Origin of the sequence: Verticiella sediminum (genome assembly GCF_007558815.1) — a bacterium.
Classification (GTDB): Bacteria; Pseudomonadota; Gammaproteobacteria; order Burkholderiales; family Burkholderiaceae_B; genus Verticiella; species Verticiella sediminum.
The window spans coordinates 56,154-113,824 of sequence record NZ_VLTJ01000022.1 but is presented as its reverse complement, the minus strand read 5'-3'; the positions used below and the strand labels follow the sequence as shown (position 1 = coordinate 113,824).

At 69.4% G+C, this 57,671-nt stretch carries 39 protein-coding genes and 1 pseudogene (2 of these 40 cut by a window edge); 19 read left to right on the top strand and 21 right to left on the bottom strand.

Going from position 1 to position 57,671, the window contains the following annotated elements:
* Together FOZ76_RS11255 and FOZ76_RS11250 are read left to right on the top strand one after the other, a co-directional pair.
* Positions 1–218: the 3' portion of a S41 family peptidase gene (locus FOZ76_RS11255; protein WP_143948352.1), read on the top strand. Its footprint begins 1,267 nt before the window's first position; the window shows 218 of its 1,485 coding nt (coding positions 1,268–1,485); its start codon lies off the left edge, out of view; it ends in the stop codon at positions 216–218.
* A gap of 11 nt (positions 219–229) precedes the next feature.
* The gene (locus FOZ76_RS11250; protein ID WP_143948351.1) at positions 230–1,000 is read left to right on the top strand and encodes a HesA/MoeB/ThiF family protein; all 771 of its coding nucleotides are present in this window, start codon (positions 230–232) and stop codon (positions 998–1,000) included.
* A 36-nt stretch (positions 1,001–1,036) separates the two neighbouring features.
* Here FOZ76_RS11250 and FOZ76_RS11245 read toward each other — a convergent pair whose 3' ends face one another.
* The 3 genes from FOZ76_RS11245 to FOZ76_RS11235 form a co-directional block, all read right to left on the bottom strand.
* Positions 1,037–2,566, bottom strand: a complete 1,530-nt coding sequence (locus FOZ76_RS11245) for an acyl-CoA-binding protein (protein WP_143948350.1) — start codon at positions 2,564–2,566, stop codon at positions 1,037–1,039.
* Between the two features lie 2 nt (positions 2,567–2,568).
* Entirely contained in the window at positions 2,569–3,861 is a 1,293-nt protein-coding gene (locus tag FOZ76_RS11240; RefSeq protein ID WP_170235396.1) for an MASE1 domain-containing protein, read from the bottom strand.
* A gap of 177 nt (positions 3,862–4,038) precedes the next feature.
* Positions 4,039–4,728, bottom strand: coding sequence for a GntR family transcriptional regulator (locus tag FOZ76_RS11235; RefSeq protein WP_143948348.1), 690 nt, complete (start codon positions 4,726–4,728; stop codon positions 4,039–4,041).
* 365 nt (positions 4,729–5,093) lie between these two features.
* Between FOZ76_RS11235 and FOZ76_RS11230 the strand changes: the two genes are divergently transcribed.
* The 6 genes from FOZ76_RS11230 (at position 5,094) to FOZ76_RS11205 (ending at position 12,512) form a co-directional block, all read left to right on the top strand.
* Positions 5,094–5,948: an enoyl-CoA hydratase/isomerase family protein gene (locus FOZ76_RS11230; protein ID WP_246129438.1), complete on the top strand. Its 855-nt coding sequence runs from the start codon at positions 5,094–5,096 to the stop codon at positions 5,946–5,948.
* Between the two features lie 55 nt (positions 5,949–6,003).
* Positions 6,004–7,053, top strand: coding sequence for an ABC transporter substrate-binding protein (locus FOZ76_RS11225; RefSeq protein ID WP_143948347.1), 1,050 nt, complete (start codon positions 6,004–6,006; stop codon positions 7,051–7,053).
* Between the two features lie 106 nt (positions 7,054–7,159).
* Positions 7,160–8,884, top strand: a complete 1,725-nt coding sequence (locus tag FOZ76_RS11220) for an ABC transporter permease (protein ID WP_143948346.1) — start codon at positions 7,160–7,162, stop codon at positions 8,882–8,884.
* Positions 8,885–9,022: 138 nt separating this feature from the next.
* On the top strand, positions 9,023–10,084 hold the full coding sequence (locus tag FOZ76_RS11215; RefSeq protein WP_143948345.1) for an ABC transporter ATP-binding protein: 1,062 nt from the start codon (positions 9,023–9,025) through the stop codon (positions 10,082–10,084).
* A 117-nt stretch (positions 10,085–10,201) separates the two neighbouring features.
* Positions 10,202–11,419: a CaiB/BaiF CoA transferase family protein gene (locus FOZ76_RS11210; RefSeq protein WP_246129437.1), complete on the top strand. Its 1,218-nt coding sequence runs from the start codon at positions 10,202–10,204 to the stop codon at positions 11,417–11,419.
* Between the two features lie 163 nt (positions 11,420–11,582).
* Entirely contained in the window at positions 11,583–12,512 is a 930-nt protein-coding gene (locus tag FOZ76_RS11205; protein ID WP_143948429.1) for a quinone oxidoreductase family protein, read from the top strand.
* A gap of 25 nt (positions 12,513–12,537) precedes the next feature.
* Here FOZ76_RS11205 and FOZ76_RS11200 read toward each other — a convergent pair whose 3' ends face one another.
* The 3 genes from FOZ76_RS11200 to FOZ76_RS11190 form a co-directional block, all read right to left on the bottom strand.
* Positions 12,538–14,046: a M81 family metallopeptidase gene (locus FOZ76_RS11200; RefSeq protein ID WP_143948344.1), complete on the bottom strand. Its 1,509-nt coding sequence runs from the start codon at positions 14,044–14,046 to the stop codon at positions 12,538–12,540.
* Positions 14,046–15,032, bottom strand: coding sequence for a Bug family tripartite tricarboxylate transporter substrate binding protein (locus FOZ76_RS11195; RefSeq protein ID WP_246129435.1), 987 nt, complete (start codon positions 15,030–15,032; stop codon positions 14,046–14,048). The genes FOZ76_RS11200 and FOZ76_RS11195 overlap by 1 nt, the downstream gene beginning before the upstream one ends.
* Positions 15,033–15,094: 62 nt before the next feature.
* The gene (locus tag FOZ76_RS11190; protein WP_143948343.1) at positions 15,095–15,913 is read right to left on the bottom strand and encodes a carbon-nitrogen hydrolase family protein; all 819 of its coding nucleotides are present in this window, start codon (positions 15,911–15,913) and stop codon (positions 15,095–15,097) included.
* 92 nt (positions 15,914–16,005) lie between these two features.
* On the opposite strand from FOZ76_RS11190, the gene FOZ76_RS11185 reads away from it, so the two are divergent.
* Together FOZ76_RS11185 and FOZ76_RS11180 are read left to right on the top strand one after the other, a co-directional pair.
* Positions 16,006–17,382 carry an aspartate aminotransferase family protein gene (locus FOZ76_RS11185; RefSeq protein WP_425473265.1) on the top strand — a complete coding sequence of 459 codons (1,377 nt, stop codon included), beginning with the start codon at positions 16,006–16,008 and terminating at the stop codon, positions 17,380–17,382.
* A 37-nt stretch (positions 17,383–17,419) separates the two neighbouring features.
* Positions 17,420–18,298, top strand: coding sequence for a MurR/RpiR family transcriptional regulator (locus FOZ76_RS11180; protein WP_143948342.1), 879 nt, complete (start codon positions 17,420–17,422; stop codon positions 18,296–18,298).
* Between the two features lie 108 nt (positions 18,299–18,406).
* On the opposite strand, the gene FOZ76_RS11175 is transcribed toward FOZ76_RS11180, so the two are convergent.
* The gene (locus FOZ76_RS11175) at positions 18,407–20,164 is read right to left on the bottom strand and encodes a glutamine--tRNA ligase/YqeY domain fusion protein (protein WP_143948341.1); all 1,758 of its coding nucleotides are present in this window, start codon (positions 20,162–20,164) and stop codon (positions 18,407–18,409) included.
* A 221-nt stretch (positions 20,165–20,385) separates the two neighbouring features.
* Between FOZ76_RS11175 and recQ the strand changes: the two are divergent.
* The 5 genes and pseudogenes from recQ to FOZ76_RS11150 all read left to right on the top strand — a co-directional run.
* Positions 20,386–22,218: pseudogene (recQ, locus tag FOZ76_RS11170) on the top strand (DNA helicase RecQ); the annotation flags it as partial.
* An 80-nt stretch (positions 22,219–22,298) separates the two neighbouring features.
* Complete coding sequence (gene rpoN, locus FOZ76_RS11165; RefSeq protein ID WP_143948339.1) at positions 22,299–23,648, top strand: RNA polymerase factor sigma-54; 1,350 nt, start codon at positions 22,299–22,301, stop codon at positions 23,646–23,648.
* 456 nt (positions 23,649–24,104) lie between these two features.
* A complete protein-coding gene (gene bioB, locus FOZ76_RS11160; RefSeq protein ID WP_143948338.1) occupies positions 24,105–25,190 on the top strand; it encodes a biotin synthase BioB in 1,086 nt (361 codons plus the stop codon).
* A complete protein-coding gene (locus FOZ76_RS11155) occupies positions 25,178–26,023 on the top strand; it encodes an EamA/RhaT family transporter (RefSeq protein ID WP_143948337.1) in 846 nt (281 codons plus the stop codon). The genes bioB and FOZ76_RS11155 overlap by 13 nt, the downstream gene beginning before the upstream one ends.
* A 213-nt stretch (positions 26,024–26,236) precedes the next feature.
* Complete coding sequence (locus FOZ76_RS11150) at positions 26,237–28,636, top strand: catalase (protein WP_143948336.1); 2,400 nt, start codon at positions 26,237–26,239, stop codon at positions 28,634–28,636.
* Between the two features lie 160 nt (positions 28,637–28,796).
* On the opposite strand, the gene fahA is transcribed toward FOZ76_RS11150, so the two are convergent.
* Both fahA and hmgA read right to left on the bottom strand, forming a co-directional pair.
* Positions 28,797–30,122 carry a fumarylacetoacetase gene (gene fahA, locus FOZ76_RS11145; protein ID WP_143948335.1) on the bottom strand — a complete coding sequence of 442 codons (1,326 nt, stop codon included), beginning with the start codon at positions 30,120–30,122 and terminating at the stop codon, positions 28,797–28,799.
* A gap of 29 nt (positions 30,123–30,151) precedes the next feature.
* Complete coding sequence (hmgA, locus tag FOZ76_RS11140; protein ID WP_143948334.1) at positions 30,152–31,450, bottom strand: homogentisate 1,2-dioxygenase; 1,299 nt, start codon at positions 31,448–31,450, stop codon at positions 30,152–30,154.
* Between the two features lie 271 nt (positions 31,451–31,721).
* Here hmgA and FOZ76_RS11135 point away from each other — a divergent pair, with 271 nt between their 5' ends.
* On the top strand, positions 31,722–32,060 hold the full coding sequence (locus FOZ76_RS11135; RefSeq protein ID WP_211366204.1) for a hypothetical protein: 339 nt from the start codon (positions 31,722–31,724) through the stop codon (positions 32,058–32,060).
* Between the two features lie 61 nt (positions 32,061–32,121).
* On the top strand, positions 32,122–33,036 hold the full coding sequence (locus FOZ76_RS11130; RefSeq protein WP_143948333.1) for a LysR substrate-binding domain-containing protein: 915 nt from the start codon (positions 32,122–32,124) through the stop codon (positions 33,034–33,036).
* Positions 33,037–33,045: 9 nt separating this feature from the next.
* Here FOZ76_RS11130 and FOZ76_RS11125 read toward each other — a convergent pair whose 3' ends face one another.
* Together FOZ76_RS11125 and FOZ76_RS11120 are read right to left on the bottom strand one after the other, a co-directional pair.
* Positions 33,046–34,242, bottom strand: coding sequence for an FAD-dependent monooxygenase (locus FOZ76_RS11125; protein ID WP_143948332.1), 1,197 nt, complete (start codon positions 34,240–34,242; stop codon positions 33,046–33,048).
* Positions 34,243–34,249: 7 nt separating this feature from the next.
* On the bottom strand, positions 34,250–35,221 hold the full coding sequence (locus FOZ76_RS11120; protein WP_143948331.1) for a Bug family tripartite tricarboxylate transporter substrate binding protein: 972 nt from the start codon (positions 35,219–35,221) through the stop codon (positions 34,250–34,252).
* Positions 35,222–35,379: 158 nt separating this feature from the next.
* Here FOZ76_RS11120 and FOZ76_RS11115 point away from each other — a divergent pair, with 158 nt between their 5' ends.
* Complete coding sequence (locus FOZ76_RS11115) at positions 35,380–36,291, top strand: LysR family transcriptional regulator (RefSeq protein ID WP_143948330.1); 912 nt, start codon at positions 35,380–35,382, stop codon at positions 36,289–36,291.
* 30 nt (positions 36,292–36,321) lie between these two features.
* Here the strand turns inward: FOZ76_RS11115 and FOZ76_RS11110 are convergent, their stop codons facing one another.
* The 7 genes from FOZ76_RS11110 to hda all read right to left on the bottom strand — a co-directional run bounded on the left by FOZ76_RS11110 (position 36,322) and on the right by hda (position 43,101).
* Positions 36,322–36,528 (bottom strand): DUF2783 domain-containing protein, encoded by a 207-nt coding sequence (locus FOZ76_RS11110; RefSeq protein ID WP_143948329.1) that lies wholly within the window; start codon positions 36,526–36,528, stop codon positions 36,322–36,324.
* Positions 36,525–38,207, bottom strand: a complete 1,683-nt coding sequence (locus FOZ76_RS11105) for an FAD-dependent oxidoreductase (protein ID WP_143948328.1) — start codon at positions 38,205–38,207, stop codon at positions 36,525–36,527. The genes FOZ76_RS11110 and FOZ76_RS11105 overlap by 4 nt, the downstream gene beginning before the upstream one ends.
* A 168-nt stretch (positions 38,208–38,375) precedes the next feature.
* Positions 38,376–39,329, bottom strand: coding sequence for an MBL fold metallo-hydrolase (locus FOZ76_RS11100; RefSeq protein WP_143948327.1), 954 nt, complete (start codon positions 39,327–39,329; stop codon positions 38,376–38,378).
* 119 nt (positions 39,330–39,448) lie between these two features.
* Positions 39,449–40,240, bottom strand: a complete 792-nt coding sequence (locus FOZ76_RS11095) for an IclR family transcriptional regulator (protein WP_143948326.1) — start codon at positions 40,238–40,240, stop codon at positions 39,449–39,451.
* Between the two features lie 60 nt (positions 40,241–40,300).
* Positions 40,301–41,647 (bottom strand): polynucleotide adenylyltransferase PcnB, encoded by a 1,347-nt coding sequence (pcnB, locus tag FOZ76_RS11090; protein WP_143948325.1) that lies wholly within the window; start codon positions 41,645–41,647, stop codon positions 40,301–40,303.
* Positions 41,648–41,660: 13 nt separating this feature from the next.
* Positions 41,661–42,383, bottom strand: a complete 723-nt coding sequence (locus FOZ76_RS11085; protein ID WP_143948324.1) for an HAD family hydrolase — start codon at positions 42,381–42,383, stop codon at positions 41,661–41,663.
* A gap of 7 nt (positions 42,384–42,390) precedes the next feature.
* Positions 42,391–43,101: a DnaA regulatory inactivator Hda gene (hda, locus tag FOZ76_RS11080; protein ID WP_246129434.1), complete on the bottom strand. Its 711-nt coding sequence runs from the start codon at positions 43,099–43,101 to the stop codon at positions 42,391–42,393.
* Positions 43,102–43,313: 212 nt separating this feature from the next.
* Between hda and purM the strand changes: the two genes are divergently transcribed.
* Positions 43,314–44,366 (top strand): phosphoribosylformylglycinamidine cyclo-ligase, encoded by a 1,053-nt coding sequence (gene purM / locus FOZ76_RS11075; protein ID WP_143948323.1) that lies wholly within the window; start codon positions 43,314–43,316, stop codon positions 44,364–44,366.
* A 276-nt stretch (positions 44,367–44,642) separates the two neighbouring features.
* Here purM and FOZ76_RS11070 read toward each other — a convergent pair whose 3' ends face one another.
* From FOZ76_RS11070 to FOZ76_RS11060, 3 genes are all read right to left on the bottom strand, one after another.
* Entirely contained in the window at positions 44,643–54,983 is a 10,341-nt protein-coding gene (locus FOZ76_RS11070; RefSeq protein ID WP_143948322.1) for an Ig-like domain-containing protein, read from the bottom strand.
* Between the two features lie 485 nt (positions 54,984–55,468).
* Positions 55,469–56,179 carry a response regulator transcription factor gene (locus tag FOZ76_RS11065; RefSeq protein ID WP_211366201.1) on the bottom strand — a complete coding sequence of 237 codons (711 nt, stop codon included), beginning with the start codon at positions 56,177–56,179 and terminating at the stop codon, positions 55,469–55,471.
* 2 nt (positions 56,180–56,181) lie between these two features.
* Positions 56,182–57,671: the 3' portion of a sensor histidine kinase gene (locus FOZ76_RS11060; protein WP_143948320.1), read on the bottom strand. 583 nt of this gene lie beyond the right edge of the window; only the last 1,490 of its 2,073 coding nucleotides appear in the window; its start codon lies off the right edge, out of view; it ends in the stop codon at positions 56,182–56,184.

Sequence of the window (57,671 nt, the reverse complement as noted above, 5' to 3'; positions counted from 1 at the left end):
CCAAGCCCGTCGAGTTCGGCAGCGCCGAGGACTACCAGCTACAGCAGGCGCTCAACCTGCTCCACGGCCGTCCGGTGCAGCAGTCCGCGGTGGCCGCGGCGGCCACGCCGAACACCGACGCGGCCCAGGGCGCGGGCGACAAGAAGCCGGGCGGCAATACGCCCGCCCCGGCGATCAAGGCGCCGCCCGAGCAGATCCAGCCCAAGCCGGCGCCGTAAGAGTCCGGGTCGTGAACGACGAGCAGTTGCTGCGCTACGCCCGGCATCTTCTGCTGGACGACATCGGCGTGGAAGGCCAGGAGCGGCTCCTGGCCTCGCATGCGCTGATCGTGGGGGCCGGCGGCCTGGGTTCGCCGGCTGCCCTCTACCTGGCGGCGGCCGGCGTCGGGCGCATCACTCTGGCCGACGACGACACGGTCGATCTCACCAATCTGCAGCGCCAGATCGCGCACACCACCGAGCGCGTGGGCGAGGCCAAGGTGGCGTCTGCCGCCGCCAGCATGCGCGCGCTCAACCCCGACGTGGCGATTGCGACGCTGGCGCAGCGCCTGGAGGCCGCGAGCCTGGACGCCGCGGTGGCCGCGGCCGACGTCGTTCTGGATTGCACCGACAACTTCGCCACCCGCGTGGCGATCAATCGCGCCTGTGTCGCCCACCGCAAGCCGCTGGTGTCGGGCGCCGCCATCCGTTTCGAGGGGCAGGTGAGCGTGTACGACCCGCGTGACGCGGCTTCGCCCTGCTACGCCTGCCTGTTTCCGGAAACCGGCGAGGATGTGCAGGAGGTGAGCTGTGCGCTGATGGGGGTGTTCTCGCCGCTGGTCGGCATCGTCGGCAGCATGCAGGCGGCGGAGGCGCTGAAGGTGCTCGCGCGCGCCGGTACGCCGCTGGTCGGACGCCTGCTGCGCATCGACGCGCTGCACATGGATTGGCGCAGCGTTCGGGTCAGACGCGACCCGCTCTGCGCGGTCTGCGGCGAAGGCCGGCGTCCTCGTACGGGCTGAGCCTGCCCGGGCGGCAGCCGCCCGCTGCGCCGCGTTTCAGCCGCGCAGCGCATCGACCAGGCTGACGTATTGCCGCTGGGCCGTCTCGCGCTCGGTACCGGCAAGCGCGGCCCAGGCATCGTACTTGGCGCGCCCCACGAAGTCGGTCATGCCCGGCCGCGCGCCGCCCGCGTCGCCCTCGCTGCCCTGTTTGTACAAGCCATAGAGCTGAAGCAGAACCTGGTTCGACGGGCGCTGGCCGAGCTGCTTGACGTCCTGCGATGCCTGTTCGAAGGCCTGTTGCAGCTCGGCGCCGGCCAGGGCCCGGGCGCGTGCGTTGATGGCGGGGCTGTCTTGCATGCTGGCTCCTGATGGGGATGGCGCGTGCCAGAGCGCGTTTTCGACGCCAGGGTCGGCAGGCGTGTAGAGCACCGTCGCGATGCGCCGGTTGCGCAGCCCCAGGCGCTGCACGCCCTGGCTGCTGCGTCGCGCGCCCTCCTTGCCGACGGTGTAGGCGATGTCGACTTCCACGGTGTGCGCTTCGAGGTCGAAACGCGGCTCGCCGAAGCCTGCGACGGCGAAAGTGCCGCCCGAATGCGACATCAGCCGCGAGAAGAGGTCGATCAACTGGCTGCGCTCGGTGTAGACGCCGGCCACCGGATTGTCGCCTTGCTGCTCCCAACTGACGTCGGACGCAAACAGCGGAAACAGCGCCTCGTACTGCTGCTCTCGCATCGCCTGGGCATAGGTGGCGAAGAGCTCGCGCTGTTCGGCTTCGCTCATGGGCGTGACCGGCTCCGCACTGGCCGGGCGCCGCGTGGTGGCCGGATCGATGCCGAAGAAGCTCAGCACATTGGCGGCCACCTGCTCGCGATCGTTGTCCACGCAGATCATGTGGTAGCTGTTCTCGAGCACCGTCATGCGGGCGTCGGGCAGCGCGCGGTGCAGGAAGTCGGCCGAGCGCAGGCTGGTGAGCTCGTCCTCGCGGGCATGCACCACCAGGGTCGGGCAGCCGATCTGCTTCGCACCGCTCATCACCCAGTTGCGCAGGCGATCGACCTCGCGCACGCAGGCGAGCGGCACCCAGCGGTAGTGGAAGGCTTCGCCGCGCTCGAACTTGGCCTTCACGATGGCGCGCACGAGTTCGTTCTTGATGCCGTAGGGGTCTTCTTCCTCCACCTTCATGCGCGCCGGCACGCCGGGCACGTAGTAGAGCAGGTGACGCAGGGGCGCATACCAGGGCGTGCTCCAGCCGTCGATATAGATCGGCGGCGCGAGCGTGACCAGCCGCCCCTTGGCGTGGCGCTCGCGGCGGCACAACTCCAGGGCGAGCAGCGAGCCCATGCACATGCCCATGACGTGCAGGGTTTCATAGCGCCCGACGATCTCGCGGTACTTGGCCGTGACCGCCTCGACCCAGTGCTCGGCCTTCACCCGCAGCAGGTCCTCGGGCTGGCCGCCGTGGCCGGGCAGCGTGAGCGCATGGGTCTCGATGCCGCCGCGCTGCAGGACTTTGTGCATCGAGCCGAGGTCGTACTGCGTCCCGCCCAATCCATGGATGAGCAACGCGCCGATAGCGGATGCCATGGTCAGTCCTGCCGCTGTTGCAGGGGGCCGAGCCGGCACAGCCCGGCCACGATGGCGATCTCGCCTTCCGCGTCGAGCAGCGGCGAGCCGACGTCGGTCACGTCGCGCCAGCCGCCCTCGCGGTGGGCGACGCGATAGCGGATCGATGTCTGGTCCGTCGGCACGGCGTCGGCGCGCGCGGTCCAGAACACCCGCACGCGCTCGCGGTCCTCCGGGTGCACGTGGGTGAGCAGCGCCTCGACGGTGTCGAGCTGTTCGTGGTTCATGCCGAACGCCGACTCCAGGTCGCCGCCCCATTCGAGCAGGTCGCGGTAGGGGTCGTAGCGATACATGAGCTGGTTGCTGCCGGCGAGCGCGAGTTCGAACCGGGCGCGCCAGGCGGCCGCCTGTTCCAGGGCGAGTTCGCGGGTGCCGCGCAGCGTATGCAGCAACAGCATGAGGACGGCAGTGGCCGCCAGGTAGATCTGGGCCTCGAGGACCGATTCGCCGGGCCGGGTTTCGAGCGAGGCGAAAGGCCCGTCGCCCTGCGCCGTCTGGTACAGCACCTGGATGGCGAGCAGCAGGACGGCGAGCGAGCCGCCGCGCGCGCCCCAGACCAGGCCGATCACCACGGCCAGCACCACGGGCATCCAGGTCAGCGCGAAGCCGACGCTGCCGGGAAAGCGCTCGGCCGTGTTGCCGTCGAACAGCACATGCGTGACGAACAGCATGGCCACAAAGGCGGCCGCGCCCAAGGCGAAATCGCGCCGGCTCGGCCCGCCCGAGCGGCGCGCACGGAACTGCGTCCAGTCCAGCACCACCGGCGCGACGATGAGCACGCCCGCGGCGTCGGCCAGCGCCCAGGGCACCGCCACGGACAGGAAGGGCTGGTCTTCGGCATAGCTGATCCAGAGCACGTCGAGCAGCGCATTGGCGATGCCGCCGAGCAGCGCGGCCAGCACCAGCGCGCCGACGTAGCCCAGCCCGCGCCGCCCGGGCGCGAGGCGAACCACGATCCATGCCGTCAAGACAGCGGTGGCGACTGCCGTGAGCGCCAGGACGGCGAGTGTGACCGGAGCCTCGCCGCGCAGCGCGCGCAGCACGATCTCGACGAGCAGGAAGACGCCCACATAGGCCGGCCACTGCCGGCGCGGCGCGAGGATCAGAGTCGCCACCCCCACCCCGGACGGCAGCCAGACGTAGAGCACGCTGCTGGCGGGGTCGTCCAGCGCTTGCGAGACCAGGCCCGCCAGCAGATAGAGCAGGCCCGCCAGGACCAGACGGGCGGGTGAGGGGAGGGACGACGGGGGCGACATCGCGGCTGACTCCTTCGGCCGTGCGGCCGCCGCAGGTTGTATGGGCGTGTGTCCGAGCGCTGGGCGCAGCGGCATTCGTCGCCGCGCTGGCGCTCGCCCGCAGGGAGCCGGCAGGACAAATGTCGATACACATCGATACTGCACATGGTACCGGCTTTGGCCGCCGGCTGACCAGCCTCAATCCGCCGCGGGGCGCGGGTTGCGTGACGGCGTTGCGGCGAGTTCGGCGGGCATGGCGGCGACCAGGTCCGCATAGATGCTGCCGCCCGCGGTGATGTGTTCGACCATCGCCGCGTAGGCGCCCGCTTCGTCGCCGGCCTGGATGGCGGCCAGGACGCTCGCGTGCTCGCGGCAGGATTGCTGCAGCCGGCCCGGACGCAAGAAGGGGTTGGCCAGGGCGCCCATGCGGTGCCGCATGTCGCGGATCTGCCGGCCCAGGATTTCGTTGCGGCTGCCTGCGTAGATGGCCTGATGGAAGTCCGCGTTCGCCTTGGCATAGTCCTGGACGTCGTCGCGCCGGGCGGCATCCTGCACGCGCGCGTGCACCGGCGTCAGGGCCTGGCGTTCGGCCAGCGTCATGCGGCGCGTGGCAAGCCGCGCGGCCAGCCCTTCGAGTTCCGTGAGGATCTCGACCATGGCCACGTATTCGCGGGCGGACAGGCCGCGCACGATGGCGCCCTGGCGGGGCAGGGTCTGCACCAGGCCGAGCGCCGCCAGCCCGCGCAGCGCTTCGCGCGCCGGCGTGCGCGACACCTGGAAGCGTTGGGCGATCGATTGTTCGTCCAGGCGCGCGCCGACCGGCAGGGTGCCGTTCTGGATCTCCGTGCGCAGTTGGGTGAGGACTTGGTCTCCGAGCTTGACTCTCATGGGCTTGTGGGTAGGTGCTGCGTTGTCTTGCCTGCCGCGAGGGCCGGTGGTTTGCGTGGAGCGTATCGGCATTCTGGCCTTGCGGACGCCGCCTTGGCGAATTCGCGGGGGCGGGCGGATACCGCCCCGTGCGACGGCTCGTTCATCGCAGATGCATGTCGATACACGTCGGCGCGTCGGGCCGGACCTGACAGCGAATCGCCGCGCGCACGCTGCTGATTGGGCGCCGTTGCCGGATGGATCGCGCATTTTAGCGAGCGCGGGCTCTGCCATATGAATACATAAACAGGTTGACATGTAATTTGTGAGTACGTAGATTAATCTTAAGAATACATAGAACCCAGCGCTTCCCGTCAGAACCAAGCATGTCCATCATCAGAATGGAGGAAAGCATGAGCGCCGTGCAGGAGACCGTCACCACCGCCCCGGGGCTTCCGGAATTCACCATCCAGGGCGCATGCGCCCGCATCCGCCTGAATCGCGAACGCTATCTGAACCGCATCGAGCCGGACGATGTGCCCGCGCTGCTGGAAATGCTCGAGCGCGCGCAGGACGATCCGGCGATACGCGTGCTCGTGCTCACGGGCACGGGGCGCGTATTCAGTTCCGGCTATCACCTGGGCGATCTCGCCGAGCGCCGGGCCGCGCTCGATACGCAGCCCGCCGGCGAGCCCGAGCCGCCGCAGGCCACCAGCCCGTTCGATGTCCTGCTCGAACGGCTGGAGAACCTGCGCGTGCCGACCATCTGCCGGCTGAACGGCAGCGTGTACGGCGGCGCGACCGATCTCGCCCTGTGCTGCGACTTTCGCATCGGCGAGGAGGGCATCGAGATGTTCATGCCGGCCAGCCGGCTCGGCCTGCACTACTACCGCAGCGGCATGGTGCGCTACGTCAGCCGGCTCGGCGTGAACGCGGCGAAGAAGCTCTTTCTCACCTCGCAGACCATCAAGGCGCCGGAGATGCTGCGCGTGGGCTATCTCACCGAGATGGTGCCCGCCGGCGGGCTGGACGCCGAGGTCGAACGCCTGGCCGGCGTCCTTGCAGGACAGGCACCGCTGGCGGTCGCCGGCATGAAGCAGGCCATCAACGAGCTGGCGCGCGGCGAGCTGGACGCGGACGCCCTCGATGCGCGCCATGCGGCCAGCCTGCGTTCGGAAGACATCCGCGAGGGGGTCACCGCCTGGCACGAGCGCCGCAAACCCGTGTTCCAAGGCCGCTGAGACGGCTCGCCGCGGGCGGCGCCCTGCCGCCCGCACCCCCACCGAGGAGACAACCATGTCCATCACCCGACGGCAGTTCACTGCCACGGTCGGTGCCGCCCTGATGCTGCCTGCACTGCGCGTATCGGCTGCCGAGCCCGACGAGGCCTATCTGAAGGAACTGCACGACGCCGCCCGCAAGGAGGGCGAGCTCACCTGGTACGTCGCGCACCTGACCTCCGAGCTCGCCGAGCAGGTCGGCCAGATGTTCACCGCCCGCTATCCCGGCGTGCGCGTCAACGTGGTGCGCACCACGGCCCAGGTGGCCTACCAGCGCCTGAGCCAGGATCTGCGCGCGAACATCGCCAACTGCGATGTGTTCGCCTCGACCGACATCGGCCACTTCCTCGACCTCAAGGATCGCGGGCTGCTCATGCAATATGTGCCGCGCTCGCACAAGACGTTCGACGAGCGCTTTCAGAACTACGACCCCGACGGCTACTACAGCGTGACCAGTTCCAACCTGATCAGTCTGCTGTACAACCCGACCAAGCTGAAGGCCGAGGACGTGGGCACGAGCTGGCAGGCGCTGACCGATCCGAAGTTCAAGGGCCGGGTCTCGGTGGGCCACCCGGGCTTCAGCGGCTTCGTCGGTACCTGGCTGGTCGCCATGACCGAGCTTTATGGCGAGGCCTTCATCGACGCGCTGGCCAAGAACCAGCCGCAGGTCGGGCGCTCCATCATCGATACCGTCACCACGCTGATTTCCGGCGAGCGGCAGGTCTCGGCCGGCCCCGTATCGCTGGCGCTGACGCAGAAGGCCCGCGGCAATCCGGTGGACGTGATCTACGCGGACGAGGGGGCGGTGCTGATGGTGCTGCCCTCGGCGATCATGGCCAACGCGCGGCACCCGAACGCGGCCAAGCTGTTCATGGAGTGGAGCGGCAGCAAGGAATATGCGTCGATCTCGGTCGACGAATACAACACACCGCTGCGGCCCGATGTGCCGCCCCGCGAGGGCGTGAAGTCGATCAGCGAGATCAAGACGATTCAGCCGAGCAACGAGAGTGTGCGCACCAAGGTGCCCGAGCTGATCGAGGAGTGGCGCGACACCTTCGGTGTCTGATTCCGCGGCCGCGCCGCGACCGGCCCGCAAGCCGGTGCCGGCGCGCGCCCGGTCGTGCATCCATGTCCCGCGGCGTCCTCGCCGCGCCTTTGCCGAGTCCCGCACCATGTCCGTCATTCCCCTGAAGGCCGACAGCAAGCTCGCCCCGCGTCCGCGGTCCTGGCGTCCGGACCCCATGCTGCTGGTGTTCCTGCTGCTCGTCGCGCTGCTCGTGTTCCTGGTCGCCAATCCCATCCTGCGCCTCTTGGCCGAGAGCCTGCGCGGCGTGGACGGCTGGTCGTTCGAGCGCTATGCCCAGGCGTTCGGGCGGTCGCGCTACGTCGACGCCCTGTGGACCACGCTGCAGCTCGGCCTGGCCTCGACCGCGCTGAGCCTGGTGATCGCGCTGCCGATGGCCTGGGGCGTGTCGCGCACCAACCTGCCGGCCAAGGGCTTCTTCAACCTGAGCGTGCTGGCCGCTTTCATCATGCCGCCCTTTCTCGGGGCCATCGCGTGGATCCTGCTCGCCGGCCCCAACGCGGGCTGGGTCAATCGCGCCTGGATGGCGCTGTTCGGCACCGCCGGCGGGCCGGTCAACCTGTTCAGCTTCTGGGGACTGGCGCTGGTGATCGCGCTCTATGCGTTTCCGCTGGTGTACATCTTCGCCAAGTCGGCGCTGGACCTGATTTCCACCGAACTCGAGGATGCCGCGTTCATCCACGGCGCCGGCAAGCTCGCCACGCTGCGCCGGGTCACGCTGCCGCTGGTGCTGCCGGCCGTGTGCGGCGCCGCCATCCTGGTGTTCCTGGAGGCGATTGCGCTGTACGGTACGCCGGTGCTGATCGCCATTCCCGCCGGCATCAACGTGGCGACCACGCAGATGGCCACCTTCTTCGAGTATCCGCTGCGCGTCGAGGTGGCCGCGGCCTATGCGATGCCCATGCTGGCGACCACCGTCGTGCTGCTCGGCGTGCAGCGCATGCTGCTCGCGCGCAAGGGCTATGTGTCGGTCTCGGGCAAGGGCGGCGAACGCCGGCCGCTGGACATCGGCGCCTGGCGCTGGGTGCTGTTCGCCTGGTGCGGGCTGGTCGCGCTCATCACGGTGCTGCTGCCGCTGGTCGTGCTGCTGCAATCCGCTTTCAGCCGGGCCTGGGGGCGCGGCTTCTCGCTCGATAACCTCACGCTCGCCAACTTCTCGCACATCCTGCTCGAGCAGGCCACGGTGCGCGGCGCCATCGTCAACACCTTCGTCTATGCCGGCGCGGCAGCACTCGCCTGCGTGGCGATCGGCCTGGCCGTGGCCTACGTGGTACAGCGGCGCCTGCTGCCGTTCCCGGGCGTGCTGCAGTTCCTCTCGCTGGCGCCCTTCGCGGTGCCCGGCATCGTGCTGGCCGTGGCGTTCTATGCGGCCTACGCCGGGCCGCCGTTCTCGTTGTACGGCACCGGCCTGCTCATCGTGATCGCCTACATCACGCGCTTTCTGCCCATTTCGGCCACCGCCGCCACCGCCGCGGTGAAGTCGCTCAACCCCGAGCTGGAGGAGGCGGTGCGCATCATGGGCGGCTCGCGCTACCAGGCCGTCTCGCGCGTGGTGGTGCCGCTGCTGGGCAAGACGCTGTTCGGTTCGTTCATCCTGGTCTTCATCATCGCCACGCGCGAACTGTCCACGGCGGTCTTTCTCAGCGGACCGGAGACGCGCGTGATGTCGGTGCTCATCCTGGACCTGAGCGAGCAGGGCAACTACGAGGTGCTGTCGGCCATCGGCGTGGTCATGCTCGTCGTCACCGGCGCGCTGGTGGCACTGGGCATGAAGTTCGTCGGCCGGGATTTCATGACCCGGCGCCGAGCGTAGCTGCGGCGCGATGCCGGGCCAAGAAGGCGGGACCAGGGCGGGCGCGGCATGCGCCACGGATTCGCAGCGGGGAGGTCCGGCTCGCGGGCCGGAACGACCACACGGCGCGGCCGAGCCGCCGCGCCATCGGGAGGCAACATGAACAAGCTGGTACTGGAAAACCTGGGCAAGCGCTACGGCCCGCTGGCGGTGGTGCAGAACATGGATCTGTCGCTGTCCGAGGGCGAGTTCGTGTCGCTGCTCGGCCCCTCGGGCTGCGGCAAGACGACGACGCTGCGCATGATCGCGGGCTTCGTCGACCCGTCCGAGGGCTGCATCCGCATGAATGGCGAAGTGCTGTCGCATCCGGGCGGCAGCGTGCCGCCCGAGCGGCGCGGCATGTCGATGATCTTCCAGAGCTACGCCATTTGGCCCAACATGACGGTTCGCGAGAACGTGGCCTTCGGCCTGACGGTGCGCCGCATGCCCGCGGCGCAGGTGCGCCAGCGCGTGGACGAGATCCTGGCGGTGGTGCACCTGGATCACCTGGCCGAACGCTACCCGGCCGAACTCTCGGGCGGCCAGCAGCAGCGGGTGGCGCTGGCCCGCGCCATCGTCGTGCGCCCGCAGGTGCTGCTGCTCGACGAGCCGTTGTCCAACCTCGACGCCAACCTGCGCGAGGAGATGCGCAACGAAATCCGCCGCCTGCACGATGAGTTCGGCATGACCACCGTCTACGTGACGCACGACCAGTCCGAGGCGATGGCCATCTCCGACCGCATCGCCGTGATGAACGGCGGCAACCTGGAGCAGATCGACACGCCCTGGGCGCTGTACAACCGGCCGCGCACGCGCTTCGTCGCCGAGTTCATCGGCCGCACCAACCTGCTGCAGGGCGTGCTGCGCGAGGACGGCATCGTCTGCGGCGGATTTCGGATCGACACGCGGGCGCTGGATACCGGCGGACACGCGGCCGGCACCGATGTCGCAGTATCCATCCGTCCGCAGGCGCTGCGCCTGCACGCGGCCCAGGAGCAGGGGGCGACGCCGGTCACGGTGCGCAGCCGCACCTATCTCGGCGAGCACTGGGACTACGTGGTCAGCCCGGCCGAGGCCGACTCGGTCGAGCTGCGCGTGAGCGCGTCGCCGGGCGCGGTGTTCGAGCGCGGCGGCAGCGCCTGGATGTCGCTCAACCGCGACGGCATCGCGGTGCTGCCGTGAGGCCGCATCCCGGCGCAGTGCAACGGCCCGGGGCGCGGCCGGTTTGCGGCGCGCCGGCGAGCGCCGCGCCGCTGCCCTTCCATTCGCTTTTCGCAATCAACGCATGAGGAGACAACCATGACGCATGGTCCGCTGAGTGGCATGAAAGTCCTGGAACTGGCGCAGATCATGGCCGGCCCGACCTGCGGCGCCATGCTCGCCGATCTGGGCGCCGACGTCGTCAAGGTCGAGAAGCTGCCCGGCGGCGACGATACCCGGGGCTACCGCGTGACCAGCGAGAAGCCGATCCCGCCCTCGTTCGCCATGCTCAACCGCAACAAGCGCGGGCTGGCGCTCGATCTCAAGCGCCCCGAGGGCGTGGCCGCGCTCAAGCGGCTGGTGGCGGGGGCCGACGTGCTCATCGAGAACTACCGCCTGGGCACCATGGAAAGGCTGGGCGTGGGCTACGACACACTGCGCGAGATCAACCCCGGCCTCATCTACTGCTCGATCTCGGGCTACGGGCGCACCGGCCCGATGGCCGAGCGCGGCGGGTTCGATCTCATCGCGCAGGGCTTCGCGGGCATCATGAGCGTGACCGGCGAAAAGGGCGGCCCGCCGCTCAAGTCGGGCAATTCGGTGGGCGACATCAACGCCGGCCTGCTGGCCACCATCGGCATTCTCGCCGCCTATGTCGAGCGCGCCCGCACCGGACAGGGGCAACTGGTGGACACCTCGCTGTTCGAGGCCTCGCTGCAGCAGATGTACTGGTTCGCCGCGGTGTACTTCTCCAGCGGCAAGGTGCTGGGCGCGTCCGGCTCGGCGCATCCGCTGATCGCGCCCTACCAGGCTTTCCAGGCGGCCGACCAGTGGATCACCGTCGGCGGCGCGAACCAGTCCAACTGGGGCCGCATCGCCGAGCTGCTCGGCCATCCGGAATGGAAGGACGACCCGCGCTTTCGCGTGGGCGAGCAGCGCAAGGCGAACGAGCAGGCGCTGGCCGAGCTGATCGGCGACATCATCCGCACCCAGCCCGCCGCCTACTGGCTGGCCCGCTTCGACGAGGCCGGCGTGCCGGCCGGCCCGGTCCACGACATCGCCCAGATCCTCGCCCATCCGCAGACACTGGCGCGCGACATGGTGCTCGACGTGTCGCATCCGCAGGAAGGCCGGCTGCAGTCGCTCGGCCTGCCGGTCAAGCTCTCCGGCATGCCGCAGGGCAAGGCATCGCCGCCGCCCCTGCTCGGCGAGCACACGCGTGTCGTGCTCGCCGAGTTCGGCTTCACGCCGCAGGAGACCGAGGCCCTGCTCGCCTGCGGCGCGGTGAGCGAACCGGCGGAGGTGGACCATGCCTGACAGCGTCGTTCGCCATGCGTCGAGCCCGGCCGGCCCAGCGGCTACGGGCAGCGGCGCCACCACGGCCGGTGCCGCGCCGGCAAGCGCCGGGCACCCGGCGCAGCGGGCTGACGGGACGGGGAATCGCGTGGTGCGCATCGAGCGCCACGGGCCGCCGGACGTCATGCGGATCGTGCCGGTGCCCGTGGACGAGCCCGGCGCCGGCGAAGTCCGCGTGCGCCAGCAGGCGATCGGCCTGAACTTCGCTGACATCTACCAGCGGCGCGGCGATGCGGGTCCGCACGCGGGAGAGCTGCCCGCCGTGCTCGGCTCGCAAGGGGCGGGGGTGATCGAGATGGTGGGCGAGGGCGTGCAGGCGTATGCGCCCGGCGACAGGGTGGCCTACATCCACCCGGGCGCCTATGCCGACACGATGGTGCTCCCGGCCGATCGACTCGTCGCCCTGCCGGACAGTGTGGATGCGCAGGCGGCCGCGGGCTTCCTGCTGCGCGGACTGACCGCCGAGTACCTGCTGCATCGGCTGTATGCCGTGCGGCCCGGCGACGCCGTGCTCGTGCATGCCGCCGCCGGCGGCATGGGGCAGATGCTGTGCCCGTGGGCGAGGGCCCTGGGCGCACATGTGATCGGGACGGTCGGCTCGGTGGCCAAGCGCGAGCGCGCCCAGGCGAACGGCTGCCATGAGGTGATCGTCTATCGCGAACCGGGATGGGCGGACCGCGTGCTGGCGGCGAGCGGCGGCCAGGGCGTCGCTGTCGTGTACGACGCCGTGGGCAAGGACGTCTTCGTCGATTCGCTCGCCTGCCTGCGCCCGCGCGGCCTGGCGATCAACTACGGCACCGCCTCGGGCGACGTGCGGGGCCTCGACCTGCAACTGCTGCACGCCAAGTCGCTGTCGGTGTGCCGCCCGACACTGCGCAGCTTCATCGCCACGCGCGAGGAGCTGCAGGCCGCGGCCGCGCGCTTCTTCGCGGCGGCGACCGAGGGGCTGCTCGATCTCACCGTGGCGCGGCGCTATGCCCTGGACGACGTGCACCGCGCGCACGCGGATCTGGAGTCGGGCAGCACGACGGGCGCGGCGGTGCTGGTGCCTTGAAGCGCGGCTCGCGAGCCGGGCCGGTTCATCGCGGCAAGGGATAGTCGGCCGCGATGTGCCGGTGCCGGAAGGGCAGCCGCGAGAGGTCCAGGCAGGCCGGTCCGGGCGCATCGCAGTCGATGATGCGCACGCAGCGATCGGCGAAGGCCGCGCGAAAGTGGTTCTTGGCCTTTACGCAAAGCAGGCGCAGCCGCGCCGGGTCCACGCCGTGCAGGGCATAGAACGCCGGGTCGTCCGCGGCGGCCACGTCCTGCGTGACGATCACGCGAACCTCGGGCTGATCGGCCAGGCGCAGCAGCGCTGTGCGTCCGCAACTGCGCTGCACGCCGGTCTGCATGGGACCGACGTTGCGGAACCGGCCTTCGGTCAGGGCCTCGACCGTGACGCGCACGCTCACCGGGGCGCCGAACTGCGGGCCGTACCTGCCGCCCAGGGTGACGTCGAGGCTGGCGTCCACGCCGGCGGCCCAGGCAGCCCGGACCGCCTCGGGCGTGGCGAAGCTTGCGAATAATGTCGGTACTTTCGGTTCGGCGGCGAGCAGCGCCGCGAACAGACCCGTGGTATCGCCGCCGCCGCCCGACAAGGGATTGTCGGCCGAGTCGGTGATGGCGATCAGGCCGGCCTCTTGGGTCCCCAGCGCATCGGCCAGGGCCTCGGCGGGGGAGGGCAGCGTCACGCGGAACGCCGGCGCGAGCGCCTCGATGCAGGCCATGACTTCGCTCGCCGCCGCCGCGGCGGCGGAGCCGGCCGGGTCCTGGGCCGCATCGCTCACCACGAATACCGAGGCGCCGGTGGCCGGCGTGTCGGCATAAGGAAAACCGCCGAACACGTTCACGTCGAGCACCGGCGCGCGGGTGGCCGAGCGCGCGGCCTGCTCGATCGTGCGCATGGGTCCGGCTGCGGTCCGCATGTTCATGCTCGGCAGAATCAGGCCCCGATTGAGCAGCGCGCGGCGGGTACGCAGGCCTTCTTCGGCGCAGCGGCGCAGGCCGTCGAGCACCCGGCCGGCAGTCGCGTCCATGTCCACATGCGGATGCGTGCGGTACACGCTGGCGACATCGAGCACCTCGGCCCAGGCCGGGTCCATGTTGCCATGCAGGTCGAAGCTCGCACCCACGGGGGCTAGCGGCACGATGCTGCGCACCAGGCGGGCGATGCGCAGCTCCGGGGTCGGGTCGTCGACGGTGATCGCCGCGCCGTGCAGCGACAGGTAGACCGCATCCCAGCCGCCGTCCTCCAAACCCGCCCGCAGCCCTGCCTGCAGTTCGTCGGCGTAGGCGGCGTAGACGTCCTCGGTGATCGGCCCCGCGGGCAGCGCCGCCGCGCAGCGCAGCACGACCACTTCCCATTCCGGGTGGGCGTCGGCGAACTGCGCAACCGCCCCCAGTTCGGTGGCGGTGCCGCGCATGGCGTCGAGCACGCCGGCGCCGGCCTGCCACTCGTAGGCTTCGAAGCGCGCCCTGTCGGCGGCGATCGGGCCGAAGGCATTGCCCTCGAACCACAGGCGCGCCACCGCGAGTCGTCTGCGCCGCATCAGTTGGCCACCTCGATATCCTTCAGGACTTCGGCGTAGCGCTCGCGCTCGGCGGCGAGATGCTGGGCCAGGCGCGCGGGCGGGCCGCCGACCAGCGTCGCGCCCAGGTTGCTGAAGCGCTCGACCATCGTGGGGTCGTTCCGGAAGGCGTCGACGGCGGCGGCGATGCGTTCGGTAATGGCGTCGGGCGTGCCCGCGGGGGCGACCAGCACGAACCAGGAGGGCAATACGTAGCCGGGCACCGTCTCGGCCACGGGAGCGATGCCGGGCAGCACGTCCAGCGGCTGCTCGCTGGCTACGCCCAGCGCGAGCACCTGACCGGAGCGGATGTTGGCGAGCGCGGTGGGCACATTGTCGCCGGCCAGCTCGATGTGCCCAGCGATCAGGTCGGCGGTGGCCTGCGCCGCGCCCTTGTAGGGCACATGCGAGATGTCCACGTGGGCCAGTTGCTTGAGCAGTTCGAGCTGGATGTGGCCGGTGCTGCCCACGCCGGGCGAGCCCCAGTTCAGCTTGCCGGGCTCGGCCTTGGCGCGTTCGAGCAGGTCCTGGATGTTCTTCATGCCCGTGGCGGGATTGGCCAGGATGACGTTGGGCACGTCGGCCACGTAGGAAACGGCGGCGAAGCTCGTGGCCGCATCGAAGGGCATGCTGGCATAGACATGCGGATTGATCGCCAGCGGCCCCGGGGTGGCCATGAGCAGCGTGTAGCCGTCGGGTCGCGCGCGGGCGACTTCCGCGGCGCCGATGTTGGCGCCAGCGCCGGGCTTGTTCTCGACCACGACCTGCTGGCCGAGCGCCTTGCCCACGCCGTCGGCGACGATACGGGCGAGCACGTCGGTGGTGCCGCCGGGGCCGAAGGGCACGATCAACTGGATCGGGCGGCTGGGCCACTCGGCGGCGTTGCCGGTAAGCGCGCCGGTCATGAGCAGCGTGGCGACGACCGGGCGCAGCCATCGCGGCAGGGAGGAGGAAGACGTCAGTGGCATGGCAGGGTCTCGATGGGTGGAGAGTGAGGCGGCCCGGCGCACCGGACCGGAGGGGAACGGCTTTACAGCGAGGCGTCGGTTTCGCGGGTCAGCGCGCCGTACAGATCGGGACGGCGGTCGCGCCGCGCCGGGTAGGCAATGCGCGCGTGTTCGACGATCGATCGATCGATGTCCGCGACCAGGAGCGCCTCGCTGCGCGTATCGGCGCTCTGCAGCACGCTGCCGTCGGGCGCGACGATCAAGCTGCCGCCGCCCATGTCCCAGTCGCCTTCGCGCCCAACTTTGTTGGCGGCGACGAGATAACAGCCGTTCTCGAAGGCGCGGGTGCGCAGCACTTCCTGGAACATGTGCACGCGCGGCGTGGCGTAAGGCGCGAGGAGCAGCTCGGCGCCGTTGAGCATCAGCGCGCGGGCCGTCTCGGGAAAGCCCATGTCATAACAAATGCCCACGCCGACGCGCCACTGGCCGACGGCATAGGTGTCCAGGCGCGTGCCGTAGCGGAAATAGATCTTCTCCAGGCTGCGCACGGCCGCCGGGTGCACCTTGCGGTACTTGAAGCGGATCTCCCCGGCGCGGTCGATGTGCATGGCCGTGTCGAAGTAGAGGCCCGCGTCGGCGCGCTCGTACAGCGTGGCGAGCACCGCGATGCCATGGCGCTGGGCCGCGGTGCGCACCGCGTTCACCGTGGGCCCGTCCTCGGGCTCGGCGAGCGCGTGGTAGGCGGGGTCCTGGTACTGCGCGAAGAAGATCGTGTTGAAGAATTCCGGCAGCACGACCAGTTCGGCGCCCTCGGCGGCTGCCTGGGCAATGTATTCGCAGGCCCGAGCCACATTGCGCTGGACGTCGGTCGAGCTGCACATCTGTACGCTGGCGATCCTCATGAGGCAATCGGCTCCGTCGGATGCGTCCGGCGGATGGCGACGGACGCATGGTGTTGAGAACAAGTGATCTATTTTCTGATAGATTAGATCATATGTTCCACACGCCGTTTCGGCAAGCCTTCTTCGTCATGACCCACATCTTTCACCGAACTCCCCGCGTTCCCCTGCAGACTGCCGTGCGCGGCGAGGGGTGCTATCTCTTCGACGCCGACGGCCGGCGTTACTTCGACGGGTCGGGGGGCGCGGCAGTGTCGTGCCTGGGGCACGGGCATCCGGAGGTGGTGGCCGCCGTGGCGGCGCAGGTGCAGCGCCTGGCGTATGCGCACACCAGCTTCTTCACCTCGGAGCCGGCCGAGCAATTGGCCGATCTGCTCGCCGGGCGCTCGCCTGCGGGGCTGGCGCACGCCTATTTCGTGTCCAGTGGGTCAGAGGCCGTGGAGACCGCCTTGAAGATGGCCCGCCAGTACCATGTGGAGCGCGGCGAGGCCGGCCGGCGCCATGTCGTCTCGCGGCGCCAGAGCTATCACGGCAATACCCTGGGTGCGCTCGCCATCGGCGGCAACGCGGGCCGCCGCGCGCTGTACGAGCCGCTGCTCGCCGAGGCGCATCATGTCTCGCCGTGCTTTGCCCGGCATGGCCGGCAAGCCGGCGAGTCGGATGCGCAGTATGCCGAGCGCCTGGCCGATGAGCTGGAGCAGAAGATCCTCGCGCTGGGGCCACGGACCGTGAGTGCGTTCGTGGCCGAGACGGTGGTCGGCGCGACCGCGGGAGCCGTCGCTCCCGTCCCCGGCTACTTCCCGCGCATTCGCGCCGTGTGCGAGCGCCATGGCGTGCTGCTGATCCTGGACGAGGTGATGAGCGGCATGGGGCGCACCGGCACCTACCATGCCTTCGAGCAGGAGGGCGTGGTGCCCGATCTGCTGTGCCTGGCCAAAGGGCTGGGCGGCGGATACCAGCCGATCGGCGCCGTGCTGGCCGCCGCGCGCGTGGTCGATGCCATCGTCGGCGGCTCGGGTGCGTTCCAGCACGGGCACACCTATGTCGGACATCCGGTCGCTTGCGCTGCCGCGCTCGCGGTGCAGACGGTGGTGGAGCGCGACGGACTGGTCGCGCGCGTGGCCGAACTGGGCAGAGGGCTGGATGCGCGCCTGCGCTCGCGCTTCGGCGATCATCCGCACGTGGGGGATATCCGTGGGCGGGGCCTGTTCCAGGCGATCGAGCTGGTGCGCGAGCGCGACACCGGCGAGCCCTTCGACCCCGCGCTGCAGGTGCACGCCCGCGTCAAGCGGGCAGCGCAGGAGCGCGGGCTCCTGTGCTATCCGGCAGGCGGCACCATCGACGGCAGGCGCGGCGACCATGTGCTGCTGGCACCGCCCTACATTGCCAGCGTCGGTCAACTGGACGAAGCCGTCGAGCGACTCGGCGAAGCCCTGGATGCCGTGGTGCGGGGCTTGCCGGCCTTAGAATGAGGCCCCCCGGGCGACGGTCCGCATTTCAGGAGTAGGGATGGACAAGCGCGAAGTCGACCGATTGATCGAGGAGCAATACCCGAATCTGCCGCCCATCCTGCAGCGCGCGGCGCGCTATGCCATCGATAATCCGAAGGCCATCGCGCTGAATTCGATGCGCAGCGTCGCCGCCGAGGCAGGGCTGCAGGCGAGCGCGATGCACCGGCTGGCGCGCCAGCTCGGTTTCGACGGCTACGACGCCATGCGCGAGGTCTATCGCACCTGGCTCGCCGAAGGCACCGGATCGTTCGCGGCGCGCGCCTCCGAGTTGCAGAAGCGAGGCGCGCACGACCAGGCCGAGAGCCTGCTCGCCGAACTGGTCCAGGCCGAGTTCCGCAATCTGCAGGGGCTGTTGGAGCCGGGCACCCAGCGGGCCATCGCCGGCGCTCGCGACGTGCTGGCCCAGGCGCGCCACATCTATGTGGTGGGGCTGCGCAGCCTCATGCCCGCAGCGTTCTATTTCAACTATGCCTGCGGCATGTTCCTGCAGAACACCACCTTGTTGTCGGGCATCGGCGGCACCTTCGCCGACGACCTGCGCCGCGCCGGCAAGGAGGATGCGCTGCTGGTGTTCAGCTACGCGCCGTACGCGCGCGACGCCGTGTCGGCGGTGCGCTTTGCCCATGCCCAGGGGGTGCGCGTCGTCAGCGTGACCGACAGCGCCGTATCGCCCATCGCCGCGCCCGCCACGGCCCTGGTGCTGCTCGCGAACGCGACGCCTTCGCTGTTCCCGTCGGTCGTGCCCGCGCTAGCCGTGGCCCAGGCGCTGGCCGCGTTGCTCGTGGCGGGCGGAGGAAAGGACAGCCTGCGCGCGATCGCGCGCAGCGAAGCGCAGTTGCGCGAGTTCTCGGTCTATCACCAGGACGCCAGAAGCTGAACCGCATCCCGCTCAAGGTTTGCGCCGCAGAAGCGCCAGCGTGAGCGCCTCAGGCCCGCGCCGCCTTCCCCTGGGGGAAGGTGCCCGCGTAGCGGGCGGAAGGGGCCCTCACCTCCCCCAGGAATCCCGCAGCGTCACCGAGCGATTGATCACCGGCTTCTCGGGCGTCGAGAGTTCGCGATCCGCCGTGAAATAGCCCAGCCGCTCGAACTGCCAGGTGGCGCCGGGCGCCGCCTGTACGCCGGGCTCCAGCCAGCCCTGCACCACCTGCTTCGAGTCGGGGTTGAGCGCGGCGATGAAGTCCTTGTCGCCGGCGTCCGGGTGCGGATCGGAGAACAGGCGGTCGTACAGGCGCACCTCGGCCGGCACGGCATGCGCGGCGCTGACCCAGGTGATGTTGCCCTTCACCTTGACGCTGTCCGCGCCGGGCGTGCCGCTGCGCGTCTCGGGCAGGTATTCGGCCTGGACTTCGACGATGTTGCCCTCGGCGTCCTTGACCACGCCGGTACAGCGCACGACGTAGGCGTACTTCAGGCGCACCAGGTTGCCCGGGAACAGGCGGAAATACTTCTTGGGCGGCTCTTCGCGAAAGTCGTCGCGCTCGATCCAGAGCTCGCGCGAGAACGCAAACTCGCGGACGCCGGCGTCGGGCGCATGCGGGTTGAGCGGCGCGGTGCAGGTTTCTTCCTGCCCCTCCGGGTAGTTGGTGATGACCAGCTTGACCGGGTCGAGCACGGCCACCGCGCGAGGCGCCTTGGGGTCCAGGTCATCGCGCAGCGCCTGCTCGAGCAGGGTGTAGTCCAGGCGCGAGTTCGCCTTGGACACGCCGGTGAGGTCGCACAGCGCGCGGATGGACGCCGGCGTGTAGCCGCGCCGGCGCAGGCCGGCCAGGGTCGGCATGCGCGGGTCGTCCCAGCCCTCGACGTGGCCGTCGCGCACCAGTTGCAGCAGCTTGCGCTTGCTGGTGACGATGTAGCTGAGGTTCAGGCGGGCGAACTCGTACTGGTGGGGCAGCGGGTCGCGCAGCTTGCCGAGCTCGGCCAGGCGCGCGAGCAGCCAGTCGTAGAACGGGCGCTGGTCCTCGAACTCGAGCGTGCAGATGCTGTGCGTGATGCCCTCGAGCGCATCCTCGATGGGATGGGCGTAGGTGTACATCGGGTAGATCGGCCAGGCATCGCCGGTGCGGTGATGGCTGGCGTGGCGGATGCGGTAGAGCACCGGGTCGCGCAGGTTGATGTTGGGCGAGGCCATGTCGATGCGCGCGCGCAACGCCATCGAGCCGTTCGGATGCTTGCCTTCGCGCATTTCGCGCAGGCGCGCGAGCGATTCCTCGGGCGCGCGTGCGCGCCAGGGCGAATCCCGGCCCGGCTCGGTCAGGGTGCCGCGCGTGGCGCGCATCTCGTCAGGGCTCTGCTCGTCCACGTAGGCGTGGCCGGCCATCACCAGGGCCTCGGCGCATTCGTACATGAAGCCGAAGTAGTCGCTGGCGAAGAAGCAGTGGTCGGTGCCGTTGGCCTGCCAGTCGAAGCCCAGCCACTTGACCAGGTCGACGATGGCGTCGACGTACTCCTGGCTCTCCTTCTCGGGATTGGTGTCGTCGAAACGCAGGTGGCACACCCCGCCGTAGTCGCGCGCCAGGCCGAAGTTCAGGCAGATGCTCTTGGCGTGGCCGATGTGCAGGTAGCCGTTGGGCTCGGGCGGGAAGCGGGTGCGGATGCGGGCGGGGTCGGGTCGGCCGCTGGCCGCCAGCTCGGCGCCGGACGCAGGATGCCCCGCCCAGAGCTTGCCCTCGAACCGCTGGGCGGCAAGGTCGGACTCGATCTGGTGGCGCAGAAAGTTGGCGGCGGGCGCAGTGGGTGCGGTCATACGTAGTGGTAGGCGATTTTCGCGACGCAAAGGACGATTTTGCCACGTAATCCGCAACAATCATGAATGCACGGGCAGCGGGGCGCGAGGGTACACTGGCCGCGTTACCGGTTGTGTCGCCGCCCGCCGGAACAGGCGCATCGCCCGCGCCGCCCGGGCGGCGCGCCCCGTGTGCGAGATTCCGGAAGCAAAAGCTGCGCCAAGTCCTTAAAATACGTCCGATGGGTACGAATTCAACCACTACTTCGCGCGCCGATCCGCTGGCCCTGCTCCAGCAGGTCTTCGGTTATGAACGCTTCCGCGGGCACCAGCAGGCGGCGGTCGAGCACGTCGTGGCCGGGGGCGACGCTCTCGTGCTCATGCCTACGGGCGGCGGCAAGTCGCTGTGCTATCAGGTGCCGGCGCTGGCGCGCGAGGGCACGGGGGTGGTGGTGTCGCCGCTCATCGCGCTGATGCAGGACCAGGTCGACGCCCTGCTCGAACTCGGAGTGCGCGCAGCCTACCTGAACTCCAGCCAGACGCTGGACGAGGCGCGCGCGGTCGAGCGCGCCTTCGTCGCCGGCGAGCTGGACCTGCTCTACGTGGCGCCCGAACGCCTGCTCACCGAGCGCTGCCTGGCCTTGCTCGAGCGCGGCCGCATCGCACTCTTCGCCATCGACGAGGCGCACTGCGTGTCGCAATGGGGGCACGATTTCCGGCCCGAATACATGGGCTTGTCGCTGCTGCACGAACGCTGGCCCGACGTGCCGCGCATTGCGCTCACCGCCACGGCCACCGAGGCCACGCGCCAGGAGATCGTCACGCGCCTCGGCCTGGAGGCGGCCGCGCAGTTCGTGTCGAGCTTCGATCGCCCCAACATCCGCTATCGCATCGTCGAGAAGAACGACGTGCGCCGCCAGCTCCTCGGCTTCATCCAGGGCGAGCACGCGGGCGATGCCGGCATCGTGTATTGCCTGTCGCGCGCCAAGGTCGAGGACACCGCCGAATACCTGTGCGGCCAGGGCATTGCCGCGCTGCCCTACCACGCGGGCCTGCCCGCCGAGGTGCGCGCGCGCAACCAGTCGCGCTTTCTGCGCGAGGACGGGCTGGTGATGGTGGCCACGATTGCCTTCGGCATGGGCATCGACAAGCCCGACGTGCGCTTCGTCGCGCACATCGACCTGCCCAAGTCGGTGGAAGGCTACTACCAGGAGACGGGCCGCGCGGGCCGCGACGGCCTGCCTTCCCAGGCATGGCTGGCCTACGGCCTGCAGGACGTGGTGCAGCTACGCCGCATGATCGACGAATCCGACGGCGACGAGCAGCACAAGCGGCGCATGGGCGCGCAGCTCGACGCCATGCTCGGCCTGTGCGAGACCGTCGAATGCCGGCGCACGCGCCTGCTCGCTTACTTCGGCGAAGCCTCGCCCGCCTGCGGCAACTGCGACACCTGTCTGGAGCCGCCGGAGGCCTGGGACGGCACCGTCGCCGCCCAGAAGGTGCTGTCGGCCGTGTATCGCCTGTGGAAGGAGCGCGGCCAGCGCTTCGGCGCCGGCCACATCATCGACGTGCTGCGCGGCAAGAAGAATGCGCGCATCGAGCAGTACGGCCACGATGCCCTGTCGGTGTTCGGCGTGGGCGCCGACCTGTCCGAGCGCGACTGGCGCGGCGTGCTGCGCCAGCTCATCGCGCACAGCCTGCTCACCGTGGACCACGAGGGCTACGGCACACTCACCCTCACCGAGGGCAGCCGCTCGGTCCTGAAGGGCGAGCGCCAGCTCATGCTGCGCCGCGAATCCGAGCGCGCCACGCGGGTGCGCGAGAGCCGGCCGCGGGCGCCGGTGATCGAGCTGGCGCCCGAGGCCGAGGAGCGCTTCGTGCGGCTGCGCGCCTGGCGCGCCTCGGTAGCGCGCGATCACGGCGTGCCTGCCTACGTCATCTTCCACGACGCCACCTTGCGCGAGATCGCCCGGGCCTGCCCCGAGTCGCTGGACGAACTCGCCCGCATCAACGGCGTGGGCGAGCGCAAGCTGCACGCGTACGGTGAAGCCATCCTCGAACAAGTGGAGCGCCCCCAAGGCCGGACTGCGTCCGGCCCGCCCCCCGAGGGGGATGGGAAAACTTGGGGCGGCCCGGCCTTTTCCCAGGAGGTCCATTGAAGCCAGCTCTGCAACTGCGCGCCTCGCAGCACCTGGCCCTGACACCCCAACTGCAGCAGTCGATCCGCCTGTTGCAGATGTCCACGCTCGAGCTCGAGACCGAGATCGAGCAGGCGCTGCAGGACAACCCCATGCTCGAGCGCGAGGATGCCGAACCCGGCGAGCCGCCGCGCGAGACCGTCAAGCTGCAGCGCGGCGAACGGCGCGGCGACGGCGAACTGGACGACGAGGCCATGCAGCAGGAAGCGCCGCCGCTCTCGCTCGCCGAGCACCTGATGCAGCAGCTCAAGTTCACCCAGGCGTCGCCGCGCGATGCGGCCCTGGTCGAGCTGCTGATCGGCGAGCTGGACGATAACGGCTATCTGTCGGTCGGCCTGGACGAGGTCGAGGCCATGCTGCCAGCCGAACTGGAGGTGGACGACTGCGAGCTGCGCATGGCCTTGAACCTGCTGCAGTCGTTCGATCCGGCGGGCGTCGGCGCGCGCGACATGGCCGAATGCCTGGCGATCCAACTGCGCCAGCCCGACCTCGACGTCTTCCCCGAGCTGGCCGACGCCCGCGTGCTCGCCTGCACCCGCCGCTTGTGCCAGCAGCACCTGGCGCTGCTGGCGGCGCGCGACTACATCCAGCTCAAGCGTACGCTGCAGTGCGACGAAGCCACCCTGCGCACGGTGCAGTCGGTGATCCGGCGGCTCAACCCGCGGCCGGGTTCGCGCTTCGGTGCGCGCGAGGCGCAGTACGTCATTCCCGACATCATCGTGCGCCAGGTCCGCGGCCGCTGGGTGGCCGAGCTGAACCCCGAGACCATGCCGCGGCTGAGCGTGAATCAGCTTTATGCCAGCATCGTCAAGAGCGAACGCGGCAGCGGGCTCGCGGATCAACTGCGCGAGGCGCGCTGGTTGATCCGCAATATCCAGCAGCGCTGCGACACCATCACCCGGGTGGCGCAGGAGATCGTCGATCGCCAGCAGGGTTTCTTCGAGCACGGCGCGATCGCCATGCGGCCCCTGGTGCTGCGTGAGATCGCCGAGGCGCTCGAACTGCACGAGTCCACCATCTCGCGCGTGACCACGCAGAAGTACATGCTGACGCCGCTGGGCACGTTCGAGTTCAAGTATTTCTTCGGCAGCCAGGTGTCCACCCAGGCGGGCGGCGTGGCCTCCGCCACGGCGGTGCAGACACTGATCCGGCAGATGATCGCCGCGGAAAACGCGCACAAGCCGCTGTCCGACAACAAGCTTGCACAGATGCTGGCCGAGCAGGGCATGGTCGTCGCCCGCCGCACCGTGGCCAAGTATCGCGAGGCCCTGCGCATTCCGCCGGCGTCGCAGCGCAAGACGCTGTAGCCGCTGCGCGGTGGCGCTGCATGCGCATCTGGCCCACGGGCATGAGTCAGGCTGCCGATCTGCCGATCTGCCGGTCGAGCTGGCGCACGCTCCAGCCGCCGCGCAGCGCTTCGGCCCGCGATGCGCGAGGAAGAACCGCCGCATGTTCTCCAGGTTGTCCGGGCTGAACCGATAGCCAGCGGGATGACTTAGTTCTCCAGCCTCTCGGCCTCCAGGCGTTCAAGCTGGCGGAAGGGAGCCGCTCATCCATCCGCATTAAACAATTGGTTGCAATTTTTCGGGCCTAGTCACTTCCAGCCAGGATGACGGCACGTTGATCGATGGTTGTCGTCAACGTGCCATCATCGTCGTTCAAGATCGCTCATTGGCTTATAAGTAAAAGGCAAATCCACCGTATTGCAGAGTCGGCCCAGGCCTCCGTACCATCCGCCTGCTGTCCATCCATCAGGAGTTGCCATGCTGTCCGCCGACACCTCTGCACTGCGCCATCGATACCGTGAGCATCCGGTTCACGTCGCCCGCCGCCCGTCCGCCCGCGATGGCGCGCAGCGCTGGTCGGCCCAGCAGGTGCTCGCCCTGTATGAGTTGCCGCTGGCCGAACTGCTGGACCGCGCCCGCCAGGCCCATCTGGCGCATTTCGTGCCGAATGCCGTGCAGCTCTCCAGTCTGCTGTCGATCAAGACCGGCGGCTGCCCCGAGGATTGCGGCTACTGTCCGCAGTCGGCGCAGTTCGACACGGGCGTCGAGCGCGAGGCGCTGTTGCCGCTCGAGGCCGTGCTGGCGGCTGCCCGCTCGGCCAAGGCGGCGGGCGCGAGCCGCTTTTGCATGGGGGCCGCCTGGCGCAGTCCCAAGCCGCATCAGGTGCAAGCCGTTGCCGAGATGGTGAGCGAGGTGAAGGCACTGGGCCTGGAAACCTGCGTGACGCTCGGCATGCTGCGCGAAGGGCAGGCCGAGGTGCTGCGCGATGCGGGCCTGGACTACTACAACCACAATCTCGACACCTCGCCGGAGTACTACGGCAAGGTCATCAGCACGCGGACCTACGCGGACCGGCTCGAGACGCTGGCCCGCGTGCGGCAGGCGGGCGTGAAGGTCTGCTGCGGCGGCATCGTCGGCATGGGCGAAACCCGCGAAGACCGGGCCGGGCTGATCGCCGAACTGGCCAGCCTGGACCCGGCGCCCGAGTCGGTGCCGATCAATCATTTGATCGCCGTGCCCGGCACGCCGATGGCGGATGCGCCGCCGCTGGACCCGATCGAGTTCGTGAAGACGATCGCGGTGGCGCGCGTTGCGATGCCCGCGTCGGTGATTCGCCTCTCGGCCGGGCGCGAAGCCATGGACGACGCCACGCAGGCGCTCTGCTTTCATGCCGGCGCCAACTCGGTGTTCTATGGCGAGACGCTGCTCACCCGGGGCAATCCGCAACTCGAGGCCGATCGCCGCCTCTTCGCCCGCCTCGGCCTGCACGCCAGCGAGCGCGACCCGCACCTGCAAGCCGACCAACCGAACCCTCGCGCCGAGGCCGCACCATGCTCTATCTGATCGCCAGCATCGCCTGCAGTGTCGCCGTTTCCGTGCTGTTGAAGCTCTTTCGCCGCTGGGGCGTCGAGCCGGCGCAGGCGATCGTCATGAACTATGCCGTCGCCCTGGCGCTCGCGCTGGGCCTGCTGCGCCCGTCGCTCGAGCAGCTCGCCGCGCCGGCGACGCCCTGGGGCGTGCTGATCGCGCTGGGGGTGCTGCTGCCCTCGGTGTTCCTGGCGATGGCCGCCTCGGTGCGGCATGCGGGCATCGTGCGCAGCGATGCGGCGCAGCGCCTGTCGCTCTTCATCCCGCTGCTCGCCTCGTTCTTCCTGTTCGGCCAGGACCCCACGGCGCGCACGGTGGGCGGCATCGCGCTGGCGTTCGCGGCGCTGTTCTGCCTGCTGCGCCGCCCCGCCGACACGCCGGCCGAGGGCGGCCCGTATGCCTGGGCCTGGCCGCTCGCGGTCTGGGTGGGCTACGGCGTCATCGATATCCTCTTCAAGCAGATGTCCAAGGCGGGCACGGCGTTCGGCGCGGGCCTGGTCGCATCCTTCGCCCTGGCCGGCGTGCTGCTGTTCGCGTTCCTGCTGCTGCGGCGTACGCGCTGGCAGTTGCCGCACCTGGCCGCCGGCGTGGGGCTGGGCTTGCTCAACTTCGGCAACATTTTCTTCTACATCCGCGCGCACCAGCAGTTTCCGCAGGACCCGGCCCTGGTCTTCTCGGCCATGAACATCGGCGTCGTGTCGCTGGGCGCGCTGGTGGGGGCCCTGGTGTTTCGCGAGACGCTGAGCCGGCTCAACCTGGTCGGCCTGGCGCTCACCATCGTCGCGATCGTGGTGATGATTCCGCGCTGAACCCGCGGCGGGGGCGTACCGGCCGCAGGTGCAGCGCGGCCGGCGCGGCGAACGAGCCCGTGGCGCCGCGGCGCCACGGGCTCGATGCGTCCGCCAACGGTATGGCGTTTGCTACTGCGACGGGCTCCGGCCGCGGCATCCCGATCCTCGGGCATCTTCGTTCCTCGCTTTCGATGGACGAGCGCCACGGCCCCATCCACCGAGGGGAGCCGCATGGCAAAGACCAAGGACAGCAACGGTAAGGGCAAGGGCAAGCCGACAGGCACTGCCGTCGATACCGGTTTTGGCACGACCGACAGCGGGCCAGCGGGCCCGGCACCTGCGCGCAGCGCGAACCCGCTCATCGGCAAGGCCGCGGCGACCGACGCCGCCTCTGCCGGCATTCCCTACAACCAGCACAAGGCCGGCGAGCATGGCCTGGACCATGGCCACGCGCCTCCGCAGGGCGAATCGGTGGCGGTTGCGCCCGAGGCCGCGGCCAGCACCTTGTCCGAGCAGAACGAGACGGCCAAGACGGGCCAGCCGGCCCAGGCCGGCGTCAACGCCGTGGGCGGCGGCCTGGATCGCGTGCGCGTGGATTCCGGCGGGCAGGTCCTGACCACCAACCAGGGCGTGCCGGTCGCCGACAACCAGAATTCGCTCAAGGCCGGGCTGCGCGGGCCGGCCCTGCTCAAGGACTTCATCCTGCGCGAGAAGATCACGCACTTCGATCACGAGCGCATTCCCGAGCGCATCGTGCACGCGCGCGGCTCGGGTGCCCACGGCTACTTCGAGTGCTACGACGCCCTCACGCAGCTCACCTGTGCCGCGCCATTCGCGGCCAAGGGCAAGCGCACGCCGGTGTTCGTGCGCTTCTCGACCGTGGCCGGCGAACGCGGCTCCAAGGACACGGCGCGCGACGTGCGCGGTTTCGCGATCAAGTTCTACACCGACCAGGGCAACTGGGATCTGGTCGGCAACAACATCCCGGTGTTCTTCATCCAGGACGCGATGAAGTTCCCCGACCTGATCCACGCCGTCAAGCCCGAACCGCACCACGGCATGCCCCAGGCGGCTTCCGCGCACGACACCTTCTGGGACTTCATGTCGCTGATGCCGGAGTCCACCCACATGATCATGTGGGCAATGTCCGACCGTGCGATCCCGCGCAGCTACCGGATGATGCAGGGCTTCGGCGTGCACACCTTCCGCTTCGTCAATGCCGAGGGCGAGTCGGTGTTCGTGAAGTTCCACTTCTCGCCCAAGCTCGGCACCCATTCGCAGGTGTGGGACGAGGCGGTGAAGGTCTCGGGCGCCGATCCGGACTTCCACCGTCGCGACCTGTGGGAAGCCATCGACGCGGGCGAGTACCCCGAATGGGAAATGGGTATACAGGTGTTCGACCAGGCGCAGGCCGACAGCTTCAGCTTCGACATCCTGGATGCGACCAAGATCATCCCCGAGGAACTGGTGCCGGTGACGCCGATCGGCCGCCTGGTGCTCGACCGCAATCCGGACAACTTCTTCGCCGAGACCGAGCAGGTCGCATTCTGTACGGCGCATGTGGTGCCGGGAATCGATTTCACGAACGATCCGCTGTTGGCCGGGCGCATCCATTCCTACGTGGATACGCAGATCTCGCGGCTGGGCGGGCCCAACTTTCATGAGCTGCCCATCAATGCGCCGCTCGCGCCGGTGCACAACAACCAGCGCGACGGCATGCACCGCCAGGCCATCCATCGCGGTCGCGTCGCCTACGAGCCGAACTCCCTGGCCGGCGGCTGTCCGTTCCAGGCCGGCGCGAAGATGGGTTTCGTGTCCTTTCCGGAGCCCGTCACGCAGGACGAGGTGCGTGGCAAGCCGGAGAAGTTCGCCGAGCACTACAACCAGGCAACGCTGTTCTACCGCAGCCAGTCCGAGCCCGAGCAGCAGCACATCATCGGTGCCTTGACGTTCGAACTGAGCAAGGTCACGGTGCCGGCGGTGCGCCGGCGCGTGGTCGCCGGCCTGCGCAACGTCGACGAAACCCTGGCGCAGGCGGTGGCCGACGGCCTGGGCATGCTGGACCTGCCTGATCCGCTGCCGCGTGCGATCGAGCCGCCCAAGCCCGAGGTCGAGGTTTCGCCCGCGCTCTCCCTCCTGGCGCGGCCCGGCGACGGCAGCGTGCGCACGCGCAAGGTGGCCTTGCTGGTGGCCGACGGCGTGGACGGTGGGCAGGTGCTGGCGCTGGCCAAGGCGCTGATCGGCGCGGGCGTGGTGGTGCGTATGGTCGGGCCGCATCTCGGTCGCGTGGCGGGCGGCGGCACGGATCTGGACGCCGACGCTTCGCTGGACAACCATCCCTCGACAGTGTTCGACGGGGCCATCGTGGTGGACGGCGAGCAGGCCGCCGCCGCCCTCTCGGCCGATGGCAGGGCGCTGGAATTCCTGCGCGACACCTACCGGCACGCCAAGACCCTCATGGCGGTCGGCGCCGGCGCGAAGGTGCTGCAAGCCGCCGGCATCGACACCCAGGGAAGCGTCGATGGCCTGCTCGTCGCCAAGACGCACGGCGCCAAGGATGCCGATACGTTCTGCGCGGCATTGGCGCTGCACCGGCACTTCTCGCGCGAGACCAACCCGCCGCAGGTGTAGGCGGGAGGGAGTGCCGCCACGCTTGCCGCTGCGTGGGCGGCGCTGCCCCGGGCGGGAGCGCTTTCTTGTCTTGGGGCGACCCTACGACAAAAAAACACGGGGCCGTGCAGGCCCCGTGTTCGTCTGCCCGGCAGCATGCGCTGCCGGAGCGGGCTCGGGCTCAGTCCGCTGCGGCGGGCAGCACGGTACCGGCCGCGCTGCCGAAGCCGATGCGCGGGTAGCCCGGTTTCTCGCACCAGGCGCGCAGGATGACTTCGTCGCCGTCCTGCAGGAAAGTGCGTTCCTCGCCCCAGGGCAGGGTGAGCGGCTTCTGGCCGCCCGAGGTGAGCTCCAGCAGCGAGCCGGCTTCCTCGGGGGTCGGGCCGGACTGGGTGCCCGTGCCGAGCAGGTCGCCGGCCTGCAGGTTGCAGCCGTTGACGCTGTGGTGGGCGACGAGCTGCGCAACGTTCCAGTACGAGTGACGGAAGCTGGTTTCGGACAGAACCGCCGGGGCGGACTTCCCGGCGCGCGACTTCTCGGTGGTGAGCAGCGTCTGCAGGCGGATGTCGTAGGCGCCGCCCTCGCGGTTGCGGGGCGAGTCCAGGTAGGGCAGCGGCTGGGGATCGCCCTCCGGGCGTTCCCAGGCGACGCGAAAGGGCTCCAACGCCTCCATCGTCACGATCCAGGGCGAGATGGTGGTGGCGAAGTTCTTGGCGAGGAAGGGGCCGAGCGGCTGGTACTCCCAGGCCTGGATGTCGCGCGCGGACCAGTCGTTGAGCAGGCACAGGCCGAAGATGCGGGTGTCGGCGTCGTCCAGGCCGATGCGCGTGCCGAGCGCATTGCCCTGGCCCATCCACACGCCCATTTCGGTCTCGTAGTCGAGGCGGCGGCTGGCGCTGAACTCCGGCGCGCTGGCGCCCTTGGGCAATACCTGGCCCATGGGGCGCACGAAGCGCTGGCCGGACACGCCGATGCTCGAGGCCCGGCCGTGGTAGCCGATCGGCACCCACTTGTAGTTGGGCATCAAGGGGTTGTCCGGCCGGAACTGCTTGCCCACCGTGGTGGCGTGGTGGATCGAGGCATAGAAGTCGGTGTAGTCGCCGATGCGCGCCGGCACGGTGAACTCGGCATCGGCCTGCGGCACCAGGGCGCCGGCCAGCGCCTGCCGCAGCGGGGAACCGGTGCGCAGCGCGCGCGAAAGGGCCAGGCGCAGCGCGGACCAGGTCTCCTGGCCGGCCGCCATGAACTCGTTGAGCTGGCCGCCGGGCTGGTCGCAGGCGGCGAGCGCGACCGCCGCCAGCCCGTCGAACGGCTTGTTCCTGGCGAGCTCGCGCAGATCCAGGATCTGCTCGCCGATGCCTACGCCGGGACGAAAGCCCCCGGGCTGGCCGCGGCGGCGAAAGACCGCGAAGGGCAGGTTCTGGATCGGGAACTCGGTGCCCGGCTGGTTGGCGGATTCGACCCAACTGGTGAGCGCGGGGTCGTGGGTTTCGTTCAGGTTGGCCATGTAGGGATAATGTCTCTGGATCTTGTGCTTCAGGGTTGCTCGGGGTTGAAGTGCTTCCTCAACGCCTGCCAGCATTGATAGTAATCGCTCTGCAACTGCGGCGACGCCAGGGCGCGCTCGGTCGGCCGGATGACGCCGCGGGTCTCGAACATGAAGGCCATGGTGTCGCGGATGTAGTGCGGCTTGGTGGTGTCGGCCTTGCTCGCGTTCTCGAAGGTGCCGGCGTCCGGGCCGTGGCCGCTCATGCAGTTGTGCAGACTGGCGCCGCCGGGCGCGAAGCCTTCCGCCTTGGCGTCGTAGACCCCCTGGATCAGGCCCATGAACTCGCTGGCCACGTTGCGGTGGAACCACGGCGGGCGGAAGGTGTTCTCCATCGCCAGCACGCGTGGCGGGAAGATCGCGAAATCCATGTTGCCCACGCCGTGCGTGTCGGTGGGCGAGGTGAGCACCGTGAAGATGGAGGGGTCCGGGTGGTCGAAGCTGATCGAGCCGACCGCGTTGTAGCGGCGCAGGTCGTATTTGTAGGGATAATGCGTGCCGTGCCAGGCCACCACGTCGAGCGGCGAATGGTCGAGCGCGCATTGCCAGAAACCGCCGGTGAACTTGGCGATCAGCGTGAAGTCGCCGTCCACGTCCTCGTAGGCCGCCGCGGGCGCCAGGAAGTCGCGCGCATTGGCCAGCCCGTTCGAGCCGATCGGGCCGAGTTCGGGCAGGCGCAGCACCGCGCCGAAGTTCTCCAGCACGTAGCCGCGCGCCTCGCCGTCCATCAGTTCGACCGCGAAGCGCACGCCGCGCGGGATCACGACGATCTCCAGGGGTTCGACCTCCAGCACGCCCAGCTCGGTGCGAAAACGCAGACGGCCCAGTTGCGGCACGATCAGCATCTCGCCGTCGGCGTTGTAGAAGTAGCGCCCGCGCATGTCCTGGTTGCAGGCATACAGGTGGATGCCCACGCCGGTGTGCGCGCCCGGGCCGCCGTTGCCGGCCCAGGTCGTCATCCCATCGACGAAGTCCACCGGGGTCTCGGGCAGGGGCAGCGGGCTCCAGCGCAACTGGTTGGGCGTGACCGGGCCGGTGCCGAAGTCGCTCTCCCATCGCTGCGCGCCGTCGTAAGGCTTGAAGGGCCGGTGCACCACGCCGGGCCGGATGCGGTACAGCCAGGAGCGGCGATTCTCGTTGCGCGGCGCGGTGAAGGCCGCGCCGGACAGTTGCTCGGCGTACAGCCCGTAGGGGCAGACCTGCGGCGAGTTGCGGCCCTCGGGCAGCGCGCCGGGCAGGGCTTCGGTCGCGTGGGCGTTACCGAAGCCGGAAAGATAGCGTCGTTCCATGAATGTCTCCTGGTCAGCCCGCCTGCAGCAGGCGCATTGCGCTATTGTGCGAGTTCGGCTGCACCATGACGAGATGAATGGGAGAATAAGGGTTATTCACCACAAGAATGTCCGGAGAATGACTGCCCCGTGCCTGACATCAAAAAAACCTGGGTAAAATATAGGGACAACGGCCGCTGCCTGGCTGGCGCGTACGCCCCGGCAGCCGCGGCCGGCCCCGGCTGCACCCGAGCATGCCCGGGCGCTCGTCGACCTTTCAGGAGCAGGTCCCATGCCTTCCATCCCCGTGCGCTGGTCCGGTGCGCTCGCACTGGCCAGCGCCATGGCCGTTTGCGTCCAGGCCGTCGCTGCCGATCGGGTCGTGCAGATCGTCAACCGCACCGGCGTCACCCTCAACGAGTTCTATGCGTCGAACACCGATACCGACAGTTGGGAAGAGGACATTCTCGGCAAGCTGGTGCTGAGGCCGGGGCAGTCGGTGGAGATCGAAATCGACGACGGCACAGGTGCCTGCCACTTCGATTTCAAGGGCGTGTTCGACGACGGGGACGAGGTCATCGAGAACAGCGTGAACGTCTGCCGGGGCGGCGCGTTCTCGTTCAACGACTGAGCGCCGTGCCGGCGCCGCCGGGTTGCGTGCGCACCGTCTGCATGCGGCGTGCGAGCTTGCCATGATCGACCTGCGCACGCTCGACCTGAACCTGCTGGTGATCCTCCAGGCGCTGCTCGAGGAACGCAGCATTTCCGCGGTCGCGCGCCGGCTGAACCTGTCGCAGCCGGCGGTCAGCAATGCCCTGCGCCGCTTGCGCAACGCCCTGGCCGACGACTTGTTCGTGCGCAGCGCACAAGGCATGCAGCCCACCCCGTTGGCCGAGCGGCTCGCCGAACCTGTGGGCGAGGCGCTGTCGCTGCTCTCGCACATGCTCGACTTTCGCGACGACTTCGAACCAGCGATCGGTACACAGCGGTTTCGCGTCGCCATGTCCGACGTGGGCGAGATCCATTTCATGCCGCGCCTGCTGGCGCGCTGCGCCGTGGACGCGCCCGGCGTGCGCATCGACACCGTGCGTGTGGCGGGGGCCGAGCTGCGCCGCGACATGGAGGCGGGCCGGGTGGACCTGGCCGTGGGCGCCTTCTCCGAGGACATGGGCAGCGGCTGCTTTCAGCGCATGCTGTTCCGCCAGGGGTATCTCACTCTGCATCGGCCGGCGCATCCCCTGGCCCGGCCCGGCATGCCGCTGGCCGCCTTCGTCGCCGCCCGGCACCTGGTCATTTCGCGCGCCTTGCCCTACGGCGACGTGAACCAGGCGCTGGAGCGCGCCGGCGTGCCCTTGCACGAACACTTCAGCGTCCCGCACTTCAGCGCCGTGCCGTTCATCGTCGCCGAGAACGACGTGCTTGCCACCGTGCCGGAAAAGCTCGCGCAGAGCGTGGCGGGACGCTTCGGCCTGCGCACGTTCGTGCCGCCGCTGCCGGTGCCGCCCTTGCAGACGCACTTGTTCTGGCCACGGCGGTTGCATCGGGACGCAGCCAACCAGTGGCTGCGCGGGTTGATCGTGGCGATGTATGGCGCCTCCGCCGGGTGAGGCTGCAAGCTACACCGGCACCTCGTCCGCCGCGTAGGTGAACAGCCACTCGTAGCGTTCGCGCACGCGGGCTTCGTGCCATTCGCGCTCGACGTAGGCGGCGGCGCCTTCGGCGTGCGCGAGCGCGGGATTGTGAAAGCGCCGCGCATTCTCGGCCGAGCCGTGTACGACGCGCGCAGTGCGCGCCACGCGCGCCTCCTGGTAGCGCTGCAGGGCGGTGGGCACGTCGGCGTGGGCCTCGAGCGAGCGTGCCAGCACCAGGCCGTCCTCGATGGCCATGGCCGCGCCGGACGCCAGCATCGGCAGCGTCGGGTGGCAGGCGTCGCCGAGCAGCGTGATGCGCCCGCGCGACCATTGCGGCAAGGGTTCGCGCAGCATCAAAGCCCACTTGAAGGGCGTTTCGAGCGCATGGATCAGGGTCTGGACGTCCTCGTGCCAGCCGGCGAAGTCGCGCGAGCATTCTTCGACGCTGCCGGCTTCGGTCCAGGATTCGACCTGCCAGTCGTCGCGTTCGAGGATGCCGACGAAGTTGACCAGTTCGCCGCGGCGCAAGGGATAGTGGATGACGTGCGCGCCCGGGCCGACCCAGTTGTAGGCCAGGGGCTCGCGCAGGTGCGCGGGCAGGCGTTCGGCGGGGATGACGCCGCGCCAGGCGAGCTGGCCGGAGAAGCGGGGCTGGTCGGCGCCGAACAAGCGGGTACGGACCGCCGAGTGCACGCCATCCGCGCCGACCAGCAGGTCGGCGTCCTGGCGCCGCCCGTCGGCCAGGGTCACGCCGACGCGGCCATCATTTTCGTCCACGTCGGCCACCCGGGCGCCGAGCACGATGGCCTGCGGATCCAGGGCGAGCACGGCGTCGGCCAGGATGCGGTGCAGGTCGGCGCGATAGATCGTGAAATACGGGAAACCGTAGCGGGCGACCGATTCGCTGCCCAGGTCGAACAGCAGCCAGGTCTGCCCGGTGTTCCAGAGCCGGATGCGCTTGCCTGCCGCCGGGTTGGCGGCCGCGCGCAGCGCGTCCTCCAGCCCCAGGCTGAACAGTACCCTGTTGGCGTTGGCGCTGAGCTGGATGCCCGCGCCGACTTCGCGCAGTTCACTGGCCTGCTCCAGCACCTTGACGGGATGGCCGCGGCGCAGCAGGGCGAGCGCTGCGGTGAGCCCGCCCAGGCCGCCACCGGCGATCAGGACTTCGGGACGAGAGGGCATGAAGGACTCACTCGGGTTTGACGTTGGCGCTCTTGACGACATCTGTCCACTTGGCCAGATCCGCCTGGATGGTGTCCGCGAACTCGGCCGCCGTGCCGCCCACGGGCTCCAGCCCCGTGGCGCGCATCTGTTCGATCACGTTGGGATCCTTCGCGCCGGCCGCGAGCGCCTGCGTGAGCTTGCCGACCACGTCCTCGGGCGTGCCCGCGGGCGCCAGCAGTCCGAACCAGGAGTAGGCCTCGAAGGGCGTACCCACGCTTTCCTCCACGGTGGGCACGTCGGGCAGGCCGGGGTGGCGCTCGTGGGCGGCGATCGCATAGGCGCGCAGCTTGTCGGTGGAGATCTGTGGCTGAAGCAGGGTCAGCGTGTCGAAGATGAGGTCGATCTGGCCGCCGAGCACGTCCACCATGGCGGGCGCGCCGCCGCGATAGGGCACATGCAGCAGGTCGGCCCCGGTGGCGCTCTTGAACATCTCGGCGGTGAGGTGGCCGACCGAGCCGTTGCCGGCGGACGCGACACTCATGGGCTTTTGCTTCGACTGCGCAATCAGTTGCTTCAGGTCGGCCGCCTGCAGGTCGTTGTTGCCGGCGAGCACCATGGGCCCGCGCACGGCCATACCGACCGGCGTGAACGATTCGATCGGGTCATAGCCGAGGTTGTCGTAGAGCGCCGGGGAGACCACGATGCTGCTGGTGCCGCCCCAGAGCAGTGTGTAGCCGTCGGCGGGGCTTCTGGCCGCCGCGGCCGAACCGATGCTGCCGCCCGCGCCGGCCCGGTTGTCCACGACGACGGGTTGGCCGAGCTGCTCGGACATGACCTTGCCGAACAGTCGCGCGCTGACATCGGTAGGGCCGCCGGGGGCGAAGGGCACGATCAACGTGATGGGCTTGTCGGGGAAGTCCGCGGCAACGGCCGGGGCGGCAAGGCCCAGGGCGAGGGCAATGCTTCCCAGCAGTACTTGGGGCCGGAATGCGGGCATATCTGTCTCCTGAAATGAATATGCGCTACGTCTTGCGCAGCGTTCTTGCTATTCGACCAGAGGCGATTGTCCATGAGAAGCTAAAGTATTTGATCTATTCACAATGAATAGTTGTTAATCTGCGGAGCCGTACGTTTGCCTTGCAACGAGAATTCGCCATGTCCCTCGGTCTGTCCCTGCGCCAGCTCGCCGCTTTGGTCGAGGTCGCCCGCCATGCGAGCTTCACCCGCGCCGCCGAGTCGCTGCACATCACGCAGGCCGGCCTGAGCGCGATGGTGCGCGAGCTGGAGACGCAAGTGGACGCGCGGCTGTTCGAGCGCACCACGCGGCGCGTCGTGCTCACGCCGGCGGGCGAACGCCTGCTGCCCGCGGCGCGGCAGGCGCTGGACCTGCTCGGCGAGGCGGTGGGCGACGTTCGGGCATTGGGCGAGCAGGCGCGCACGCGCCTGCGCGTGGGCGTGACGCCGCTGATCGCCACCACCGTCATGCCGCGCGTGCTGCGGCTGCTCGCCGAGCGGCATCCCGGCTTGTGGGTGGAGGTGCTCGACGTGGACCGCAGCGTGATCCGCGAGCAGGTCGAGTCCGGAGGGCTAGACCTGGGCCTGGGCGCCTTCTTCGAACGGGAATCGGGCATGCGGCGCGAAGCCATCCTGCCGGCCCGGCTGATGCTTGCCGTACCGGCCGCCGCGGGCGCCTACGGCGAGCGTGTGGCCTGGTCCGCGCTGCGCGGGCGGCCGCTCATCGTGCTGCCGCCGGACAACCAGATCCAGCGGCTGGCCGACCGCCATTTGTCGGAACATGCGGGCACGCAGCCCCGCCGCGTGGTCACGCACCTGGAGACGGCCATCGCCATGGCGGCCGAGGGTGTGGGCGTGGCGGTGGTGCCGTCGTTCGCGGCGCTGGCGGTGCGGCGCTGGCCGGTACGCCTGGTCCGGCTCACGCCCGCCGTGACGCTGGACTACTACCGGCTGGAGCGCGCCGGCAGCCATCGCAGCGAGGCTGCGCAGGCGCTGGTCGACGCCTTCGTTCAGGTCATGCGCGAAAGCGGCGCGAGCGGGCCGCCGCGCTGAGCCCAGGGCCTGTCAACAGGCCCTGGCCGCTCAGGCCACGGCCTCGCGTGCGCACTGCAGCGCTTCGCGCAGTACGCCGAGCTCGCCGATGTGGTTGGCGAGCAGCAGCACCAGCGCGGCGTTCAGTTCGTGGCTTTGCGCGAGGCTCAGGTCGCGATGCGCTTCGATGAGCAGCTCGTAGAAGTCGTCCGGGGCGCTCAGGTGCGGGTCGGTGATGAGGCTGGTCGGGGCGTTCACGGCAGTGTCTCCGTTTCGGCGACGGGCAGAGCGACGGCGCGCTGCAGCGCCCGGCGCACGGCGTCGGGCCGGCAGCGCCGCCAGCGCGCGGCCACGTGCTGATCGGGCCTGAGCAGGTAGCACGTGCCCGGCGTGGCGTCGTAGCGGCGCGCGAACAGGCCGAGCACGTCCACGGCGCAGGCGATGCCGGGCCGGCTCGGGGCCCGGGGCGTGGCATGGATCTCGACGACATCCAGCGCGATGCCGGGCGGCGCCAGGTGGGACGGCTCGATGCTCGCGGGCAGCGCGCCCGCGACCAGCAGGGTGAAGCGATCGCCGGTCATCCCGAGCAGCCAGGCATCCTGTCCGGCCACCCGCAGGGGCGCATCCAGCGCCACCGCACCGGGCGCGAGCGGGCCCGGGTAGTCGTCTTCGTCGGGCGTGTTCAGCGGCGAATCCCGCAGCACGGCGGGCACCGACAGGCGCCCGCTGTTGACCAGCGTGCGCGCGAAGGGGTGGCGCTTGGCGAGCTTGAGCGTGGTGTTGCGAAACAGCCGGCTGATCTCGCTCTTGGGCGTGATGAAGTCGGTGGCGCGGGCGGAGTTCAGCAGGTTCTCGTCGGCCGCGTATTCGCGCTCGCTGGCGTAGGTGTCGAGCAGGGCGTCCGGCGCGGTGCCGCGCAGCACCAGCGCGAGCTTCCAGGCGAGGTTTTCGGCGTCCTGCACGCCGCTGTTGGCGCCGCGCGCGCCGAAGGGCGAGACGCCGTGCGCGGCGTCGCCTGCGAACAGCACGCGGCCGTGGCGAAAGCGCTCCATGCGCAGGCAGGAGAACGTATAGATGCTGACCCACTCCAGGCTGAAGCGGGCCGCCTCGCCGAACACCGCGCGCAACCGGGGCAGCACCCGCTCGGGCTTGACTTCTTCGACGGGGTCGGCGTCCCAGCCGAGCTGGAAGTCCACGCGCCAGACGTTGTCGGGCTGGCGGTGCAGCAGCACCGACTGGTTGGGATGGAACGGCGGGTCGAACCAGAACCAGCGCTCCGAAGGGAAGTCGGCCTCCATGCGGATGTCGGCGATCAGGAAGCGGTCCTTGAAGCTGCGGCCGCGGCTCTCCAGGCCCATCAGCTTGCGCACCGGCGAGCGGGCGCCGTCGCAGGCAATGAGATAGTTCGCGCGCAGGGTGTAGCTGCCGTCCGGCGTTTCCACGTCCAGGTCGACGCCGTCGGCCGCGGCGCGCAGGCCATGCACACGGTGGCGCCAGCGGATCTCGATGCGCTCGTCGGCCGCCGCGGCCTCCTGCAGGTAGCCTTCGGCGTAGTACTGCTGCAGGTTGATGAAGGCGGGGCGGCGATGGCCGCTCTCGGGCAGGAGGTCGAAGCGCCAGATCTCCTCGTCGCGGAAGAACACCTTGCCCACGCTCCAGGACACGCCCTTGTCGACCATGCGCTGCCCGACGCCCAGGCGATCCCAGATGTCCAGCGTGCGCTTGGCGAAGCAGATTGCCCGCGAGCCCGTGGAAAGGCGGTAGTCGTCGTCCAGGAGCAATACGTCGATGCCCTGGCGGGCGAGGTCCAGCGCGGTGCTCAGGCCTATCGGGCCCGCGCCCACCACGATCACCGGATGGTGTGCGGGATCGCTGCGTTCGAGGTTCGCCGGCCGGGTGTAGGCGAACTCCACCTGTTGATAGTCGATGTCTCCCACGGCTGTCTCCGAAGTGTGGGTGGATCGCATCGCGCGGCGCACACGTGGCGCGGCCGGCAGAGGGCAGCCGCGGCATGGGCGGCTGCTGTTCTGGTTCTGGGGCGTGTCAACGCCGTGTGTTTCTTGCGCGTTCGGCCCTGGCGCCGCAAGCGCGGGCTTGCGCGGGCGTCAGCCTTCCAGCGTCTTCCACATCTGCAGATCGCGCTCGGCGGTCCAGATGCGCGGATGCTCGATGCCGGTGGCCTCGTCGTAGGCGCGCGTCACGTCGAAGGGCATGCAGTGATCGAAGATGACCCAGTCCTTGTAGCGCGGCTGCATGGCCGCGTAGGTTTCCTTGTAGACGGTCTTCAGATCCTTGCCCGCGGCCACGCCCTGGTTGACGAGATCGTAGAGGTCGTTGATGAAGGCCCGGGTGCCGGCAACCGCGGCATGCACTTCGCTGGCGCTCTTCAGCGCAGGGCCGCGGCCGGGCACCATCTTCTCGGCGCCCAGGGCGAGCAGGCGGTCCAGCGTGCGCGGCCACTCGCGGAAGTAGGCGTCGCCGGCATAGGGTGTGGACTGGTATTCGACCAGGTCGCCCGCGAAGCAGACTTTCTGCGCGGGCAGCCAGGCGATGGTGTCGGCCCGGGTATGGCCGCGGCCGAGGTGGGTGATGTGGACCTCGAGATTGCCGAGATCGACCGTCATCGAGCCGTCGAAGGTGATGGTGGGCCAGGTCAGGCCGGGCGGCACCGATTCCACGTCGCGGAACAGGCGCGGAAAGCGGCCGATCTCGCTCGCTTTGTCCTGCTCGCCGCGCTCGACGATGAGCTCGTAGGTCTCGCGGCTGGCAATGATCTCCTGCGCGCCGTAGGCCGAGGCGCCGAGCACGCGCACGGCGTGGTAGTGCGACAGCAGCACGTACTTGACCGGCTTGTCGGTGACTTCGCGCACGCGGCGGATCACGTCCTGGGCCATGGTGGGCGTGGCCTGGGTGTCGATCACCATCACCCCTTCGTCGCCGACGATGACGCCGGTGTTGGGGTCGCCCTCGGCGGTGTAGGCGTAGGCGTTGGCCGACAACTGCTCGAACGTGACGGTCTTTTCTTCGAGGTCTGCGTGGGACGCGAATTGCTTGCTCATGGCATGTCTCCGTGTGGGCGCGCGCCGGCGGGCGCGCCGTATGTCATGCGCAGACTATACGACGTCGTTTGTTTTCGTGCAACGAGTTCGTCAATAACGAACGGATGGGCAGGGCGCCGTCATTCGCGAAAGCCCAGGTTGGCGGACACCGCGCGTGCGCTGGCGCGCATCGCGCTGGCGATGCTGCCGTCCCAGGCGGCGTCGAACAGGCCGGTCGGCCCCAGGCAGGTGATCGCGGCCACGATGTTGCCGGTGTGGTCGAACACCGGCGCCGACAGCGCGTCGATGCCGGGCAGCGGATTGCCCAGGGCGCGCGCGAGGCCGTGCTCGCGCACCTCGGCGAGCAGGGCTTCGCGCGTCTGGCGGTCGGGCCGCGCAGGCAGCAGGTGGGTGACCACCGCGGCGTCGCCCGCCTCGCGTTCGATGTAGTGCTCGGCGACCTTGGGCGGCAGCCAGGCGGCGAAGACCTGGCCCGTGGCCGTATGCAGCATCGACATCACGGTGCCCGCGCGCAGGTTGACGTGGACCGGGTAGCTCGCCTCGAGGATGTGGATGATGGTCGGGCCGTGCGAACCCAGCACGGCCAGGGCCAGCGTGTGGCCCAGCGTGCCGGCCAGGCGGGCGATCTCGGGCATGGCCGCGCGCACGGTGTCCAGGCGGCGCAGGCTCACCAGGCCCATCTGCAGGGCGAAGGGGCCGAGTTCATATTGCGAAGTGGCGGCGTCCTGCTTGACCAGGCCGACGCGGATGAAGCTCACCAGGTAGGGGTGCGCCTTGGCCGAGGTCATGCCGGCGGCCTTGGCGAGGTCGCGCAGCGACATGGCCTCGCTGGAATCCACCAGCGCCGCGAGCAGTGCGAAGCCCGTCTCGATGGATTGGATGCTGCGCTGCGCGCCCTCGGTGCTGCTCATGGCGGGTGTGTCTCCGTTGGGTTGCCGGGCGAGCATGGCCGCCCGGCGGCGTGCCGTCGATCAGGCCGCGCTCGGCGCCGAATCGCCGCTGTGCGGGGAACGCCGGCGACGGCGGCGCTTGCGCGGGCCCGGCGTGCTGTCGAGCGCCGGGCGGCTCTGCGCCACTTCCTCGATCATGTCGGCGCGCTCGGCGTCGGAGGCGTCGGCCAGGTCCATCCACCATTGCGCGAGCACGCTGTCGACTTCGCCCGAGGCCGCGCGCAACTGCAGGAAGTCGCAGGCCGCGCGAAAGCGCGGCTGCTCCAGCATGCGCCAGGCAAGCTTGCCGGCGCGGCGCTCGAAGCGCGGCTGCATGAACCAGATGTCGCGCATGTCGGCCACGAAGCGGCGCTGGATGGCGAGCTTCTCGGTCTGCTCGTCGAGCACCGAGTCGACCGCCAGCGAGAGTGCGGGAATCGTATGCTCGCCCCGCGCCTGGAACTGCTGCCAGCGCGCGTTGACCTGCTGCCAGAGCAGCGCGGCGAACAGAAAACTCGGGCTGACCGACTTGCCGGCGCGCACGCGCGCATCGGTGCGCTCGAGCGCGAGCTCGACGAAGCGCTCGCCGCCGGGCTGCTCGAGCACGACGTCCAGCATCGGCAGCAGGCCGTGGTGCAGGCCCTGGGCGCGCAACTGGCGCAGGCAGTCCATCGCATGGCCGCAGGTGAGCAGCTTGAGCATCTCGTCGAAGAGGCGGGATGCCGGCACGTTCTCGATCAGCTTGGCCATCGAGGCGATCGGCGCCAGCGTGGCCGCCTCGATGTGGCCGTTGAGTTTGGCGGCGAAGCGCACCGCGCGCAGCATGCGTACCGGGTCTTCGCGGTAGCGCAGGGCCGGATCGCCGATGATGCGCACCATCCGCTTCTTGAGGTCGGGCACGCCATGGTGGTAGTCGACCACTTCCTCGGTCGAGGGGTCGTAGTAGAGCGCGTTCAGCGTGAAGTCGCGGCGGATCGCGTCTTCCTGCAGCGTGCCGAACACGTTGTCGCGCAGGATGCGGCCGTGCTCGTCGGTGGTCTGGGCCTCGCTCGAGGGCGCGCGGAAGGTGGAGGTCTCGATGATCTCGGCGCCGAACACCACGTGCACCAGGCGAAAGCGCCGGCCGATGATGCGCGCGCGGCGGAACAGCGGCTGGATCTGCTCGGGCGTTGCGCTGGTGGCGACGTCGAAATCCTTGGGCTCGACGCCGGCGATCAGGTCGCGCACGGCGCCGCCCACGATGTAGGCCTCGTAGCCGTGCTGCTGCAGGACCTCGCAGACCTTGATGGCGTGGCGCGATACGTTGCGCCGGTCGATGCCGTGCTGCGAGGCGGGAATGCGTTGGGGTTTGCGAGGCCCGAACAGGCGTTGGACGAATTTCTTCAGCATTGTGTCGTGGTGATCAGGCGGCCTGTTCCGGATGGGCCTGGCCGGCCGCCACCGGCTCTGCGAACAGGTCGATGACGCGCCAGCCGCGCTCGCCGGCCAGCCGGCGCAACCCCTCCGAGGGATTGGCGGCGACGGCGTCGGTCACGCATTCGAGCAGAGGCACGTCGTTGAGCGAATCGCTGTAGAAGAACGAGCGTTCGAAGTCGGCCAGCGTATGGCCCAGGCCGGCCAGCCATTGCTCGACCCGGATCACCTTGCCTTCGCGAAAGCAGGGCGTGCCGGCGATGCGGCCGGTGTAGCGGCCGTCGACGTATTCGGCATCGGTGGCGAGCAGGTGGGGGATGCCGAAGGCGCGTGCGATCGGCGCAGTCACGAAACCGTTGGTGGCGGTCACGATGGCGCACAGGTCGCCCGCGGCCAGGTGCTCGCGCACCAGCGCGGCCGCCTGGGGGGTGATGACCGGGCGGATGACCTCGGCCATGTACAGCTCGTGCCAGGCGGCGAGCTCGACCGGGTCGTGCCGGGCCAGCAGTCCGAGCATGAACTCGGCTGCCTGCTGCGCCGTGAGCGTGCCGGCCGAGTAGCTCTCCATCAGCTCGTCGTTGCGGCGCAGGGCCGCCTCGGGATCGCCCGCCCGGCCCGTACGCGCCAGGTAGTGCGCCCACTGGTAGTCGCTGTCCAGCGGCAGCAGCGTGTGGTCCAGATCGAACAGGGCGAGACGGTTGGGACGGGGCATGGTGGATTCAGTCGGCTGGCGGGCGGGGTTGCGCCGCGAGCATGGTTTTCAACAAAGGCAAGGTGATCGGCCGCTTGGTCGCGAGCGAATAGCGGTCGAGCGCATCGAGCAGCGCGGTGAGCTGGCGCATGTCCCGCGCATGGCGGGTCAGCAGCCACTCCAGGAGTTCCGGCGTGACATCCAGCGAACGCGCCGCCGCGTGGGCGTGCAGCGCGGCGAGCTTGTCGGCGTCGGACAACAGGTCCAGGCGAAAGACCAGGTCCCAGCCCAGGCGGGTGCGCAGGTCTTCGCGCAAGGGCATGCGCAGCGGCGCACTGTCGCCCGCGACCACCAGCGCGAAGCCGCGCTGCTCGGCCGCCGCCGATTCACGCCAGCGATTGTAAATCCCGAACACCGCGGCCTGCTGGCGCTCGTCCAGCCGGCCGACGTCGTCGATGGCGACCAGGGGCACGCCGCCCTCGGCCAGGGCGACGAACTCGCGCGCCGGGGTGGCCGCACCGCACAGTACCGCCCCGGGATGGGCACGCACCGCGGCGGCGAGCAGATGACTGCGCCCGCTGCCCGCCGGACCCCAGAGATAGATCGCCCGCCCCGGCCCGATGCCGCGCAGGGCGGCCAGGGCCTCGCCGTTGCCGCCCGCGATGAAGTTGTCCAGCGTGGGAGCCGGCGCCGGCAGGATGTCCAGGAGAAGCTGAGGGGCCTGGTTCGACATCGTCATCCGCCGTGTCTAGGGCGTATCGACATGCATTCCCCGCGAATCGGGGGGGCGGCGTCGGCACACCCTGGGGATGCCCTGCCGCAAGCCCGGCCGCGGCCGGGCCTGGCGTGGGGAAATAGCGGCGATCATCGTAAAATCAGCGTTTGCGCGGCGGCCAGCAAGAAGGCGCAAGTATGCCGCATCTTCTCACATTTCTAAAATGGTCAGGTTCCATGTCCGTTCCTCCGTCCGGTGACAACACCTCTCTAACCTACCGTGACGCCGGCGTCGATATCGACGCCGGCGACGCGCTCGTCGAGCGCATCAAGCCGCTCGCCAAGCGGACGTTGCGCGAAGGCGTGCTGGGCGGCATCGGCGGCTTCGGCGCGCTCTTTGAGGTGCCCAAGCGCTATCGCGAGCCCGTGCTGGTATCCGGCACGGACGGGGTCGGCACCAAGCTGCGCCTGGCCTTCGAATGGAATCGCCACGACACGGTCGGCATCGACCTGGTCGCCATGAGCGTCAACGACATCCTGGTGCAGGGCGCCGAGCCGCTCTTCTTCCTGGACTACTTCGCCTGCGGCCGCCTGGATGTCGATACCGCCGCCGCCGTGGTGGGCGGCATCGCACGCGGCTGCGAGCTCTCGGGCTGCGCCCTGATCGGCGGCGAGACGGCCGAGATGCCCGGCATGTACCCCGACGGCGAGTACGACCTCGCGGGCTTCGCCGTGGGCGCGGTCGAGAAGTCGAAGATCCTCGACGGCAGCAAGGTCGCGGTGGGCGACGTGGTGCTGGGCCTGGCCTCCAGCGGCGCGCACTCCAACGGCTACTCGCTGGTGCGCAAGATCATCGCGCGCACGGGCGCCCGGCCGGACGACGATTTCGAGGGCGGCAAGCTGGTCGACGCCGTGATGGCGCCGACCCGCCTGTACGTCAAGCCGGTGCTGGATGTCCTTGGCGGCTTCGAGGTGCATGGCCTGGCCCACATCACCGGCGGCGGCCTGCTCGAGAACGTGCCGCGCATCCTGCGTGCCGGCCTGGCTGCCCGCCTGGAGCGCAGCGCCTGGCAGCGCCCGGCGCTGTTCGACTGGCTGCAGCGTGAAGGCAAGGTGGCCGAGGACGAGATGCACCGCGTCTTCAACTGCGGCATCGGCATGGTGGTGGTGGTCCCGGCCGCCCAGGCCGAGGCCGTCGCTGCGCGCCTGGCGGCGTCCGGCGAGACGGTCTCGCGCATCGGCGAGATCGTGGCCCAGCAGGACGGGCAGGCGCAGACCGTGGTGGTGTAGCGCATCCGGGGCAGCCCGCGCCCGGCGATGCCGGGGCGCTCGGAGCCGCGGATGCCGCAGAGCATTGCGCGCGCGCGAGTGCGCCATGATGAAAAAGGGGCCGCGATGCGGCCCCTTCGTCGTTTCAGCATGGATCAATGGGGGAACGTGGCTTCCGGTTTGCGGTGGGCGTAGGGAAGTGCGTCCGATTGCCGCTATGCAGGGTTGTGCTGTGTCGCGGCAAGGCCGGCCGGGCCGAGAAGGCGCCGGCCGGGTCCAACAAGAACAAGAAAGAATTCAGCCGATGTCCTCCGTGGGCAGGAAGCGGTCGTGGTACTCCGTGGATGCCGTGATCTGCACGATCACCGCGTCCATCGACATCCCGTCCGCGACCGCGTCGCTCCAGTAGGCGAGGCCGGCCGCATCGGCTGCGCGGCCCAGCAGGCCGGCGTAGAGCGAGGCAATGTCGGCGGCCGCGCCCCGGGCCTGGTCGAATTCGGTGCTGTGCACGAGTTGCCAGGCAACCTCGCCCGCGCTCGCCCCCTGGTCCAGTTGCCCGATCCAGTACGCGCGTCCCTGGGCGTCGGCGTCGCGGCCGAGCAGGTCGGCGTACAGGGCGTCGACCAGGGCGGCGGCGTCCACGTCGCCGTAGTGCGCGAGCACATAGGCGTCGGCGAGCTCGGCCTGCGACTGGCCCTGCGCGGCGCCCGCGCGCCAGTCGGCGAGCTCCGCATCAGCGGGCGCGCGCTCGTCCAGCCCCAGCGCGAGGCGGGCCAGCGTGTCCAGCGTGCCTGCCTCGGCGCTGCCGAGCACCGTCTGCACCAGGGCCTCGCGGCCCATCCCGTGTGCCAGTTGACCCTGCCAATAGCTCACCCCGTCGGCCTCGGCCTCCCGCCCCAGGGCGTCGCGATAGAGCTGCATGACGAACAGATCGTCGCGCGCGAAGACATCGTTGTCCTTGACGCCGACGCTCAGCCCCAGACCGGCTTCGAGCAGGTCCGGCACCTGGTCGCGGTCCATGTCGCGCGGGTCGCCGTCGAAAAAGCCCGGCGCGCCCGGATCGACGATGACGCCGTTGCGCTCGCCGTCGGCGTCGAACATGCCGCCGTCCTCTATGCTGAAGTCGATGCGGACCTTGCCGCCGACCTCGGTGATCGCGGTGGCGATGTCGTACCACTGGCCATCGACCTGCTTGAAGTAGCCGTTGATCGGCAGATCGCCGTCGACATACACGCTGAAGTTGACGATGCCGCTGTCGGGCACGTTGCGCACGGTGAAGGCGAGCGCGCCCAGCGGCAGGGCGAGATCCTGCGGCAGGCTGCCCGTCTCCAGCGTGGCGGTGCTCACGCCTTGCTGGGTCAGGCCGGCGTCGTTGACCAGGGTGACGTAGCGGACCTGGGCGTCCGGGCTCTGGCTCCAGACGAGGGACGTCACGTCGGACTGCTCGACGTCGGGAATGCCGTCGCCGTTGCCGTCGCCCTGCGCGCCGCCCGCCATGCCCGGCACGCCGTTCTCGATGTCGTCGTCCAGGCCGTCGCCGTCGAGGTCGGTGGCCGGCGGCGTGAGCGCGTCGGCATTCCTGCCGATGGTGCCCACATTGCCGGCCGCGTCGATCTGCCGGACCTGCACCAGCCCGGACTCGTAGGCTTGCAGCGGGATGTTGAAGCTGTTGCCCTGGCCGTTGACCCAGGCACCGGCATCCACCTTGTACTGCCAACTCGAACCGGCTTCGAGGCCGGACACCGTGACCACCCAGTGATCGCCGGCGGCGCCGAAGGCCAGGCCCGGCGCGCCGGGCGGCGTGGTGTCGATGACCAGCGTCTGCGTACCGGCCTGCGAGACGTTGCCGGCCGGGTCGGTGGCGGTGACGCTGACGGTGTTGCCGCCGTTGGCATTGAGGAGCAGGGTGCCGTTGTCCTCGGGCGTCGCCGTCGCCAGATCGACGCGCCACGTGCCGTCGGCCGCCACCACGACATAGGTGGCCCCGCCGACGACGACGGCGACCGTGCTGCCGGTCTCCGCCGTGCCGGTGATCGTGGGCGCAGCCGCGTTGCTCAACGCCAGGCTGGTGATGCTCGGCGCCACGGGGGCCGCGGTGTCGATGACGACGCTGGCGGCAGTCTGGGCAGGCATGCCGGGATTGCCGGCCGCATCGATCTGGCGCACCTGGATGTCGCCGGCGGCATACTCGCCATCTTCCAGGACGAAGCTGCCACCGACGCCGGGCAGCCAGTTCTGGCCGCCGTCGACGCTGTATTCCCAGCTCGCGCCGTCTTCGAGAGCGTCGAGCTCGACGGTGACCTCGTTCACGTGGGTGGCGCCCCCGAGGGGCAGCGTGACGTTGCTCGGGGCGATCGGCGCGGTGGTGTCGATGACCAGGGTCTGCGTGCCCACGCTGGATACGTTGCCTGCGGGATCGGTGCTGGTCACGCTGACCGCGTTGCCGCCGTTGGTGTTCAGCGCGAGCGTGCCCTGGCCGGGCACCGCCGTGGCGAGGTCGATGCTCCAACTGCCGTCGGCGGCGAGCGTGGTGTAGGTGGCGCCGCCGATGACCACGGTGATCGTGCTGCCGCTCTCGGCGGTGCCGCTGATGACCGGGAGGGCCTGATTGGTCAAGGCCGTGCTGTCCACGCTGGGCGCGTCCGGCTCGACGGTGTCGATGGTGGCGGCCGCCGTGGTGGCGACCGGCGCGCCCGGGTTGCCGGCGGCGTCGACCTGGCGCACCTGGATGTCGCCGGCGGCATAGTCGCCATCTTCCAGGACGAAGCTGCCACCGACGCCGGGCAGCCAGTTCTGGCCGCCGTCGACGCTGTATTCCCAGCTCGCGCCGTCTTCGAGGGCGTCGAGTTCGACGGTGATCTCGTTGACGTTGGTCGGCCCGCCCACGGGCAGGACGACGCCGGCGGGCGCGTCCGGCGCCGCGGTGTCGATGACCAGCATCTGGGTGTTCGCGTCGGAGACGTTGCCCGCCGGATCGGTGCTGGTGACGCTGACGGTATTGCCGCCGTTGACGTTCAGCGCGAGCGTGCCCTGGCTGGGCACCGCCGTGGCGAGGTCGACGCTCCAGCCCCCGTCGGTGGCGACCGTGGTGTAGGTGGCGCCGCCGACGAGCAGGGTGATGGTGCTGCCCGCTTCCGCGGTGCCACTGATGACCGGTGTGGTCTGGTTGGTCAAGGCCGTGCTGTCCACGCTGGGCGCGTCCGGCTCGACGGTGTCGACGGTGACGGCCGCGGTGGTGGCGATGGGCACGCCAGGATTGCCGGCGGCATCGACCTGGCGTACCCGGATGTCGCCGGCCGCGTAGTCGCCGTCCTGCAGGACGAAGCTGTCGCCCGAGCCCGGCAGCCAGTTCTGGCCGCCGTCCAGGCTGTATTCCCAGCTCGCGCCATCCTCCAGGGCATCGAGGTCGATACCGACCGTGTCGACGTTGGTCGGTCCGCCCGCGGGCAGAACCACGCCGGTGGGGGCGTCCGGCGCGGTGGTGTCGATGACCAGGGCCTGCGTGCCGGCTTGCGACACGTTGCCGGCTGGATCCCGGGCGGTGACGCTGATGGCGTTGCTGCCGTTGGTGTTCAGCGCGAGCGTGCCCTGGCTGGGCACGGCCGTGGCGAGGTCGATGCTCCAACCGCCGCCGGCGGCCACCGTGGTGTAGGTGGCGCCGCCGATGACCAGGGTGATGGTGCTGCCGGATTCCGCCGTGCCGTCGATGACCGGCAGGGCGCTGTTGGTCAGCTCGGGGTTGACCAGCGCGGGTGCGGCCGGTGCGACGGTGTCGATGAAGACACCCTCGGTGTTGACGAGCGGGGTGCCCGGATTGCCGGCGGCATCGATCTGGCGCACCTGGATGTCGCCGACGGCGTAGGGACCGTCCTGGAGCAGGAAGCCGTCACCGCCGCCCGGCGTCCAGTTCTGCCCACCGTCGACGCTGTACTCCCAGCTCGCGCCGGCTTCCAGGGCGTCGGGGTCGACGGTGACGGTGTTGACGTTGGTGAAGCCACCGCCAGGCAGCGCGACCCCGGCGGGCGCGTCCGGCGCGGTGGTGTCGATGACCAGGGTCTGCGTACCGGCCTGCGAGACGTTGCCGGCCGGGTCGGTGGCGGTGACGCTGATGGCGTTGCCGCCGTTGTTGTTCAGCGCGAGCGTACCTTCGCTGGGCGGCACCGTGTTGAGATCGACCTGCCAGGTGCCGTCGGTGGCCACTGCGATGTAGGTGGCCCCGCCGACGACCAGCGTGATGGTGCTGCCCGCCTGCGCGGTGCCGCTGATCACAGGCAGGGGCTGGTTGGTGAGCGCGGCGCTGGTCACGTCGGGCGCCTGGGGCGCGACGGTGTCGACGGTGACCGCTGCCGTGGTCGCGACCGGCGCGCCGGCGTTGCCCGCTGCGTCGACCTGGCGGACCTGGATGTCGCCGGCGGCATAGTCGCCGTCGTCGAGCGCGAAGCTGCTGCCGGTGCCGGGCAGCCAGTTCTGGCCGCCGTCGACGCTGTATTCCCAGCTTGCGCCGTCTTCCAGGCCGTCGAGATCCACGGCTACCTCATCGACGTTGGTGAACCCGCCGGTCGGCAGGCCCACGCCGGAAGGCGTGTCCGGCGCCGTGTTGTCGATGGTGTAGCTCTCGCCCCCGCTGTAGCCCGATGCCATCGGCCGGCCGCTCGCTTCTGCCGTGATTCCCGTATCGGCATTCTTCAGGCCGAGCGCAAGTACGCCATCGCCCGACACCGTCGTGACCGTGACCACGTACTGCGCATGGTCGTAGTGCATGCGCGTGATGCCGGTCACGGTGCCGATTGCCGTCCCCGAGCTCGTCAGTACGAAGTCGGCGGCATCCACGCCGGTCACCGGCTCGCTGAACGTGATGCGGAATTCGATGGTGTCTGCATTCGTGTGTTCGGCTGCGCCCTCGTCGCGCACCAGGCTCAGGACCGTCGGCACGGTGGCCACGGTGAGCGCGAAACCCGATTGCGCGCTCAGCCCCTGGCCGTCCGTCGCGATGACGAGCACCCACAGGCCATCCAGCTCGACATCGCCCGCGTCGGGCGTGCCGCTGAAGGTGCGCGTCGCGGCGTCGAAACTCAGCCAGGCGGGCAGGTCGCTGCCGTCTCCGAGTGTGGCGGAGTAGGTCAGCGTATCGCCGGCGTCGGGGTCGACGAAGGCGCCGGCAGGCACCGTGAAGCTGTAGGGCGCACCGACATCGGCCGCCTGGTGGTCGATGGCGGCGCCGGCCACGGGCGCCTCGTTGACGTCCGCCAGCTCGATCGTCAGCAGCTTGTCATACGAAGCGCCGCGCGCATCGGTGGTGCGCACCGTCACCTGATAGCTGGACTTGGCTTCGTAGTCCAGGACGGTGCCGGCGGCGAACTGCAGTTGGTCGCCGACGATGACGAACGCCGCGCTGTCGTGTCCGTCCACCAGGCTGTAGGTGTGCGTGTCGCCGGTATCCTCGTCCGTCGTGCTGAGCGTGCCGATGACCAGACCCTCGGCGGTGTCCGCGTTCTCCGCGACGCTGGCATTGGAAAGCGAAATGTCGGTCGGTGCCTCGTTCGGGATGGTGATGTCGACAGTGGTCGTGCCGACGGCCGCCAGCGCGGTGCCGGTACCCTGGGCGTTGTCGGCGTTGCCGTCGTTGAACAACCAGGCGATGGCCACGCTGGGCGGCGGCGCGCTGCCGGTGTTCGCGTAGGTGATCAGGCTCAGCGCCTGATTCACCAAGGCCTGCGTCGCCGCGGCGTTGAACACGATGGTGAGGCTGCCGGCCGCTTGTGTATACGTGCCGATGCTGTTGTCGTCGATGACGACGTTGCCGTCCGCGAACGACATGGGCCCGCTGGCGCCGAAGAGGTCGCTCGCATCGGCTCCGCCATGGCGCGCCAGGGTGACGCTGGCGCCGTCGTAGTGGCCCTGGGCGGCCAGCTCCGGATCGAAGATCCGGACGTCGGAGTCCAGCACGGCCGGGTCGCGGCCCAGCGCGTATTGCGCGACGCCGTCCAGCGTGTTCACCTCCTGGGTATGGAAAGCCTGATCCAGGCTGCCGTCGGCGTTCAGGCGGACGATGAGGATGTCGCTGGCCATACCGCCGGCTTGGCCCTGATGGCCGACCACGGCGATCTTGCCGTCCGCCTGGAGCAGGATGCTGCGGGCCTCGCTCATGGGGTTGTCCGTGGCGACCATGACCTTGCCGCCCTCGCCGAACGTGGCATCCAGCGTGCCGTCCTCGAGCAGCCGCACGACGACGAGCGTCTGGCCGGCGCTGCCCGCCACGAGCAGCTTGTCGCCCTGCTGGACGACGCTGTAGGCGATGTCGCTGCCGGGCGCGAGGTCCAGGGTGACGATGCCGTCCACGCCGAAGGCGGCATCGCGCTCGCCGTCAGGCGTCAGCCGGACGACGTCGAAGGCATAGCCGCCGCTCTCCCAGTGCGTCCCCGTGACGACGATCTTGCCGTCGGCCTGGGCCAGCACGCTGTAGCCGTCGGCAGAACCGCTCATGCCCAGGACGACGCGCCCGTCGTCGCCGAAGCCGGTGTCCAGATGGCCGTCGGCGTCCACGCGGAAGACGACGTACTTCCATGCCCCGCCCTCGTTCACGTAGCCCGTCATGAGCATGTTGCCGTTCGCATCCAGCGTGGCGTCGCGCATGGTCACGTTCTGCTCGAGCTTGAACTGGCCGGCCGTGCCGAAACTGGTGTCTGGGGTGCCGTCCGCGTTGTAACGGGCGGCCACGAGCTGATTGACCGAGACACCGATACCTTGCTGGACGGTGCCGTAGCCGGTAACGATGAAGCTCCCGTCGGATTGCAGCAAGGTGGCGGTGTTGTAGTACGTGCCGGAGCCCACCTGAGTCCACAGCGTGCCGCCGCTGCCGAAGCCCGGGTCCTGGTTGCCATCGGGATCGAACCGGATCGTGAAGAAGCCCTGGTTGCTGAGGCTCGCCGATCCGGAGACCAGGATGTCGCCGTTGGCTTGTATCGCCACGCTGCTGCCTTCGGAGCCGAACGGCGCCACCGGCACGCGGGCAATCCCGGCATCCGCGAAGGATGCGTCGAGCGAGCCATCGGTGTTCAAGCGCGCCACGACGACTTCGCCGCTGAACGCCCCGGCGCGGCCGACGACGATGAGCTTGCCGTCGGCCTGCTCGGCGCTGGCCAGGGCGATGCTGGAGAGACCGGGGATCTCGATCGACTGGACGCCGCCCTGTGGCACGACGAAGGTCGGCGCCTCATTGACGTTCGTTACCTCGATCGTCATGAGCTTGTCGTAGAACGCACCGTCGCCATCGGTCGCGCGGATCGTGACCTGATAGCTCGATTTGGCTTCGTGGTCCAGCCGGGTGCCCGCGACCAGCCGCAGCTCGTTGCCCACGATGACGAAGGTCTCGCCATCGCCGCCGGGCTGGATGCTGTAGGTATGCGTATCGCCCGCATTCGCGTCCGTTGCGCTGAGTGAGCCGATGAGCAGGTCGGCGCTGGTGTCGGTGTTCTCCGCGACCGCGCTGTTGGACAGGCTGATGTCGGTGGGCGCGGCGTTAGGGGTGATGAAGTTGACCTGCGTCGAGCCGGTGGTGAACGCACCGCCGCCCGCGCCTTGCGGCCCGCCGTCGATGTTGCCGTCGGAGAAGCTCCAGGCGATCGTGACGCTGGCCGGCGGCTGCGTGCCGACGTAGCTGTAGGTGATGCTGCTCAAGGCGGCGTCGACGCGCTCCTGCGTCGCGTTGGTGTTGAAATTCAGCATCAGCGTCCCGCCGATCTGCATCACGGTGCCGATATCCACGCCGCCGAGTGTGGCTACGCCGTTGTCGAAGACGAGCGCGCCGCCGGCCCCGAACACATCGTCGTCGGAGGCGCCGGTGCTGCGCGTCAGCATCAGCATGGCGCCGTCGTAGTGGCCTTGTGCGGCCAGTTCGGCGTCGTACACGTTCACCGAGGCGTCCAGGATTACCGCGTCGGCGCCCAGGGTGTAGTCGGCCACGCCGTCCAGCGAGCTCGGGCCGGGCTGCGGATTGAAGCTCGTATCGAGGCTGCCGTCCGCATTCAGGCGGACGACGAGGTAGTCATTGTAGAAACTGGTGTTCGAGCCGTAGCCCACCACGACGAGCTTGCCGTCGGGCAGCAGGACGACGTCGCGCCCGATTTCGATGTTGCCGTTGTCCAAGGTGGCGATGCCGTTCTGGCCGAACCCCAGGTCCAGCTCGCCGTTTTCGTCGAGGCGGATGAGAACGAGGTCGGGGCCCCCGGCATTCGAGTGGCCGACGAGTACGAGCTTGCCGTCGGGCTGGCGGATCATGTTGTGGATGTCGCCGTTGAGACCGATCTCGACCAGTACCTTGCCCTGCTCACCGAACGACGTATCGAGCGTGCCGTCGGCATGGAGCCTGACCACGGCTGCGTGCGTCGTCGAGTAGTCCGCGGCGCTTGCCGTGCCCGCCAACAGGATCTTGCCGTCCGGCAGGACGAGCACGCTCTTGGCCTCGTCGCTGCCGCCGGCAAGGTCCACGCTGGCCGTGCTCCACGTGCCCCAGGCGGTGTCTTGCGTGCCATCGGGCTTGAAGCGGACGACGACGAAGTCGTTGCTCGGATAGAGCTCACGCCCGCCCGCGACGAGGAGGTTCCCGTCGCTGTCCATGGCGACGCCCGTACCGCCGAAGAGTCCGCTGACTTGCGTGATGCTCGCCACGCCAGCGGTGCCGAAGGTGGCGTCCACAGTGCCGTCGGCTTCGAAGCGTACCGCCGTGATCGGACTGTTGTAGCCGTAACCCGTGTAGCCGGTCACGACGATCTTGCCGTCGGGCTGCACCAGCATGGCATAGCCGTATTCGCTGTAGGCCGTCGTCCCGGCCAGCGCCTTGCCGCCATCGCCGAAGCTCGGATCGAGCTCGCCGTCGGACGTCAGGCGCACCACCATCATGTCGCCGCTGCCGTAGTCGCTGCCCGCGAGCAGGATCTTGCCGTCGGCCGTGATCTCCAGCGCATAGGCTTGCGCCAGCGAGGAGACCGAGCCCAGGACGGCCTTGCCGTTGTCGCCGAAGGTCGTATCCAGCGTACCCTCGGCGTTCATTCGGACGATGCTGAACTGGTTGTTGCTGTAGCCCGTCACCAGCACCTTGCCGTCGCTCTGCACCGCGACCGCCATCGCCACGTCGCTCTGGTTCGTGACCGGGATCCACGCAGTGCCTCCCGTGACCGATGCGAAGGTGGGCACATCGTTGACGGCCTCGACTGTCACGCTGGCGGAAAGGCCGGGCGCGGCCGTCTGGCCGCCGCTGTCCTCGACTTCGGTCAGCGTGATCTGGCGCTCACCCGCTGTGGGCGCCTGGCTGATGTTGCGATAGGTGATGCTCTCCAGCAGCGCAGCCATGGCGGCGTCGCCCAGGGCCAGGCCGTCCAGGATGACGGTGGCTGTCGTGCCCGCCAGACTGACCGTGTAGCTGCCGCCGCCGGCCAGCGACCCGCTCGCGGCATCGACCAGGGTGATCGCGGTGCCGCCGACGTGCAGGACTTCGGCGTCGCCGTCCGCGAGCTGCGCGACGGTCAGTGTTGCGCCGGTGAACGTCTGGCCGCTGTCCTCGGTGCTGGCCGTCACGCCGATGAACAGCTCGGCGGCCGCGCCGTCCTCGGTGAATTCGGCGTTGCCGATGCCGGTCCCTGTCACGCTGGGCGGTTGCGTGAGCGCAGGTTCCAGCTTGGCGAGCGCGGTGCCGAGCAGCGGGTAGACGGTGGTGGGCAGGCCATTCTGCTGGGCCTGCAGCATGAGGGGAAAGGTGCCTGCCGTCAGCCCGGCAGGTGGTGTAACGTCCACGGACACGGTGTACGTTGCACCCGTGCTGAGAATGCCGCCAAGGATCGGAGCGACCGGGCCCGAGGCAACCCACCCTTGCGGCAGCGCGATGCTGAAGCTGATGTCGGAGCCTACCATCGCGACATCGGTCAGCACTTCGATGTCGAAAACGACCGTGGTCGGCGTACCCGGCGTGAAGGTATACGCCTGTGTCTGGGGCGTGCCGACGATGGCGAACGTCGGTGTCACGTAAGTGTCCACTCGCGTGAGCGTGGCCACTTGGTCGAGTTCGAGAACGTTGCTGCCCTCCGGGCCGCTGTCAGTCACTGTACTCAACAGGACAGCCACCGCCTGCGCCTGCCCGGTGCTGCCGGGTATCCACAATGGTGCCCGCACATAGGTGATGTCGTCGATGAGATTGGTGAATTCGGCTGCAGTCAGCGCCAGATCGCTGACCTTGAGCGTGAAGACGCCGTCGGTGTCGGTGATGATGTAGCTACCCGTGCCCAGCGGGCCCGAACCTGCCTGCAGGTAGATGGGGGTGCCGCCGACCCACAGCGATTCCGCGACCCCGGCACCATAGACCTTGATCTCGAAGCCCGTGAAGGTCTGGCCGTCATCGTTGGTCGATGCCGTCACGTTCTGAAATAAGTCGATGCCGAAACCCACCGGTGTATTGGGGTGAAAACCGGCCGGCGCGGAATCCGCGCTCAGGCTGGGCGGCGTCGGTGGCACCACCGCATCGAGGCCGAGCCCCTGGTGCACGCTGTCGATGCCCACGGCCGGGTCGGGTTTGGCCGGCTGCCCGAAGGCGACGTTGCTGATGCCGTTCGCATCGAACCCGGTGATGGTGGGAGGCAGGTTGGCCATGAGATTTCCTGAAGGGAGAGCGACCAGTCGTGGGCAGATGCGACCGGGTCAGCGGGGGCGGGAGCGATGCGTGGGCAGCGCGCTGAAGAGCGCCTGAGCCAGGCTGCCGAGCGGACCGCAAGGCTCGGCCTCGGGCGCCGGGGGCGGTGTGCGGACGAGCTCGGGGCGTGTTTGCGGCGTGTCCGGGGTCGGGTCGACCGGCCCGGTTCGCCGCAGACGGGGAAGGCTTGCATAGCGCGCGTAAAGGACTTGCATGCGGGTGTTCATGCACACATTCGGTGCGTCGATGTATCGAGTAACGTTACTTGGCGTGACGAGTGTGCCGAAGTCTTTCCGACTGTGTCAGTCTCGTTTCTCTCAAATCTCTCAGCATGTGCGAGTTGCGCGCACAGCCGCTCGCGCCGGCCGACTGCGCAAGGCCGACGTGGTGCAAGCGGAAAAGGTAGTGAGCGCGCTGGCTCGCGCGCGTCGAGGCGTCGTCGCGCTCAGTCGCGCGCGTCGGTGACCAGGGCGACCCCGCGCCCGAAGACTGTGCGCACCGGCAGGCGCAGCTTCTTCTGCGTGGCTTTCTGGCGCAGGCGGCTGAGGATCACGTCCACGCGATGGGTGTCGGCGTCTTCCTCGTGGCCGAACAGGAGGTCGTGCAGCATGCTCTTGGCATAGACCTCGCCCGGGTGGCGGTTGAGGATCTCGAGCAGGGCGTACTCCTGGCGGGTGAGCTTGAGCATCGCGCCGCTGGGCCAGACCAGGCTGGATTCGACCTCGTCGAGAGTCCAGGGCGCGACGGCCGCGCCCTGGGGGCGGGCCGGTACGGCGGGGTCTTCGCGCAGGCGCTGCCAGAGCGCGTCGATGTCGCGCGCGAGCTGGGCGAAGTTCACGGGCTTGACCAGATACAGATCGGCGCCCAGGTTCAGCCCGCGCAGCCGGTCCTGCTGGCTGCCGCGGGCCGTGACGACGATCACGCCGTAGCGTTTGAGTTCGCGCAGGTAATCCAACATGCTGAAGCCGTCCTCGCCGGGCAGGCCCAGGTCGACCAGCACGATGTCGACCGGGTTCGCGTGCAGTTGCCGCCAGAAGGATTCGGCGCTGGACGCGGCCCACACCGGATAGCCCCGGGCCTCCAGGAAGAACATGAGTTCCTCCTGGAGATCCTGGTGGTCTTCGACGAGGGCGAGGCGGGGTTTGCTGTCGGGCATGGTCATCCGGCTGTGCAGGCCGTGGGCAGGACGAGATCGAAGCGGCAGCCGTGCGCCGTGTTCGCGGCCAGTGTCAGCTCGCCGCCATGGGCGCGGGCGATCTGGCGGGACACGAACAGGCCCAGGCCCGAACCGGCGCGCTCGGCGTCCGGCCGCGCGCCGCGCCGATAGCGCTCGAAGACTTCCTCGGCCTGCGCCGCCGGGATGCCGGGGCCCCGATCCGAGATCGATACGACGATGCGATTATCGCCAACCTGTACGTCGACGCGTATGGTGCCGGCCGGCGTGTACTTCACCGCGTTGTCCAGCAGGTTGGACAGACAGATGCGCAGGAGCGCGGCATCGGCCGGGAGCACCGGCCCCGCGTCAACGCCGTGCGGCACGGGCAGGCCGTCGAGCGTGATGCGCAGGTCGTGGGTATCGCCCACCTCGACCAGCGAGGCCGCGGATTCGAGCAGCGGCAGCAGCGGCGTCGGTACGGTGTCCAGATAGAGCGTGCCGGCCGAGAGCCGGGCGTCGGCCAGGCAGTTGTCGGTGAGCTGGACCAGGCGATTGGCGGCGCGCTGGATCTTGTCGTAGCGCTGGCGCACGCGCGCATCCTCGGTCGGCTGCGCGAGCAGATTCTCCAGCGTCCCCGAGATCACCGCCAACGGTGTGCGGAACTCGTGCGACACCATGCCCATGAACTGGCGCTGGTGAAAGCTCGCCTCGCGTTCCATGCGCAGTTCGCGCGCGAGCTGTTCGCGCTCCCAGTGGGTGCGGCGCTCGTGCCGGATGCGGTAGACGCCGACGGCCATGACCAGCAGCATGGTGGCCATCATGATGATCATCATGCTGGACTGCCACAGGGTGTACATGCGCGGCGCATAGTCGATGGTCGCCGTCGTGATCAGGACCGCCATCAGGCCCGACACGACATAGAACAGCGGCAGGATGCCGAACGCGAGGTTGAGGTGGCTCAAGCCCCAGCGCCACCACAGCCGCAGCGAGCATGCGGCGATCACCAGGGCGTTGGCGAACGCGAGGACCGTGAACACGCGCACCGTCTCGCCGTAGAGATCGAGGGGGATGCTGAGAGGAAACAGCAGGCCCAGGCAGAAGCTGGCGACCAGCCAGCGATAGACGCGTGGAAAGCGCAGGCGGATGTCCAGCGCTTCGGTGCACATCCAGATCAGGGCCGGATAGCCCAGCAGCGACAGGGTCCCCGTCAGGTAGTGCTGCAGCGTGAGGCGCCAGTCGGCATCGCCCCAGCCGATGTAGCCCTGGATGGACGCGACCAGCAGGTAGGTGAACGAGAAGGGAATGACCGACCAGAGCAGGCGCGTCTTCAGGCCGATGGCGAGCAGCAGGGCGAGCGCCGAGGACAGCGCGCCGATGCCGAAATAGAAGCTCCAGAAGGCCGTGTCGCGCAACGCGTGGTCGGTGAAGGCCGCGGGCTGCCACAGCGTGGGCTCGACCAGCAGCGCGCTGGTGGTCTGGATGCGCATGACGA

Coding starts and splice junctions, on each gene's coding strand:
- FOZ76_RS11070 (WP_143948322.1), bottom strand. CDS start 54,983: ATGGCCAACCTGCCTCCCACCATCACCGGGTTCGATGCGAACGGCATC.
- FOZ76_RS11115 (WP_143948330.1), top strand. CDS start 35,380: ATGTCCCTCGGTCTGTCCCTGCGCCAGCTCGCCGCTTTGGTCGAGGTC.
- FOZ76_RS11095 (WP_143948326.1), bottom strand. CDS start 40,240: ATGAGCAGCACCGAGGGCGCGCAGCGCAGCATCCAATCCATCGAGACG.
- FOZ76_RS11225 (WP_143948347.1), top strand. CDS start 6,004: ATGTCCATCACCCGACGGCAGTTCACTGCCACGGTCGGTGCCGCCCTG.
- FOZ76_RS11130 (WP_143948333.1), top strand. CDS start 32,122: ATGATCGACCTGCGCACGCTCGACCTGAACCTGCTGGTGATCCTCCAG.
- FOZ76_RS11135 (WP_211366204.1), top strand. CDS start 31,722: ATGCCTTCCATCCCCGTGCGCTGGTCCGGTGCGCTCGCACTGGCCAGC.
- bioB (WP_143948338.1), top strand. CDS start 24,105: ATGCTGTCCGCCGACACCTCTGCACTGCGCCATCGATACCGTGAGCAT.
- FOZ76_RS11210 (WP_246129437.1), top strand. CDS start 10,202: ATGACGCATGGTCCGCTGAGTGGCATGAAAGTCCTGGAACTGGCGCAG.
- FOZ76_RS11230 (WP_246129438.1), top strand. CDS start 5,094: ATGTCCATCATCAGAATGGAGGAAAGCATGAGCGCCGTGCAGGAGACC.
- FOZ76_RS11220 (WP_143948346.1), top strand. CDS start 7,160: ATGTCCGTCATTCCCCTGAAGGCCGACAGCAAGCTCGCCCCGCGTCCG.
- FOZ76_RS11125 (WP_143948332.1), bottom strand. CDS start 34,242: ATGCCCTCTCGTCCCGAAGTCCTGATCGCCGGTGGCGGCCTGGGCGGG.
- hda (WP_246129434.1), bottom strand. CDS start 43,101: ATGACGATGTCGAACCAGGCCCCTCAGCTTCTCCTGGACATCCTGCCG.
- FOZ76_RS11065 (WP_211366201.1), bottom strand. CDS start 56,179: ATGCCCGACAGCAAACCCCGCCTCGCCCTCGTCGAAGACCACCAGGAT.
- FOZ76_RS11100 (WP_143948327.1), bottom strand. CDS start 39,329: ATGAGCAAGCAATTCGCGTCCCACGCAGACCTCGAAGAAAAGACCGTC.
- FOZ76_RS11085 (WP_143948324.1), bottom strand. CDS start 42,383: ATGCCCCGTCCCAACCGTCTCGCCCTGTTCGATCTGGACCACACGCTG.
- FOZ76_RS11200 (WP_143948344.1), bottom strand. CDS start 14,046: ATGCGGCGCAGACGACTCGCGGTGGCGCGCCTGTGGTTCGAGGGCAAT.
- purM (WP_143948323.1), top strand. CDS start 43,314: ATGTCCGTTCCTCCGTCCGGTGACAACACCTCTCTAACCTACCGTGAC.
- FOZ76_RS11235 (WP_143948348.1), bottom strand. CDS start 4,728: ATGAGAGTCAAGCTCGGAGACCAAGTCCTCACCCAACTGCGCACGGAG.
- FOZ76_RS11120 (WP_143948331.1), bottom strand. CDS start 35,221: ATGCCCGCATTCCGGCCCCAAGTACTGCTGGGAAGCATTGCCCTCGCC.
- fahA (WP_143948335.1), bottom strand. CDS start 30,122: ATGGCCAACCTGAACGAAACCCACGACCCCGCGCTCACCAGTTGGGTC.
- FOZ76_RS11175 (WP_143948341.1), bottom strand. CDS start 20,164: ATGACCGCACCCACTGCGCCCGCCGCCAACTTTCTGCGCCACCAGATC.
- FOZ76_RS11245 (WP_143948350.1), bottom strand. CDS start 2,566: ATGGCATCCGCTATCGGCGCGTTGCTCATCCATGGATTGGGCGGGACG.
- FOZ76_RS11185 (WP_425473265.1), top strand. CDS start 16,006: ATGTTCCACACGCCGTTTCGGCAAGCCTTCTTCGTCATGACCCACATC.
- FOZ76_RS11215 (WP_143948345.1), top strand. CDS start 9,023: ATGAACAAGCTGGTACTGGAAAACCTGGGCAAGCGCTACGGCCCGCTG.
- FOZ76_RS11155 (WP_143948337.1), top strand. CDS start 25,178: ATGCTCTATCTGATCGCCAGCATCGCCTGCAGTGTCGCCGTTTCCGTG.
- FOZ76_RS11205 (WP_143948429.1), top strand. CDS start 11,583: ATGCGGATCGTGCCGGTGCCCGTGGACGAGCCCGGCGCCGGCGAAGTC.
- FOZ76_RS11150 (WP_143948336.1), top strand. CDS start 26,237: ATGGCAAAGACCAAGGACAGCAACGGTAAGGGCAAGGGCAAGCCGACA.
- FOZ76_RS11195 (WP_246129435.1), bottom strand. CDS start 15,032: ATGCCACTGACGTCTTCCTCCTCCCTGCCGCGATGGCTGCGCCCGGTC.
- FOZ76_RS11190 (WP_143948343.1), bottom strand. CDS start 15,913: ATGAGGATCGCCAGCGTACAGATGTGCAGCTCGACCGACGTCCAGCGC.
- pcnB (WP_143948325.1), bottom strand. CDS start 41,647: ATGCTGAAGAAATTCGTCCAACGCCTGTTCGGGCCTCGCAAACCCCAA.
- FOZ76_RS11240 (WP_170235396.1), bottom strand. CDS start 3,861: ATGTCGCCCCCGTCGTCCCTCCCCTCACCCGCCCGTCTGGTCCTGGCG.
- FOZ76_RS11180 (WP_143948342.1), top strand. CDS start 17,420: ATGGACAAGCGCGAAGTCGACCGATTGATCGAGGAGCAATACCCGAAT.
- hmgA (WP_143948334.1), bottom strand. CDS start 31,450: ATGGAACGACGCTATCTTTCCGGCTTCGGTAACGCCCACGCGACCGAA.